This window comes from Acidimicrobiales bacterium, from assembly GCA_040219085.1.
GTDB lineage: Bacteria > Actinomycetota > Acidimicrobiia > Acidimicrobiales > JAVJTC01 > JAVJTC01.
This window is the reverse complement of the sequence record JAVJTC010000020.1, coordinates 230,687-286,750: the sequence shown is the minus strand read 5'-3', so window position 1 is coordinate 286,750 and position 56,064 is coordinate 230,687. Positions and strand designations below refer to the sequence as shown.

Sequence of the window (56,064 nt, the reverse complement as noted above, 5' to 3'; positions counted from 1 at the left end):
CTTGGGGGCGGGCGGGGTCCAGCGTGTGAGGTTCCGGGCGACGGTTCCGTAGAAGTCGGTGATGAGGTCGAGGACCGAGTCGATGAACCCGGCGGTCTTCTTTCCGGTCTTGCGGCCGACGCCCATCTCGCGGGTCATCACGAGGCGGAACCGGTGGGGTTCCTTCTTGTCGTCGCCGATCAACAGGTCCTTGTCGTCACGGGCGTCGCCAGCACCGCGGTCCACGACAGGTGATGCACCGACACCTCCGAATCGGAACGGACCTTCAACCCGGAGGTGGGGTGCACGCCGGGGACGGGGTCGATCTCGTTGGAGATCGTCACCACGACGTCGTAGCCGTGCTCACGGGTGATGTCCCAGTAGGTGTTGATCTGGTCGGCGATGAAGGTCTCCACCGTCCCACTGCCTCGTCGCCGTCATCGCCTTCGCCTTCGCCTTCCCCTCGCCGGTCAGCCGACAGCAGTAGGACGACTCCGGTACGCCACCGGAGGAGGCTTCTGGGGCGATGGGAGGCGACGGACGTGGTGGCGATCTGGCATCAAGGGCACACCCCCGACGGAGCGGCGGATAGGTTGTTTCCGCGATGCCGTCAACGTCTAACCCTAAGTCGAGAAACCACCGCGGTTCACACGCCGCCCGCCGCCTGAAGACGCTGCTCGTCCGATCGCGTCTTCTCGGACCCCGGGTCGCTGAGCGGCGGATCCTGTCAGGCCCGTTCCGGGGTCAGCGCCACGTGATCGACCTCAACCATCAGACGCAGCTGTGGGTCGGTCTGTGGGAACGCGAGACTTACCAATGGCTGCGGCGGTTCGTCGGGGAGGCCGTGTCGGCGGTCGACGCCGGTTCCGGCGAGGGCGAACTCGTCGTCCATCTCCTCCGTCAGTCGCATGTCCGACGGGTCGTCGCCGTTGACCCGGCTGCCACTGCTGCCGCGGCACTGTACGCAAACCTCCGGGCAAACGGATTGGCCGGCGACGCTCGTTTGACGATGCATCGCGCCTTGCTGGGATCGGAGTCGGGGCAACGCACGCTTACCCTCAACGAGGTCGCCGCCCACCTACCCCGACCTTGCTTCGTCAAGATCGACGTCGATGGCCCCGAAGTGGCGGTGCTGGAGGGTGCGGCGGAACTTCTCGCCGACCCGCAAGTGTCGTGGCTCATCGAGGTCCACGGACCCGACCTCGAGACGAGGTGCTGCGAGATCCTCACGGGTGCCGGCCTTGAGACCGAGACGATCGACAACGCCCGCTGGCGCTTGCTGATCCCAGAGGAGCGGCCCGTGGCGCACAACCGTTGGCTCGCCGCGTACTCGTCGACGGCACGGTGATGCTCCTCGGAATCAGTCCCCGTCTGGCCCGCCGGGCCGTCACGCGTCTGCGACGCTGAGCAGCCTGACGCCGGACATCGAGTTGGGCACAGGCGGACGAGACCAATCCGAAGAGCTAGTGCCGTGACCGAGAACGTTGGTGGGTTCGCGTCCACCACTTGAGTGTCGAGGTCGCGTTGGATGTGGGGATGGCTGAACGCGTCCGGGTTCGAGAGATCGACCTCACCGCCTATGACCTCACCGCCGACAAGGTCTACGGCCACGTCAAGAAGAAGAAGGGCCGGACTGAGTTCTTGGCGTTCTGCCGCTACCTACGCCAGCTCTACCCGCCCGAGGTGCGCGTCGCTGTGGGTGTTCGGGCGTTCGCCGGATAGGCCTCGGCGACCTGAGCGGCACCCTCCTAGGACGAGCGGCGCCGCAGCGGGGTGCGCTTCCGGCGCTCGATGTGGGGGCGACCGATCTGCACGAGCCGCAACACGGTCACGAGTCCCAGCCCGCCGACCATATTCCCCAGCGCCGACCACGACGACAGCCGCAACCAGTCCACGTACCCGTAGTCGGTCTCGCCGACCTGCAGAGCCGTGAACATCTTGATGGAGATGACCACGACGTGGTTCATCTTCGTCGCGCCCAGCAGGAATCCGAACGCGGCCACCGCGAGCAGCTCGCCGAACTCACTCTCGGCGTTGCGGACCATCCACGTCATCAGCGTGATCGCCGCACCAGCCAGAACGGCGAGCATGAACGACTCCGCCGTCACGCCCTGGGAGATGATGCTCTCGCCGAGGCCGACGGCCGTGTCCTCGAGACCGGGATAGGCCACGATGAGCATCGCCGCGACGAGCCACCCGCCCATCAGGTTGGTGATGTAGGTGCCGAACCACAGGCGGAAGAGCTGCAGCAGCGTCCCCTTGCCCGTGATGACCGTCGTGACCGGCAGGAAGAAGTTCTCGGTGAACAGCTCGGAGCGACCGAGATGGAGCGCGAAGAAGCCCACGGTGAACGCGAGCCCGGCTGCGGACTCCGAGCCGGTCTCGTTGAGCACGAAGATCAGTGCGAGCACCCCGAAACCGACATCGATACCGGCCATGAGGCCGGTCGCGACGAGGTTCGGAAACGGTCGGCTCAGACGGGTGGCCCCCTCTTCGACACTGCGGTCGAAACTCTCGGCCAGCTCGTCATCCTCGACCTCGAGCGCGTCCTCACGCCAACGGGGCTTACCGGCCGCGGACTCGTCTCCCGCGTCACCACCACGTCCAGATTTCACATCCCACCTCGCGAGGGTCGTCGGCCCCGGACGCTACAGGCTCCGACGAGGCGTTCGACGGCGCTCAGGCCATGCCGCCGCGTGTGATTCCGCTGGCCGTCCCCCTCAGCGGTGGGGGATGGAGTCGTTGTTCATCGCCGGCGCCAGATCCAGGCGTCGTCGACGATGTCCGTGCTGCCATCGCCGGCGCGGGTGCCGCTGTAGATGAAGGCCGCGGCTCCTACCGACGTGACGCGGCGACCGGTCCCGGGGCCGCTGTCAGCCATGGTGAACCACTGGTCGGTGACGGCGTCGAAGGCGGGTAGCCCGGTGCTGTGGATCTGGACGCTGAGGGGGCCGACAGCGCCTGAGGAGACAGCGTCCTTCTGCCCCTGTATGGGAGCGTTCGGCAGATCGCTCCAGGTGTCGGTGGCCGTGTCATAGACGCCGCCGTTGGGAACGCAGCGCCCGTAGTTGTTGACCTGGCCGCCGTCGGCGCACCCGAGGGTGGCGTTGATGAGCCGGGTGCCCTCGACGAGCCAGGGGCCGGTCGTCAACATGTCGGAGTCAGCGAGACGTTCCCACGTCCCCGAGGCGACGTCGAGTCGTGAAGAGCGCGTCAGCGACGGTCCATCGGCGCCGCCGGGTTGTTCGACGAGTGCCTTGTCGAACAGGTAGATCTGGGAGCCGTCCCAGACCATGTGGCGGTCGTAGGCGGGACCCATCGGATCGTCGGGAAGCTCCGCCCAGGTCTGCGTCGCGAGATCGAAGACGAAGTCGGCGACCGGGCCGACCTCGTCGGTCGTCGAGTAGGCCACGAGCATCGTGTCGGTCGCGACGAGCGCCCAGGCGACGTCGATACCCGACGGCGCATCGAGGGTCGTCCACGCGTCGGCGCCGAGCGAGTACCGCAACAGGACCGGCTCGTTGGTCCAGTCGGCGGTCGTCGAGAAATAGACGTCGTCGCCGAGAACCGCCGTCGCTGCCGATGTGAAACCGACGGGCGCCTCGGCGATGGAGCGCCACGTGCCGGTGTCGGGGTCATAGGCGGCGCCGTCGCGGAACTTCGGGTCCTCGGGGGTCACACAGCTCGCCGCGGCAGGACACACGAAATCGGTGCCGCCCACGACGAGCACCTCAGTGCCGGTCCACACGATCGTCGCCTCGTCGCGAGGGCTCAACGGACCATCAGGGACCCGTTCCCAGGCGATCTCCACAGGGTTCGTCAGCAAAGGATCGCCTGTGTCCGCGCCGCCCGATCCCGCGCCGTCGACCGGAGCTGACGGGCCGTCGCTCGGATCCGTCCCGTCGGCCGCGGCCGATGGGCCCTCGCCACCATCAGAAGCGACGGACACGACGTCGTCTCGATTCATCATCACGGCCGCCACCGACACCGACACGGCGATGAGCGCCACCGCCGCGGCCAGAGCCCAGGCCCACTGTCGCTGCACACCACGCACCGGATCACTGCCGGCGTCGAGAGCAGGCAGCATCAGGTCTTCGAACGCCGATGCCGGCGTAGCGGCATCCCCCAGCCGGCCCAGGGCGCGGCGAACCTCCACGCTCATCGCCACGTCGTCGCGGAAATCATCGTTCGACATCGAGCACCGTCCTCAGTTTCTGTCGTGCACGGGCGAGTTGACGCCGCACAGTTCCATCGGAGACCCCGAGACGCTGCGCCACCGCCGTCGGCGTCAGGTCCTCCCAGTACGTCAGGTGGACGACCGCCCTCTGTTGGACACTCAGGTCCGCCAGCGCCGCCAGAACGTCCAACTCGGTACCGGTTTCGGAGGAAGGCCCGAGCGCCTCGGGTAGAGCAAAGGCCTCCTCGCGACGGCGACGGCGGTCCGCTCCGCGCCAGTGCCGAGCGCTCGCGTTGGCAACGGCCCGGTAGAGATAGGCGCGCATGTCGTGTACTTCGCGGCCGCGGGCAGAGAGCACACCGACGACAGCCGTCGAGACGACATCGTCGGCATCGGCCCAACCCACCTGGGATGCGGCGAAACGGACGAGCGCGTCCGAATGCTTCTCGTAGCACTCAGCCGCGTCGCTCACCCTCATGTGCTCACGAATCGCACGGTCACACCCATACGATCCCGCAGACCGCTCCTACGGGTGACAAGGGGAGACGGCCCCGCCGGTGCTGTGCTGTCAGCCAGTCGACGATCGCATGGTTGCCACTGCGCCGCAGTCCGATCAGTCGGATCTCGACCTCGTTCGTGACCCGTGACGAAGCTCGCGTCATCGGCACCTCCCGAACTCTGCGGATCGAGGGCAGAGCGCCCTCAAGTTCGGGTCCGGAGCTGCCGACAAGAACCCGCAGGTAAGGCGTTTTCTCCCGAGAGGCAGCTAGAGGTGTCCGACGACCCGAGGGTGATCGAACCCGACGAGATCAGGGGGCGCAGCTTTCCCCTCTCGCTGCGCGGATTCGACCCCGAGGACATCCGCACGTTCCTGTTGAAGGTGGCCGACGCTCTCGAGGCGCTGGAGTCCGGCTCCGGCAAACTCGAGGACTTCCCGATGCCGTTCGACGAGATGCGCGATTTCGAGTTCGAGACCACGTGGAAGGGCGCCGACCGAGAAGAGGTCCACCAGTTCCTCGGCGAGATCGCGGACTACGCCGAATTCCGCAGCAAGCGCCAGACGCGCACGAGCCTGCTCAACGGCGGCAGGCCCCGGCTCACCGCCGTCTCCTCCGAGCCGCCGGCCACTCCATCGCAGCCAGCGGAGCACACCGAACCCGACCCGGCCCACGCGGCGCCGAGAGTCAGCCACGACGAAACCCCGCGGCACGACGACCGACCCGCGCAGCCAACCCGTCTCACCTCCGTGACCACACCCCCCACGGAGGAAGCGGTGCCGGCTCCAGCCCCGGTCGACGAGGTGCCCCAAGCTGCTCCGACCAGTCCCGAGCCCACCACCGCGCCGGTCGTCAGGGAACAGGTCGCAGACGCCCCCGCCCCAGAGCCACCCGCGCCGGCCCCCGTCACAGCGGCACCGGTCGCCGCGCACCGCGAACCTGATCCGCGTCTGGACATGTCATCGGTCTTCGACTCGGAGATCGGCGCGATCCTCGAACACGCCAGGGCTGCCGCGGCGAAGATCACCGAGGACGCCGAACGACGGGCGGAGGACTACTTCGAGGCCGCCAAGGCGGAAGCATCGAGCCGCATCGAAGAGGAGCTCGGTGAGGCCCGCTCCGACCTCGCACGGGTCCGGCGCGACGCGGAGGAGATCCGCTCGGATGCCGAGACCGCGCGCCACTCGAGCGACGAGTACTCACAGCGGGTGCGCAGCGAGGCCGACGACTACGCGGGAAGGCTCCACCTCGAGACCGACGAGTACGCGGAGCGCGTCCGCGCCGAAGCCCACACGGCAGCCGAAGGACTACGTGCCGAGTCGACCGCGTACGCCGAGGAGACCCGACGCGGGGCCGACCAGTACGCCGCCGAAACCACCGCTGAGGCGGACCGGCTGCGCTCCGAAGCCGAAGCCGAGGTCCGGCAACGGGTGGAGGCCGCCCTGTCCGACGCACGGGAGCGCCTCGAGACACTGACCCTTGCCGAGGCCGAGGTGAGGGCCCGGCTGGGAGCCGTGGCAGAGGCCGCTCACACGCTGCTCGCAGAGCCGCAGACGGACCTCGACGCGATCATGGCGGCCGCCTCCGAGGGCGACCGCGGGGAGCGTAGCGAGATGTCACTCGACGGCGACGTGTCAGTGGACGAGGAGACACACGCCGCCTGATTCCTCGGCTGTACGCGCCGCTCAAATGCCAGAGGCGTGGCGCTCGAGGAAGGCGTAGACCTCGCTCATCTCCACGCCGGGGAACGGCGAGAAGTCGCCGTCGGATGTGGCGGCGTCCAGCACGAACTCGCGATCCCGCGCCGACGGCCACGTCCGCCCCGCCCAGCGTGCCTCCAGTTGGCTCGACGAGAGGCCCCCCTCCCCGGTCGACTGGCCCGAGACCAGCCGGCGGGTCGTGTCACTGCCCCGGAAACAGCGCGCATGGGCGTCGTCGGTACCCATCGTCACCGCGTTGTGCGGGGAGCGGTCGGCCTCGACGTGGGTCACGCACCAGAAGGTGCCCGCCACCGTGTCGGTGTACTGGTAGTGCAGGGCGAAGGTGTCCTCGCTGCGAAAGACCTGACGCGGTCCCCATGTGGCGGGCACCTGCTGGCCGTCCGGTGAGCCCTCGACGTCGGTCGGGAAGGGCACGCCGTCGTTCTCGTAGGCCTTGGTGACCACGCCCGCCTCGTCGGTGCGCAGGAAGTGCACGGGGATGTCGAGGTGCCGGGTCAAGAGGTTGCACAGCCGGTGTGTCGCCATCTCGTAGGAGACGTAGAAGACCTCCTTGAGGTCCTCCGCGGACAGGTCGCCCGCCTCGGCGGCCTCGCGCAGGAACGGCACGGCGGCGGACTCGGGTGCGAGCACGGCGCCGGCGAAGTAGTTGGACTCGACCCGCTGACGCAGGTACTCGTCGACATCGCCCGGGTCGCGGTGCGAGAGGGCGAAGTGGCCGAGGGTCGACAACACGACGGACCGCGCTGCCCTTGTCGGCATCTCGTTGCGCTGGGGGATGTAGATCGCCCGGCTCGCCAGGTCGGTGACGGATCGTGCCGACTTGGGCATGTCCTGGACGCGGTTGATGGTGAAGCCGTAGTGCGCCGCCACGTCGAGCAGGGTCCGCTCGGAGATGGGCCCCACTCCCCCGTAGCCGCCCGCGGCCAGAGCCTCGGCTGCGGCCGCCTCGATCTCGGCGAAGTAGTTGCTGCGGTCCCTCATCTCCGCGCGCAGGCGTGCGTTGGCCTGTCGGACGGGGTCGACGGCCGCCCCGTCCGCTCCCCTGTCGGTGTTCCGCCAGGCGTCGTAGACGGTGACGAGGTGCTCGAGGACGTCGTCGGGGACGCGCGCACCGGGCTTCAGTTCCGGCAGCGACAGCGACACGTAGCTGGGATCGGCCTGCATGGCCTCCACGCGCATCTCGAGCTCGGCCCGGCGACTCGGCGGTGTCGGATCCAACAGGTCCGACGCAGTGACACCAAGGGCCGCCGCGATATCCGACACGAGAGCCAGACGCGGCTCGCTGTGTCCGTTCTCGACCTGGGACAGGTACGGCGCCGAGACACCCACCTGTTCGCCGACCTGACCGAGCGTGAGCCCGGCCCGCTTGCGGAAATGACGGGCGCGATGACCCAGGACGGTGAGATCGAGTCTTCCCGTGTCGGTCATGGTCATCTCTCCGGTGTCAGGTGCTCTTTGCCGAGTGTGTGCGCTGCCCGACGACCACCGACCCATCCAGGCGGAGTTAACTCTAATGATTCTTTTACCAATCTGAAAGTTACGTGGTCGTTATGTCGTGAAACATTTGCGTCTCTGTAGACGCGGCCCGATACTCGCTACGTCGCATCAGCCGGACCTCAACGGTGAGGTCCGGGAAGGAGAACCCCATGAGCACAGCAAGCTTCGAACACCAGGTCGAGGAACTCGAGCGTCAGTGGGCCACCGACCCCCGCTGGGCCGGTATCCAGCGTGACTACTCGGCCGCCGACGTCGTGGCGCTGCGGGGCTCCATCGTCGAGGAGTGCACCCTCGCCCGGGCCGGAGCCGAGCGACTCTGGGAACTCCTCGGCAGCCGTGACTACGTCCACGCGCTCGGCGCCCTGACCGGCGGCCAGGCCGTGCAGATGGTCAAGGGCGGCCTCGAGGCCATCTACCTGTCGGGCTGGCAGGTCGCCGGTGACGCCAACCTCGCCGGACACGTCTACCCCGACCAGAGCCTCTACCCCGTCAACTCGGTCCCGACGGTGGTGCGTCGCATCAACAACGCGCTGCGGCGCGCCGACCAGATCGAGTGGGCCGAATCGGGCGGAACTCCACCCCGCCACTGGATGGCTCCCATCGTGGCTGACGCCGAGGCCGGCTTCGGCGGCCCGCTCAACGCCTTCGAGTTGATGAAGTCGATGATCGAAGCGGGTGCGGCCGGAGTCCACTTCGAGGACCAGTTGAGCTCCGAGAAGAAGTGTGGGCACATGGGCGGCAAGGTCCTGGTGCCGACCCAGCAACACATCCGCACCCTGGTCTCGGCCCGCCTCGCCGCCGACGTCCTCGGCGTCCCGACGGTGCTCATCGCCCGCACCGACTCACTCGGCGCGAACCTGATCACCAGCGACGTCGACGAGCGTGACCGCCGCCACATCGAAGGCGAGCGCACCGCCGAAGGCTTCCACAACACCCGCCCCGGCATGGACGCCGCCGTCTCACGGGCCCTGGCCTACGCCCCCTACTGCGACCTGATCTGGTGCGAGACGTCGCTCCCGGACCTCGACGAGGCCCGGGAGTTCGCCGAGCGCGTCCACGAGCAGTACCCGTCGAAGATGCTCTCGTACAACTGCTCGCCGTCGTTCAACTGGAAGAAGCACCTCGACGACGCAACCATCGCCACCTTCCAGAAGGAACTCGGGGCGATGGGTTACCGCTTCCAGTTCATCACCCTCGCCGGGTGGCACGCGCTCAACGCCTCCGCGTTCGACCTCGCCCGCGGCTACACCGCCTCGGACATGTCGGCCTACGTCTCCCTCCAGGAGCGCGAGTTCCAGATGGAGGACGACGGCTACACGGCGACGCGCCACCAGCGTGAGGTCGGCGCCGGCTACTTCGACAGGATCTCGACGGTCGTGTCCGGTGGAGCTTCGTCGACGCTCGCGATGACCGGATCCACCGAAGAGGAGCAGTTCTGATCTCGACCTGAGATCGACAGCCCGCGGAGGGGCGGAACCGGCCCGGGATGACACGATGGTCACCATGACCACAGTGATCGTCCCGGGCCGCTTCTGTGGTCCGCCCGACAGCGCCAACGGCGGCATCACCGCCGGACTGCTCGCGACGCACCTGCCATTCGACGCGGTGGAGGTGACACTGCGTCAGCCTCCACCGCTGGACGCTCCCATGGATGTGCGTCTGACCTGCGAGGCGGCCGACCTCGTCAGCGACGGCGCCGTCATCGCATCCGCGCGTGCTGCGGTCCTTGCCGTGGAGGTCCCGGCTCCGGTGCCCTACGACGCCGCGGTCGACGCCGCCGCCGCCTCGCCGTGGCTCCACGACCATCCCTATCCGACCTGCTTCGTGTGCGGGCCTGCGCGTGAGCCCGGGGACGGCCTGAGGATCATGCCGGGCCCCGTCGGTGACACCGGACTGCACGCGGCCACCTGGACCCCCGACACCGACCACGGCGACGACGACGGACTCGTCCGGCCCGAACTGATCTGGGCCGCGCTCGACTGTCCCACCGGCTTCGCCGCGATGGCCGACGGCGCTATCAGCATCCTCGGCCGGATGACGGCCGGGATCACCCGTCGCCCGCCCGTCGGGGCACCCCTCGTCGTCGTCTCGTGGCTGATCGACATCGACGGCCGCAAGCAGCACGCCGCATCGGCGCTCTACGACCCCGATGGTGCTGTCGTGGGTAGCGCACGTGCGACGTGGATCGAACTGCGATGACCGCAACCGCCGCCGACCTCGGGGCGATCCTGTCGCCCATCACGATCCGTACGACGACGTTGCGCAACCGGATCGTGCGGACCGCCCACGGCACGAACATGGGCGACGGCGGGATCGACGACACGCTCATCGCGTACCACCGGGCCCGCGCCGACGGCGGGGTGGGCCTGTCCATCCTCGAGGCGGCGTCGATCCACCCGAGCTCGGGCGGCACGCTGCTGCTGCACGAGGAATCGATCGTCGACGGGTACCGCCGGATGATGGACGCCGTCGCCCCCGACGGGATGCGCGTCTTCCAACAACTCGGACATCTCGGGGCCGACGGCAGGCCCGAGGACGGCTCGCCGCCGTGGTCGGCTTCGGCCATCCCCAGCCCCTCCTGGAGGGGTGTGCAGGCAGAGGCGATGACGGCAGACCAGATCGCCGAGATCGTCGCGGCGTTCGCGCGGGCCGCCCGATGGTGCGCCGAGGGCGGCCTCCACGGCGTGGAGGTCCACTGCGCGCACAGCTACCTGCTCCAACAGTTCCTGTCGGCGAAGACCAATCTGCGCGACGACGACTGGGGTGGCGGACTCGAGGGCCGCGCACGGTTCGCCCGCGACGCCATCGACGCCGTCCGCGCCGCGGTTCCCGACGACTTCGTCGTGGGAATCCGGGTCGGAGCCGAGGGCGACGACGGCATGGACGCAGGCGACGCCGCCGCGGCGGCCGAGCACCTCGTGCAGCGCTGTGCCGTGGACTACGTGTCGGTCACCCTGGGCGGAGCGCGGGTGCCGCACCTGATCTTCGGCGGCATGCACGAGCCGTCCGGCTACGAGTTGGCCACCAGCTCACCGGTGACGGCCCGGCTCTCGGTGCCGACGCTCGTCACCGGACGGTTCCGGACGCTCGCCGAGGCAGCGGCCGTCGTGGAGTCCGGCATCGCCGACATGGTCGGCATGACCCGGGCCCACATCGCCGATCCGGACGTGATCGCCAAGACCCTCGCCGGCCATCCCGAGCGTGCCCGGCCGTGCATCGCCTGCAACCAGGGATGCGTCGGCGGCCTCGCCCGGGGCCGCATGGCCTGTGCGGTGAACCCGCTGGCCGGCTTCGAGTCTGCGCGTACACCGTCCCCCGCCGGTTCACGCAGACGGATCGTGGTCGTCGGCGCGGGCCCGGCCGGCCTGGAATCGGCCCGTGTGGCCGCAGAGCGGGGGCATACGGTGACCGTGGTCGAACGCTCGGGCGTCCTCGGCGGGGCGTTGCGCTCCGCCGCTCGACTGCCGACGCGCTCGCTCGTCGCCGACATCGCCGACTGGCAGGTGCGGGAACTGTCGCACCTCGGGGTGAGTGTCGAGACCGGCGTGAACTTCGACGCCTCGGTCGCCGCGGCGATGGGCCTCGACGAGATCGTGTGGGCCGTCGGCGCGACCCCGACCCTGGGAAGCCTCGCCGACATCGAGATCGGAGCCCCGGTGATGACGTCGGCCGAACTGCTCGCGGCGGTACCCACCGGCCCGGGTCGGATCGTCGTCGTCGACGAAGACGGGGGCTATGAGGCGCTCGGCGTGGCCGAGATGCTCCTCGACGCCGGGTTCGCCGTGACCGTCGTGTCCCCCGACCGGGTTCTCGCCCGCAGGATCCGCCTCGACGTGGTGTTCAAGCCGACGATGGACCGTCTGCGCGATCGCCGGTTCGAGGCGCTGGCGGGACGGTCGGTGATGGGCGGCGGTAACGCCGTGGTCGTCGTGGCCGATGCCGACGGGGAGGAGGCGTCGATCCCCACGGACCTCGTCGTGGTGGTGGCGAAGGAACCGACCGCCGCGCCCGATGGCTTGACTGTGCGGGTGGTCGGCGACGCCGCGGAACCCGACACGATCATGGGGGCGATCCACTCGGGCTTCGCCGTCGGAAGCGAGGTCTGAACCCCGCCCCGGGGGCTCAGGGACAGTAGAAGGCGAAGCTTCCCTGTGCCGTCTCGATGTCGCCGGAGTTGAATCTGCGGAAGAAGATCCCCTCACCCTCGGTGAAGGATCCGTCGTTGGTGAACGACGTGACCGAACTCTCCTCCGGGGTGAGATCCCGGTAGGCGGTCCCGACCTGCTCGTTCGCCCCCAGCTCGGCGATCCACTCCTGGTCGCCGATCTCGATGGAGACCTCAGGCGGATCGAACCGGTCATCGTCGAAGGTCTCCCAGTTCTCGGGCGGGATGAAGGCGTCGACACGCGACTCGGAGCCGTCCGCGGCGCCACCCGCAGCCTGCACGGCCCCGAATATCTGCTGACAGGCCGCGTCGAGGACGAAGTCGTAGCGGGTGCCGGCCAACTCGACGAACCCCTGCCCCGCGGGATTACCGATGATGTCGGTCGCCCCGTCAGGAACCAGGTCGAGCGACCTCACACCATCGCCGTCTCCACCCCCGTCATCAGAAGCCGCGGCATCGTCACCCGAAGGTGCCCCGTCATCGGACGCAGGGGCACCGTCATCGGAACCAGCTCCGTCGTCAGAGGCCGCGGATGTTTCGTCGTCGCCTCCACCGCAGGCAGCCGCGATCATCGCCACTACGACGAGGACGATGAACAACCGGCGCGCTGAGAAATCCTTCACGACGACACCCCCTGTGATCGACCTGTTCGTTGATAGCAGGTCCCGGGCGGCGTCGCGGCGCGACCTATTCGAAGTTGCCGCCTGCGAACCAGTTGGCGAACAGGGGCTTCATCGCTGTGTCGAGCAGCTCGACGCGGTCGCCCGCCGGACTCTGGACGAACACGAATCCGGCGATCTGCCCGTCCTCGCCGGCACCCCCGTGGAGGGTCTTCCACCCCGCGTCGGCGAGACGCTGGTGGTCACCGTGGAGATCGTCGCTCCAGCATCCGATGTGGTTGAGGCCCCCGTACATGGAGGCGTCCCACGGAGAGTCGTCGGGACCGTCGGCCACCTCGAACTGGACCGGGCCTTCGACGGTGTAGTTGAACCGCACGCTCGTCTGTACGACCTCGCCGTCGATGAGGATCGACAGGTCCAGGGCCTGCAGCGTGTGCCACGTCGCCCCGGTGGCCGCCGTGTAGTCGGCCATGGCCTTCTCGGCGTCGGGGACGATCACCCCGACATGGAACGGATTCGTCAACTCGAACATCTGCTACTCCCCCAGTATCCGGCGGGTCTCCGCCAGGACATCGACGTGTTCGGACCACTCCTCGCGGGTTGCTGCGATCGGGACGAGGGCGACGTGTTCGAGACCGTGCTCGACGTAGTCGCCGACCCGCGCGGCGATCTCGGCTGCGTCGCCGCTGATCATCGCCCGGTCGCCGTAGCCGTCGCCGACCTCGCTCCAGCGACTCCCCTCCCCGACCGGGTCTCCGATGCGGACCTCCATGTGGATCGAGATGGTGACATCGGCCGGATCACGTCCGGCCTCGTCCATGAATCCGCGCAGGCGCCCGAGGCGTTCGGCGAAGACGTCGGGCGGGGCCAGGGTGCCCATCCAGCCGTCGCCGATCGTGGCGGCACGGCGAAGGGCACCGTTGGAGGTACCGCCGATCCAGATGGGCGCAGGGCCCGCCGGGGCGGGCTTGATCTTGACGTCGTGGAACGAGAAATGCCCGGACTCGTATGTCGGCTGGCCGGACCACGCCGCGCGCCATCCGCCGATGTAGTCGTCGAGCCGGCCGGCCCGGTCCACCATCGGAATGCCACAGGCGGCGAATTCCTGTTCCAGCCAGCCCGCACCGACACCGAGGATGGTCCGACCGCCCGAGAGCCAGTCCAGGGTCGCCCACTGCTTCGCGAAGTGAGTCGGGTTGCGGTAGGCGGGAACCAGCACGCTCACGCCCAGTCCGACCCGATTCGTGTGCGCCGCCACTGCGCTGAGGACCGGGACCGGCTCGGGGAAGAAGCCGGGCATGCCCTCGAGCTCCAGCGGAACCGCGACGTGATCGGCGGTCCAGACGTCGTCGAAGCCCGCCTCTTCCGCACGGCGCCCCACGTCCACGATGTGGTCGAGGCTCGCGGAGCGACCCAGCTGAGGGAGGTGGATGCCGACCCGCACGGCTCAGTACCGGAAGCGTGGCGCGGGAGGATGGATCGAGTACTCGACGACCCCGTAGCCGCGTTCCCCCGTCTCGAGGACCTCGAAGTCATAGAAGGGCTCGTGGCAGTCCAGGCGGACCTCTGCGTCGTTCTCGTCACGCATCAGCCCGTTGCGGGTGTGGCCGTGCTTGCGGCCGGTGAGAACCGTCAACGTCTCGCCGGTGTCGAGTTCGAAGGTCATCGCGAACGACATGGCGGTGCGTTCGTCGTCCTCGAGATGGGGCCGACACGTCGCGTCGACGATCGCCCGCGTTCCGTTCTCGTCGCCGATCCAGCCGCCGGTGTGGGCCCGACCCTCGGGAATCGGCTGCGACGGTGACATCCAACCGAACGAGTTCAGGTGACGGTCCGGGAGCTGCACGGAAGGCCAGAAGTGCCCCCAGGACTGCTCCTCGGTCTTGCGGTAACGGGGCTCCCACGGGCTCGGGTGGGTGAAGCGGTGCGTCCAGGAGTGGTCACGGTGCGCCCAGCACGAGATGGACCGCTCCTCACCCTCGCGGGGGCCGCCGTGGGTCACGAAGGTCCCCGAGCAGTCGAGCGCCTGCTCGTAGTGCCCGCCGTAGGTCTCGTAGGTGGCCAGCGGGTTCCCGCCGTGACAGTCCTCGTAGTCGAAGGTGCCGAACCGCACCGAGTAGTCGAGGTCGAAGGAGAACTTCGGCCCGTCGAGCGTCCAGCGGTACCGCTCGAACGGTTCGACCACCGAGAACCCGAGGCGACCGTCGCCGAGGGTCTCGAACTGGCGGTCACCGGTGAGGGGCTGGCGGCTCGCCCACTGCTGGTGGACGCCGTCGATCACGTAGAAGGCGCTGGCCCGCAGGTAACCCTCGGAACGGCTCGCGTGGATGTGGTTGATACCGAAGACGCCGGCCTCACGATCGACCACCGAGAACCAGAAGTTGTCGGACCACAGTCCCTCCGCTCCGGCGGGCGGATCGTGCAGGAACTCGTCGTCGGTCGTCAGGCTCATCGCCACTCCATTTTCGGGAATCGGGTCGGGCGGGAGGCGAAACGGGCACCCAGCGCCCGCACTGGCCCGACCAGTTCGGGCCCGGCGGTGGCCGCCGCCCGACACAGGTCGGCGAACACCGTCCCCCACACGTTTTCAGGGTCCGACAGTACCGCTGACGAATCTATGTGTACGAATTCACCCAGTGCGTTCAGCGAGCGGCCGAGGTCGTCGTGATCGTGCCCGAACCAGTCAGCCAGGTGCGCTTTGAGACGCTCGTCGCTGACACGACCCGCGACGGCATCGTCCACGGGGTAGCCGCCGCGGGCCAGTGAACGTTCGACGATCGCCGGGTCCAGCGGCGGCAGGTCCGGGGCTTCCGGCCCGGTGGGGTCACCGGCGATCCACTCGACCAGGTCCCACATCCCCACCTCACCGGACTCACCCACTGCAACCAGGCGGTCGTCGTCGGCCCGGCCGTCCACGAACGCACGCAGACCCTGGGAACCCGACAGGTGCGACCGCACCCGTTCGAAGCGCAGTGCGTAGGCGAGTCGCTCCTCGTCGAGGTGCGTGCCCGACGCGGCCAGGTACCGGTCGAGAAGGTCGCCTTCGAGTGCCGCCCACCCCGCGAGGTGCCAGGTGAACGCGACGTCCGCCAACGGGTCACCGGCGCGGGCGCGTTCCCAGTCCAGGACGCCGCCGATCTCGCCGGGCGCGGTCCACAAGATGTTGGCCGGGCGGTAGTCCCCGTGGCAGACGACTCCGGGCTCCGCTGAATCCGGCAGTCGGGCCCACAGCCAGCGCAGGGCGATGATCCAGCCGGGGTGGGCCCACGTGTCGGCGAAGGCGTCGGTGACCCGGGCCAGCTCCCGCCGGTAGGTCTCCCCCACCGTCGGGACGACTCCGGCGGCGCCGGGCCGGGCAGTCAGGGCCGTAGGGTCGCCGTCACGGTGGATCGCCGCGAGCGCGTCCGCGAACGCGTGGCGGTAGCTCTCGGGGTTCTCGGGGCGCCGCACGACCGACCCCGGGCACAGCGAGTAGACCCCGAATGGTCGACCGATGGGGTTGTCCGCTGACCCCTCGACGGCGAGCACCGCCGGTGCCGGCACCACCCCTTCGACAGCGCGGAGGATGCGGGCCTCAGAGGCCGGGTCGTAAGGCTCGACGGTCCCACCCTCCGGGGCGACGCGCACGATCACGGACCGTTCGACCGTGTCGACGCGCAAGGTGACCCAGGAGTAGCCGCCGCTGAGGCGTTCGACCTCGACGGCTCCGGCCGACGCCACCCCTGCGCCATCCAGCGCCGCGGCGACAGCGGACGGCGAGATGTCGGGAGGCGTCCTCACGTTGCGGGACCGTAGTCCGTGGTTCCCCTACGCTCCTGCTCCATGACCGCCTACCCGCATCTGTTCACGCCGATCACGCTGGGATCCGTGGAACTGCGCAACCGCGTGACCCTGTCGGCGATGACCACCGGGTTCGGGTTCGTCGACGGTGCGCCCACCGACGACACGCTGGCCTACTACAACCGGCGGGCGACCGGTCTGGGGCTCGCCACCGTGGGCTTCTCGGCTGTGCGACCCGAGGGTCGGGTCGAGAACCAGATCGCCTGGATGTGGCCCGAAGACGCCGCGTCCTCGCTCGAACCGCTCGCGGACGCCATCCACCGGGCGGGAGCCGCCGCGGGGATCCAACTCGGCCACGGCGGCCGCCAGGTCTCACCGAAGGTCACCGGCACGGACCCGGTCGCGCCCTCGGCGGTCCTACCCGAGGTCCACGTGACGATCCGGCCCCACGAGTTGTCCACGACGGAGGTCGAGGACGTGATCGGGTCCTTCGCCACCGCCGCGCGGCGCGCCGTGGACGCCGGTTTCGACGTGATCGAGTTGCACGGCGCCCACGGGTACCTGGTCCAGCAGTTCCTGTCGGCGGACGCGAACCGCCGCGAGGACCGCTTCGGGGGCGAGACCACGATCGAACGGGCGACGTTCGCTGTCGAGGTGATCCGCGCCATTCGCGCGGCGGCCGGCGCCGCGGCCCTCGTGGTCCGCATGAACGGATCGGACATCGCACCGGGTGGGATGACCGTCGACGACGCGACGGCCATCGCTCCCGTCCTGGTGGATGCGGGCGCCGATGCGCTGCTGGTCTCGGCGGGTGTGTACGGATCCGTGCCGTGGACGATCCCCCTCCTCGACGACGCCGACGGTTGCTTTCTCGACCTGGCAGCGGCCGTGCGGTCCACCGTCGACGTACCCGTGATCGGCGTCGGCCGGATCGCCACCCCGGCCGAGGCGGAGGACGCGATCTCCTCCGGGCGCTGCGACGCTGTGGCGCTCGGACGCGCCCTCCTCGCCGACCCCGACTGGGCCCCCAAGGCACTCGCCGACCGGGCCGAGCGGATCCGGCCCTGTCTCGCCACGGTGCAGGGATGCGCAGGGCAACTCCAACACGGCGGGCAGATCTCGTGCTCGGTGAACCCCGACGTGGGTCGCGAGACGCTCGCGGCTGCGGCGCCGCCAGCCGGGGCCGGGGCCGACGCGTCGCCGGCGCGGATCCTGGTCATCGGCGGTGGTCCCGCCGGGATGGAAGCCGCGCGGCGGGCCGCTGAACACGGCCACACGGTGCGACTCCTCGAACGCGACAACACCATGGGCGGCGCGATGCGTCTCGCCGCCCGCACTCCGGCGCTCGCCCACTTCGCGCGACTCACAGCGTGGTTCACCGCCGAACTGGAGCGACTCGGGGTGGAGGTCATGACCGGCGTCGAGGCCCCCACCGGCGCCGGCACAGAAGGGAGCCCCGTGGCCGGAGCGTGGGACCTCGCGGTGGTGGCCACGGGCGCCGTGACGGTCCCACCCGTTCTCGACGGGTACGAGGAACTCCCCGCATGGACGGCGGAGGGCCTCCTCGCCGGGGAGAGATCGTCGCTCGACACGGAACTCCCGGACGGGCCCGTCGTCGTCCTCGGCACCGACCAGTACGGACTCGCGGTGGCCGAGATGTTGCACCGTCAGGGGCGGGCGGTCACCGCGATCTCTTCGGTGAAGCCGGGCCGGGACCTGTCCGGGGTCGCCCGGCGCGCCTACCTGAGCCGACTCGCGGGAGCCGACGTTGCCGTGGGCGAACCCCTGGCGCTGTCGGCAGGCGGCGTCACGTGGCGCGACCACGAAGGCACCGAGAAGACCGCTCCCGCCGTCGCGGTCGTCGTGGCCGAGCCGCGCCGAGGGGTGTCCGTGGGCCTTCCCGGAATCGCCACCGTCGAGACGGTCGGCGACGCGAAGGATCCGCGCACGATCGGCGACGCGATCACCGAGGCACGCGACCTGGTGGACGCGTTCACACGGGCACGGGGGCAGCGCTGAATGGAACGGATCCATCCCGACTTCACCGGCGACGAACGGACGCTGCTCACCCAGTTCCTCGACTACCACCGTGCGACGCTGCTGATGAAGACCGACGGCCTCGACGAGAGCCAGGTCCGACGGACCGTGGCCGGTTCGGACATGTCGCTGCTCGGACTCGTCCGGCACATGGCCGAGGTCGAGCGGTTCTGGTTCCGGATCTGCTTCGTCGGCGAGGACATCGGCGCCCGGTGGGTGAACGACGCAGGCCGTGACGCGGCCTTCCACCCGAGCGGAACCGACACCCTCTCGGAGGCGACGGCGGCCTACCTCGAGGAGATCGAGCGGGCCGACGAGATCGTCGCGACCGCCTCGCTCGATGGCCGAGTCGTCCACCACCCCCGCGGCCACCAGATCGACATGCGCTGGATCCTGATCCACATGGTCACCGAGACGGCCCGTCACAACGGCCACGCCGACCTGATCCGCCAGTCGGTCGACGGCGTCACCGGCCGCTGAGGCGGCGCTGGCTCAGGCCCGGGAGACCTCTGCGAGGTAGAGGATCTCACCGGTGGGGCTGGGCGATCCGCCCGCAGGCTCGATCGTGATCCCCCACGCCTCGGAGTCGTCGAAGGCCACCTCCAGCAGGGCCGTGACCGAACCGCCCTCGTCCGGCACGAAGAGCCCGGCGGGACGGGCCTCGTCGCCGCGCAGCGACCACAGTTCGTAGGTCTCGCCGGACCCCGGAGCGGCGAGACCGGCGCCGACGACCACCGCTGCGTCACGCTCGGGCGACCAGACGACACGCACGGTGCCGTCGCCGACGGCACCGTCGAGAACCGTGGTGACCGCATCGGGCGCGGTCAGCACCGAGGCCAACTCGACGGCGTCGTCGCGCTCGCCCCCGGCGTCGAGGCCGAACAGGACGGCTCCGACGACCACGACGACCGCGATCACCGAGGCCGCGACGGCCAGCAGTGTGCGCCCGCGCCTGACCCGGGCGAGCGGCACGACCACGGGGGCGTCCTGGCGGGTCCGGGCGACCTCGGCCATGACCCGGGCCTTGAGGTCCGGCGGCGGGGCGTCGGCCACGGCGCCGGCGAGCGCCGCCGCGGTGGCACGGAACCCGGCCACCTCATCGACGCACAGCTCACAGTCGGTGTAGTGCGCCTCGTAACGGCGCCTCTCGTCGGGATCGAGGGCATCGAGCGCGTAGGCCCCGGCGAGGAGGTGGATGTCGTCGGTCATGATTCCACTCCCATGGTGTCGCGTAGACGTATCAGACCGTCGCGTATCCGTGTCTTCACGGTCCCCTCGGCGACGCCGAGAAGCACAGCCACCTCGCGGTAGGTGTGACCCCCGAAGTAGGCGAGTTCGACGGCCTCGCGTTGCAGGTCGGTCAGTTCGTCGAGACTGCGCCTGACCCGCTCTCGTTCGAAACGATCCTCGACGTCGGTGGCCACGGTGTCCTCGACAGTCGGTTCGAGGCGGCTCACGCGGTCGTTGCGGTCGCGGTGGGCCTGCTCGGAGCGGACCCTGTCGACCGCGCGGCGGTGCGCGAGCGTCGCCGTCCAGGCTCTCACCGAACCACGCCCGGCGTCGTAGCGCGCGGCGATGCGCCAGAGTTCGACGAAGACTTCCTGGGTGACCTCCTCGGCCCGGGAGGGGTCACGCAGAACCTTGAGGACGACGCCGTGGACGAGCGGAGCGAGTTCGTCGTACAGCAGGGCGAACGCGGCCTCATCGCCGCGCGCCGCCCTGACCATGAGTTCGTCCGCCGACGATGCCTCTTGCGCCGTGTCGGGCACGGCGCGCAGGCGACGGAAGGGGTTCACACCGTCCATGGTGGCCGCGGCGGTGGCAGGTCCCACCCCGTCGGGGGCCGATTCGGACGTCATGGGCGTTCCGTTGTCCATCACCGGAGGTTCGACACCGTCGCCGGGCCGGATTGGTCCGGCGCGCACCCGTGACCAGAATCCGTGAACCGACGGAGCCGCTCGGCCCGATAGGTCAGGTGAAGGAGGCAACCATGACCCTCGCCTGGCCGACCTCGCCGCCGCCCCGACCACCGCCGCCCGGACCTGCAGCGCAGCCCCCGCCGCCCGCTGCGCCGGCGGAACGGTCCCGCTCACTGTCGAGGCGCATCCTCGGCTGGATCCACGTGGCTGCGCTCATCGCCGCCATCGCGACCGGGGTCGCTCTCGGCTACGAGGGGGCCGGGATCATCGCGGCTCTCTTCGTCCTCGTCGTGCCCTTCGAAAAGCTCTTCCGACGGCACCGTCAGCGCATCCGCCGGCCCGGGCTGCGCACGGATCTCACCTATGCCCTCGTGTCGCCGCTCAACAACCTCATCGGTCTCGTCGCCGGTGTCGTCATCGCGGTGCTGTGCTTCCCGCTCTGGCTGCCTGCGTTCACCCTGCGACCACTCGTCATGGCCCAACCCGGCTGGTTGATCGCGATCGAAGGCGTTCTGCTCCTCGACGTCCTGATCTACTGGACCCACCGCCTGTCCCACGAGGTCCCTCTGTTCTGGCGCTTCCACTCGATCCACCATTCGAGCGCCCGGATGGACTGGATCTCGGGTATCCGGGTCCACCCCTTCGACGGTGTGCTCATCGCCGTACCCGTCGTCTTCGCTCTCGTGGCGGGGTTCCAACTCGAGGTCGTCGGCGGATTCGCGGTGGTGCAGTTCCTGATCGGCCTGTTCGCCCATGCGAACGTGCGGTGGCGCCTTCGGCCGCTCCACAGAATCGTCATGACGCCGGAGTTCCACCACTGGCACCACGGCAACCACCCGGAGTCGATCCACACCAACTACTCGGTCTTCCTGCCCGTGTGGGACATCATCTTCGGCACCTACTTCATGCCGGCGGACCGCCGCCCGCAGCGCTACGGGGTGGACGAGGCGGTGCCGGCGGGCGTCGTGAGCCAGATGCTGTACCCGTTGCGCCGACGGTCCACCGGGACGGCGCGGCCCTCGACTCCCGCACCCGATCCGGGCGCATCACCGTGTGCGGTCCGGGCCGATTCCTAGCATGGCGGTGGTGACCGACGCCGGGGAGCACGCGGACACCTCGGACCGTGCGCTGATCGCGCGCATCGGTGACGGGGACCGGGCGGCCCTCGCAGCGCTCTACGAGCGCCACGCGGGTTGGCTCATGGCCCGGCTCGCGCGCCGCTGCGGAGATGCGGACTACATCGACAGCGCGATCCAGGACGCCTTCCTCGCGGTGTGGCGCCAGGCCGGCGATTACGAACCGACCGGCGATGTCGCCGCCTGGATCTGGACGATCGCGCTGCGCCGTCTCATCGACCAGATGCGTCGACTCCGCCCACCTGAACCGGTGGAGGAGATCTCACGACTCGCACGGGTGGTGACCGAGGAGGTGCCCATCGCCCTCGCCGACACCGACCTGGGTCAGGCCTTCGCCCGGCTCGAACCGGACCTGCAGGCCGTGCTGGCCGCAACCGCACTGGACGGGCTGACGAACCGCGAGGCGGCCGTACTGCTCGACATCCCCACCGGCACGGTCAAGTCCCGCCTGGCGCGTGCCCGTCGCATCCTCGAGGAGGAACTCCGATGAGTCCCACATCCCGATCGACCGCGCTCGAGACAGCGCTGCAGGCGGCGGCGACAGACCCGGTGCGGCTCGCGGGCCCCCGGGACCAGGCTGCCCCCGACCCGGCCCGGCTCGCTGCGAACCTCGCCGCCGTGCAGGCCGAGGTTGCTGCTTCGAAGCCCCGCTTGGTCGCCCGGATCATGACGCGCCTCGGCGTCGACGACGTGACGGTTTCGCTGGTGACCGCGACCCCGGGTCTGCGCCGATCATGGTTGGTCGCAGTCACGATCGCGCTGGTCTTCGCTCTGCAGGCGGCGTCCGGAAGCGGCGGCGAGGGGGTCGATCGTCTCGTCGTGTTCCTCACGATGGCACCGCTCGTGCCGCTGCTCGGTGTCGCTCTGGCGTTCGGGCGGGGCGTCGATCCGACCCATGACATCGTCGTGGCCGCACCGATGGAGGGCCACCGGGTCTTCCTCGTGCGGACCCTGACGGTGCTGACGTCGAGCACCGCGCTTCTCCTCGTGGCGGCGGTGCTGACCCCCGAACGAGGACCGGCGCGCATCGCCTGGCTTCTCCCGGCTCTCGCGGTGACGGCCGCCACGATGGCGCTGGCCACCCGGATCACGGTCCGGCGGGCGGCTCTCACGGTCGGCGGTCTGTGGTTGGCGGTCATCGTCACCGTGGACCGGACCGCCGACGCGTCGACCGCGTTCGGCCCGGCCACACAGGTCGCCTCGGGCCTCGTCGCCATCGCCGCGACGGTCCTGTTCTTCGCCGGCCGCGGCCGCCTCGGCGACATCGAGCGGGCGCAGTGAGCGCGCCCGTGATCACCGTCGACGGCGTGTCGCACCGCTACGGCACGACCACCGCACTCGACATCGGGCACCTGGTGATCGGGCCGGGCGCGACCGCGATCCTCGGCCCGAACGGCTCGGGGAAGAGCCCGCTGCTGCGCCTCGTCGCCACCGTGGCGACACGCCAGTCCGGCTCGGTGCGCGTCGACGGCCTCGACCCCGACGACCCGGCCACGCGCGTGGCGCTGCGGCGCCGACTCGGCTACCTCGGCCAGGACGACGGCCTTCCGCCCCGGATGCGGGTCGGGGAGTTCTGCGAGTACGTCGGGGCGCTCAAGGAGATCCGGCCTCAGCGCCTCCGCCGGCGCTGGTGTCACTGGGCGCTCACGACGGTCGGACTCGACGATGTGGCCGGCGACCGGATCTCGACCCTGAGCGGCGGAATGCGCCGCCGACTCGCCCTGGCACAGGCCCTCCTCGGCGATCCCGACCTGCTCGTCCTCGACGAGCCCCTGAGCTCGCTCGACGCACACCGCCGCGGTGACGTGGTGACGCTGGTCGCCGACAGGGCCGGCGCCGCAACGCTTCTGATAGCGACCCACGAAGCCGACGAACTCGCCACCGTCTGCGGCAACGTGGTCGTGATGGACCGGGGCCGGGCCATCTTCACGGGCACGCCGCAACGACTCGCCTCGACCGCCGCCGGGCTCGTCTGGGAGACGGACCGGCCACCGCCGGGCATCCCGACGCGCGCCGTCGCCCCGGGGCGGTTCCGCTGCATCGGCGAGCCACCTCGCGGTGCGCCAGCGGTGACACCGAGCGTGGCCGACGGCTACGTCGCGACGCTCGGCCGAGCCGGCTGACCACTTGCCGTGGGCACTCCGGGCGGTCGCGGGACCTCCGCCCCTACAGGGGCGCACTGTGGGTGGTGGACCATCGCGGAGATGGACACCAACCGCCGTGACGAACCTGTCCGACTAGCCACCGACTCCCAGGGCCTCGTCGAGTGTCCCCGCCGCGGAGAGGTCAGCGCCGAGTGGTGTGAGGGATGCCCCCGACGCGTCCACATCGAGGGACCCGCGGCGGCCCCCGACGCGGTCGTCTGTGTCCCGGGCGCCGACGTCGCACCGACGACGTGGGAGCCGATGAGGTTCCCCCCCGACCTCGGCCAGGTCCGCTGACCGCTGCCCGCGCGGCCCGTGACCTACCTACTGTTGGGTCATGAGCCATCACTACGACGCGGCGACGGCACTCGTGGTCGTCGACGTCCAGAACGACTTCGCGGACCCCGGTGGGTCCCTGTATGTGCATGACGGCGAAGCCGTCGTCGCCCCCCTGAACGACGAGATCGACGCCGCCCGCAGCGCCGGCGCCACGGTGGTGCTGACCCAGGACTGGCACCCGATGGAGTCGCCACACTTCACCGACGGGGGCGGAACGTGGCCCCGCCACTGCGTGCGTGGGACCTGGGGTGCAGAACTTCACCACGACCTGAACGCCGATGCGGACCTCCTCCTGCGCAAAGGCACCGGCGGCGAAGACGGCTACTCCGCTTTCACGGTGATCGATCCCCGCACAGCGGCCCGTTCGGCCACCGGCCTCGCTGCGTATCTCGACGCGCGCGGGGTCACATCCGTCGTGATCGGCGGTCTCGCTGCGGACGTGTGCGTGAAGGCCACCGCCACCGACGCCCACGATGCCGGCTTCGTCACCACGGTCCTGTGGTCCATGACCCGGGCGGTGGAGATCGAACCGGGCGACGGCGATCGGGCACGGATGGGACTCGTGGAGGCGGGGGTGACCGTCGCCGGCTGACGCTACACCAGCGCCTTATTCAGATACCGGAATAGTTCCAGGGTCCCGACCACGACGACGAGGGCCCGTCAAGCCGGTACTGTCGAAACAGCGACGGCGAAGGGAACCTCGGTGGACGAGGCCCCACAAGGCGAGCGGACCGGGGACACGAGCCCCTCCGGCCCCGGCGGCACCCGCCAGGGCGGCGGGATCGCGCCTCACCGGGGACTGCCGACCAGCGGCGCGTTCTACGCGAAAGTCCTCCATCACCTGCCGACACCGGTGCTCGTCTTGGACGACACCGGTCACGTGATCTACGGCAACGTCGCAGCGGCGAGGCTCGGCGGTTGGACGATCGCCGAGGGCATCGGCATGCAGACCCTCGACCGCGTGCACCCCGGCGACCAGGCAAGGATCCTCGAGGTCTTCACCAACGTCGCGACCACCGACCGGGGCACCGACTTCGACAGCGAATGGGCCGAGATCGAGTTCCGGATGGTCGGCGCCTCTGGGCGTGTCGTCTCCGTGGAGGTGATCGGCACAGGGGGTCTCGCCGACCCGGACGTCGCGGGGATCGTCTACACCCTGCGTCCCACCAGGGGCGACGAACTCCTCAGGCGCATCCTCGCGTCACTCGCAGGCGGAGCGGGCAGGAGCGGTGTCCTCGCGATGATCATCGAGATGGTCGCGCTGCCACCCCTCGATGTCGGGGCGGTCCTCCTCGAGACCACGCCCAACTCACATCACGTCATGGCGGCCAGCGACGACGCCCTGTTCCGTGTCTTCGCCGCCGACGCAGGCCCCCTGCGGTGGGCGACCGTCGGAACGCGGCCACGAGCCGTGTCGGTCTCCAACATCGGCGACACCATCGGCCGGCGCCTCCTCGAAGCGGACTACTCGGTGTGTTGGGGCGTCGACGTCGAGACGGACGAAAGGGGAGAGTCGCATCATCTGCTCGCGTTCGCCCGGGTACGCCACGCTCCCTCGAACGCACTCGCTCAACGCCTCGAGCGCGCCCGTGAACTGGTCCGGATCACCCTCGACCGTGACCGTCACGATCAGCGCCGGGAGTACGAGGCCACCCACGACAGCCTCACGGACCTGCCGAACAGGCGAGGATTCGAGCGCCGCTACACGACCACGGTCGGCGTCGGCGAGTGGGTCGGGCTGTTGTATCTCGACCTGGACGACTTCAAGCCCGTGAACGATACGCACGGCCACGAGGCGGGTGACACCGTGCTCCGGGTTGTCGCGACGCGCCTGCGCGCCATCCTCCGTCCCGGTGACACCGTCGCCCGTCTCGGCGGCGACGAGTTCGCTCTCGTCCTTCCCGGAGCCACCGACCGCGCATGGCTCGAGACCATCGCCGAGCGCGTGCGTGAAGTCGTGGCCGGGCCCATCGAGGTGGGCACCGGGGCCGTCACGGTGACGGCCAGTGTCGGCGTGGCACTCGCGCCGAGCAGCATCGCACCCGAGGAGTTGTTGTCGCTGGCGGATCGGGCCATGTACGAGGCCAAGCGCAGCAAACCTGGCGGGGAGAAGACCCAGGAGTCCTGAGGCTCAGCCCTGAGATACCACGGGGACCCGCTCTTGCGACGGCTCGACCTCGGGAACTCCCTGCGACGACGGCTCCACCGGAGGCGTTCTCTTCGCCGACGGTCGGGCCGGGATGACCCGGGCCGGTCGTTTCTCGACGACGATGCGAACGATGGTCAGGAAGGCCACGACGTTCACGGAGATGATCGCGCCCCACCGCAACCAGCCGTGGCCGGCGTCGGTGCCGGCGGTGAAGGTGTGCGCGGTCGCCATGGCGAACAGCGGCAACGAGGACACGTGCACCCACCGCCACAGCCTCTTCGGGATCCGGCGGCGGAGCAGAGACGTGATCTCCACGGCGAGCAGGAGCCACATGGCCACCACCCCCCATGCGACCGCCCCGGGCTGCCACTCCGACGAGTAGGGCACCAGGAGGTCGATGACGTCGAAGTGCACATAGCTGTCGGCTACCAGGCCGGCGAGGTGGAACCCGGTCATGACGATGGCGACGAGCCCCAGATACCGATGCATCGACAGGAGCCAGGGCTTTGGGACTCTCCGGCCGGCGATCACCGTGGACAGCGACAGTCCGAGCACCACCGAGACCGTGAGCAGAGCCCACGCGACGATGCCACCGGATCGGGCCACGTACCACCACAGCTGCTCGTTCACGATCCGCCGACCTCCTCGAGATCGCCGACGACTGTTCTCTTTCCGTTCTTCGCGACCAGAATCGCCGTCACGCCACCTTCATGCAGGAGCGACTCTGCGTCGTCTGCGCCCGCGACGAGCGCCGACTTGGCCATGACTTCCGCCCACCATGTGGCCCCGGCGATCACGGTCACCGACGCCAGAGCGGTGTCGGCGGGCTCACCGGTGCGGGGATCGATCAGGTGGTGCCGGTCCGCACCGTCGTGGTGCCAGCGTCGGGTGAGAACACCCGACGTGGCGACGCCTCCACCACCCGGGGGCAGCCCGAGGGTGCACACGGGAGCGACACCCAGGGGATCGTCGACGTGCACGCGCCAACGCTCACCGTCGATCGGTTCGCCGGCGAAGCGGATGTCGCCGCCGAGGTCGAGGTAGCAACCGGCGGCACCGACCTCGAGAAGTTCTTCCGCGACCAGATCGGCGGCCAGTCCCTTGCCGAGACCGCCGGGATCGAACCGGCCGCCTTCGACGGTGACGGTGTCGCCGTCCACCCGGAACGTACCCACCGGACGGGCGGCGCCGGTCCGGGGCTGCGCTGTCCCTTGGGCGGGCACGAGCTCGCGATGGTCGCGGTCATAGCCCGCCGCGATGAGATGGTCGAGCACCATCGGGTCGAAGAGCCCGCCGGTGGAGACACGGGCGAACTCGGCCCGCCGGAAGAGGTCGATCGTGGCGGAACCCACCGTCACCGGCCGACCGGGCCGCTCGTTGATCCGGGAGATCTCGCTGTCAGCGACGAACCGGGACCAGGTCTCCTCGAGCGCCCGGACCCGCGCCTCGGCGCGATCGGTCAGCCCGAGAGGTCCGTCCACCACCACCTGACACCGCGAGCCCATCGCCCGGAACTCGTGCACCCGCACGGTTGTGGCGCTCATCCGCTCGGCTGGGTGGTCGGAGTCGGCACGGGGGTCGGCGGAGGCGTCGGTGCCGGCGTCGGCGCGGCCGTTGGAGCCGGCGTCGGCGCCGGGGTGGGCGGAGGCGTAGGGGCCGCGGTGGGAGCCGGGGTGGGCGCCGCCGTCGGACGCGGCGTGGGCGCCGCCGTCGGGGCCGGCGTCGGCGCGGTGGTCGGCTGTGATGCCGGAGGCTGCGTGGGAGCGGGAGTCGCCGCAGGCTGCGGAGCCGCCGTGGGGGCCGGCGTCGCCGCAGGCTGGGCTGCGCTCGACGGAGCCGGTGCCGGGGCAGCCGGCTGTGCGGGCGCAGTCGGTGCCGGGGCGCCGGGAGTGGCGGCGGCGTTCGGCTGGACCGACACGGCCCCACCGGCCGGGCTCGCCGGACCCTGCTCACCCGCGGGGGTCGCTTCCTCGACGGGGGTCTCCGCGTCGAGGGGCCCGTTCGCGGCGTCAGCCCCAGGGGTGGGTTCGACGACCGTCGACGGCGTCTCCGGAACGGTCACCTCGGTCTCGGCGCCGACCGTGCCCGGCGGCGAACCGGCCGCGTCGAACGCGGGATCAGGAGCGGGATCCCCGACGGCGGCAGCCAGGGTGGTGACGCGACGGCTCTCGACGAAGCCGCCCATGGCGAGCACGATCCCGATGAACAGACACACCGTTGCGCTCGTGGCGATGATGCGGGCCGCCAGAGCCGGCGGTTGACGACGGCGCGAGGGCGCCGGGGCGTCGGCCGCCATCAGTGACCGTCCTCGTACTCGTACTCGTGGTCGTCCTCTTCCTCGTACTCGTCTTCGTGCTCTTCGTACTCGTCCTCTTCCTCGTACTCGTGCTCGTACTCGTGCTCGTCTTCGTGCTCGTCGTACTCGTCGTCGTCTTCCCACGCCGGAGCGGTGGGAGAGGGCGTGGCAGCCGGCGCGGAAGTCGGCGTCGGTGTGGTCGCCACCGGCGAGATCGGCCGACTGACGGGGCCGGACGGCGCCGGCGTCGCAGCAGCCGACGGGGTGGCCGCCGGTGTGGGCACGACCAGGTCATCGACCTCGAAGGAGGAAGGTGCCGTCTGCTGGGTCGCATCGCCGGCGGGGGCCACAGGGGGAGCGGTCGGAGTGCCGGTAGGCGTCGGAGCGAAGTTCGCAGGGGCCGGAGCGGTCCAGGCCGGCGACGAACCGGTAGCCGCCGGAACCGACGTCGGCGTCTCGCCGGATTCGGGCTCGGTGGTGGGGTCTTCGGATGGCACCGCCTCGGCGGTGGGGTCGACGACATCGGCGACCGGTTCCACGACCGGCTCGCCAGGCGCCTCCTCTATCGGACTGACCGCTGCGGCGAACTGGGCCTCGGTGGTCTGGCCGGCGTCGAGGGCCGACAGTGACAGGGCGACGGCCGTGGTGGCCGTCACGATGACGGCGATGACCGAGGCGGCGATCGTGAGTGCGGTGCGGCGAGGCATGGTGGCTCCTGGTCCGGGGGACTCGTCACATGGGACACGCCGGTCACCACGCTGGGGGTTTAGCCGACCACGAATCTTTTTTCGGTTTGCGATGCGACTAAACCTGCGGGGCCCTCAGGTGCGTGTGAGAGGTGTGACCTTTCCTGCCACACTGGGCGAAGAGTGGCTTCGGCTGATCTCGCTGAGCGATGCGAGGCCGGCCGCACGCGTCATTACCGCCACCCAGACAGCGACGAGGCGGATCGTCTTCGAGATGACCGACAGGCACGATTTCGACGCGTTCTTCACCGACACGTACGGACCGGTCGTCGCATCGCTGACTGTGGCGTTCGGCGACGCTGAGGCGGCCGCCGAGGCCGTCCAGGACGCCTTCGTCAAGGCCTATTCGCGCTGGAACCGGATCCGTCGCTACGACATCCCCCAGGCGTGGGTCCGCCGTGTGGCGATCAACCGGCTCCGGGACCTCGCCCGCAAGCGCGAGCGCCAGAGGAAAGCGGAGGCACGGGCGGGCGCCGAGCCCCGCAGCCACGTGTCCCTCGGCGCCGAAGACGGCGGTTTCGCCGAACTCGTCGGCCGACTCCCGGAACGTCAGCGCACCGCGATCGTGTTGCACTACCTGGAGGACCTTCCCGTCCGCGAGATCGCGGACTCGATGGGAATCTCCGAGGGCGCCGTCAAGGCACACCTTTCGCAGGCCAGGGCGAACCTGCGTGAACACCTGAGCGAAGGCGACGACCGGGAGGAGAGCTGGCGATGAACGACATGTTCGACGACGAGATTCGCCGGGGTCTGCTCGAAGCGGCCCCGAGCCGGATCGACCATCCCGAGGCCGTGCTCGAGGGACTGCGCCCCCGCATGCGGCGCGCCCGCAACCGGCGCGTGGCCGTCACCGGACTCGGCGTCTCGCTACTCCTCGTGATCGCCGTGGCGGCTGCTGCGTTCGCCCTGTCGGGAAGCGGCAGCGACGACGGCGGCAACGAGATCACCGTCGCCGGCGACCCTGACGGCGGCGGATCCACGACGGACGGCGGCGACGGCGTTTCCGGCGACGGAACCTCCATCGACGGGGCGATCGTGCTCGAAGCCGGACCCTCGGCCACCCCGGGAAGCGACGGCATCGCCCGCTTCGACATCGACGTGGCCCTGGTCACAGTGCGTATCGAAGCCGACGCCCTCACCCTCATGTCCGTCGACACCGATCCGGGCTGGTCCCACGTCGTGGTCACCGAAGATGGAAGCGTCATCGAGCTCCTGTTGACCGACGGCACCGAGAACGTCCGCTGGCGCGCCCAACTGCGCAACGGCACCGTCACGACCTCTTCTGGAGCGGCACCGGTCACTTCGAGCAGCGATGCCGGAGGTGTCCCGGGCGGGACCACCGACGGTGGCTCCGCCGGGCCGACGGATTCCGGCGGGAATGGCGATGACGGCGGAACCGGTGGCGACACGGACGGCACCGGCGACGAGGGCTCGACCGACGGCGGCGTGACCACCACGCCGACAGCGACCCCCGGCGGATCGACGCCCACGCCCGGTCCCGGCCCGAGCGCCACGCCGACGCCGACACGCACGCCGACGGCCACACCGACGCCGACGGGTACCCCCGACGATGGAGACGATCACGGGGGCGAGGACCCCGAAGACCCCGAAGATCCCGAGGAGCCCGAGGAAGAGGACGAGCCGGAGGAAGAGGACGAGCCGGAGGAGATCGAGACTCCGGAGACGCCCGAGCCTCCTGAGATCGAGTCGTAGTGCCGTGACCGGGGATCCGGCGGTGCCCACCAGCCCACATCCCGGTCATCCGCTGGCGACAGTGTCATAGCGATTATCCCGGTCATCCGCTGGCGACAGCGTCATAGCGAATTCCAGCCTCACACTGCTCCCGAAGGCGACCAATTCGCTATGACACCGCTCCGGAGCGTTACCGCCACGAGACCGTCCGCACCATCACCCCCGGCGCCACCTGCGGCATCACATCGGCGCCCCCGGCAGGATTCGAACCTGCGACCTGAGGATTAGAAGTCCACTGCTCTATCCATCTGAGCTACGGAGGCGGAGTCCTCAGGCTACGACCGTCGCGGGTAGCGTCGTCGCATGGCCGAACCACTGCCCGCCGGGCTGCTCGACCCCGACATGTTGTGGAGCGAGGTCACGACCCTCGGGGACCTGCTGCTACGGATCGCCGCACGGGCGCCCGACGACATCGCGGTCGTCCTGCCCCACGAGCGACTCACCTACGGCGAACTCGCAGCCGAGTCGTTCCGGCGCGCCGCGTCGCTTCGGGCGCTCGGCGTCGAACGCGGCGACCACGTCGGAATCCTCATACCGAACTCGGTCGACTTCATCGCCACCCAGTTCGCCGCGTCGTTCCTCGGTGCCGTGGTCGTGCCGATCAACACCCGTTTCCGCCGGCGCGAACTGTCCCACACCGTCACCGACGGCGGCCTCGTCACCATCGTCACGAGCGACATCATCGACGACCACGTCGACTTCGCGGAACGGCTCACCGAGGCCGTCCCCGGGCTGACCGACGCCGACGACCTCCTCCACCTGGACCTCCCCGGAGCACCACAGCTACGCAACGTCGTCCTGCTCGGCGAGCGGACCGCGCCCGGAATGATCGACGAGGCGACCTTCGACTCCCTCGGTGCCGACATCGACCCGGCCGAGATCCTGCGGGAGAGTCGCCTGGTCCGGGTCCGGGACGTGTCGATGATCCACTACACGTCGGGAACCACCTCGCTGCCGAAGGGGTGCGTGCTCACCCACGAGGCCGTGGTCCGCGACTGGATCGCCACCGGCCACCGGATGGGTGTGCGACCGGGCGACAAGTTCTGGACCGGCTGCCCGATGTTCCACATGGCCGGCACGGGCCCGATGATCTCGGTGATGTGGCAGGGCGGGACCTTCGTGACCCAGACCCACTTCGACCCCGGCGTCGCGATCGACCTGATCGAGGCCGAGGAGGTCACCCACATCTACACGGCGTTCCCGACGATCGCGATGGCCATCCTGCGCCACCCCGACTACTCGGTCGAGCGCACCGCGTCGGTGCGGATGATGATGAACGTCGCGCCGCCCGACACGCTGCGCCTCATGCAGTCGCTGGCGCCCCACATGACCCAGATCAGCGCCTTCGGGCAGACCGAGAACTGCGGCACGGCCTGCCTGGGCGAACTCGACGACAGCCTCGAGGACCGCACCGAGACCTCCGGTCGACCCCTTGACGGGATCGAGGCACGCATCGTCGATCCCGAGACCGGTGAGGAGACACCCACCGGCACGGTCGGTGAGATCCACCTGCGGGGCTACTCGACCCTCGAGTGCTACTTGAATGATCCCGAGAAGACCGCGGCGACGATTCTCCCCGGGGGTTGGATCCGCACCGGCGACATGGGATGCATGGACGACAACGGCCGTGTCTCGTACCGCAGCCGCCTCAAAGACATGTTGAAGGTCGGCGGCGAGAACGTGGCGCCCACCGAGATCGAGGCGCAGCTCTCCACCCACCCGGCGGTGCAGATCGCCCAGGTCGTCGGCGTACCCGACGAGACCTACGGCGAGGTTCCCGTCGCGTTCGTCGAGCTCGTCTCGGGGGCGACGGTCACCGCCGAGGAACTGATCGCGCACTGCGAAGGCGAGATCGCCTCGTTCAAGATCCCCCGCGAGGTCCGCTTCGTGGACGAGTGGCCCATGTCCGCCACCAAGATCCAGAAGTTCAAGCTCCGCGAGATGCTCGACGTCTGACGGGGCTGACCCGCCCTCCCCCGCCCACGACGAAGGAACCCCACGTGCGCGTCCTGGTGACCAACGACGACGGCATCGACTCCGAAGGCGTCCACGCCCTCGCACGGGCGCTGACGCCCCACGGCGACGTGACGGTGTTCGTGCCCTCACGGGACTACTCCGGCGCCGGGGCCTCGATCGGACACCTCGGCCACGGCATCCCCGACGTTCACGTGGTGGACCGCCCCGGGCTCGAGGGCGTGGCGGCCGCCTACCACTTCGACGGGCCGCCGGCGCTCGCGGCGCTCCTCGCCTGCCAGGGGATCTTCGGGGACCCGCCCGACGTCGTGTTCTCCGGGATCAACCTCGGCTGGAACGTCGGGCACTCCGTCCACTTCTCCGGGACCGTCGGCGCGTGCATCACGGCACGGGTGTTCGCGATCCCCGCTCTGGCCGTCAGCCAGCCCGCAGCGGGCGCGGGTGACGCTCAGCACTGGGAGACAGCGGCCGAGGTCGCCGCCGGATTCCTCGCGGACCTCGTGGCCGAACCGCGGCTGTTGAACGTCAACGTGCCGAACCTGCCGCCCGGCGAACTGCGCGGCACCCGCCGGGCGACCCTCGCCGATCGCATCCCCTTCGCGCTTCACTCCCCCACGCTCTCGGAGGCCGAACCGGGCCGGTTCCGGGCCGAGTTCCAGTCCGGAGGACACTTCGACAGCGCCGAGGACTCCGACACGGCCCTGGTCGACGCCGGCTACGTCGCCGTCACCGAACTGGCGGAGACGACGGTGGCGACGAGCTCGACGGAGCGGTCCGGACCTTCGCAGTGAATCCCGTGTCGCCGTGACGTGACGCCGCCCTATCATGAGTCGTCCTCCACCGCGGTGGAGACATGGTGGCCGTAGCTCAGTTGGTTAGAGCGCCGGGTTGTGGTCCCGGAGGTCGGGGGTTCGAAACCCCTCGGTCACCCAAGGTCCGGACTTCCGCGATCGCACGGGCACCGTCCCGTCGCCGGTAGCATCGGCACCCCACATGCGCCTCTAGCTCAATTGGTAGAGCATCGGACTCTTAATCCGCAGGTTCTGGGTTCGAGTCCCAGGGGGCGTACTCGGCAAAACCCCAGGTCAGCCGCTGTTTCGGCGGCACCTGGGGTTTCGTCGTTCCGGGCCGTGCCTCGCAGCTACGGGCGGTCGCCCGGGTTGTCGACGATGGCCGAACCGACGTAGACGACGAAGTTCGTCAGCGCGGGCTGGGCACCGTCGACGGGGCTCGACGGGCCGATGTAGATGCTCTCGCCCCCCAGAATCTCGCCGGTGGCTGGATCGATCAGGACGATGTTCTCGCTCGCCAGCCCGCCGAGGTAGGAGGGACGGGCGATGCCGAACGCCTGCCGACCATGTCGATCCGTGGTGATGCCCAGAAGTTCGACCCGGCTCAACTCGCCGAGGCTCGACCACAGGACCCCCCTCTGAACCGGCGAGAGAGGAGCGGCCGCGAGCAGCGTCGTTATCCGCTCGAACGCCGCAGCATCCCGATCGGCGGCGAAGGCGCTGATCCCCAGGTCGTCCGCGCCCACCCGGGCGGCGGGATCGTCCGGCACCAGTTCGAACGCCATGTCCACCAGCGGGACATCGTCGTAGACCGCATAGGGCTCGGCGTCGAAGTCGGGCGCGTCGTCGTGGACGATCTGACCCGCCTCGATGTCGTGGCCGACCCGCTCTTCGCGTCGACCGAAACCATCTGCTCCGATCCAGTTCTCCATGACGGCGGACACGACCTGACGCGTGCCCGAGGGGTCCTCCTCGACGTACCAGGCCTCCCCGACCGAGTAGCGGTACGCGCCGTCGGGCGGACGCTGATCAGGGGCCGCGGACGCAGCCGAAGCGGCACGGTCCAGGACCTCGGTCAGCGACAGGTCGACCGGGTCGAACTCGAGCGGCGGGGGTGTATCGGCAGAGGCCTGTCCCCCACCACCCAGGCTCATCGACAGGGCCACGATTCCCGCCACGAGCACGACCGCCGCAGCAACGGCTGCAAGCACCCGGCCACGCGGTCGCCGACGAGAGGGGATCACGAACGGTCGGTCGTAGTGGAGGTGGCCGACGCTGCGACGCACGGCGCGCCCGATCCGCTCCTCATCCACTCGAGTCACCCCCTCCGTTCATCGAGTAACGGGCCCACGACACTGCGGCCCCACACGGGTTTAGCCCCGGGGCACGTCCCATCACTTACCCGCCACCGAGATCATCGCCGAGGTCGGCGCCATCGTCGCTCCAGAGATTCCGTAGTCCTTCGTCTGAGTTCAACGTCCTGAGCGCCCGGTGAAGATGCACCGTGACGGTCTTCGGGGAGATCCCGAGAGCCTCGGCGGTCTGGTTCGTCGACGATTCGAGGACCAGGCGGTGCGCGACGACCTCTCGTTGACGGTCGGGCAGTGCGAGGACGGCATCGAGAAGCACGGCGTCCATCGGTTCGTCCGGCGCCGGAACATCGTGGGCGGGCGGAGTCAACTCGACCTCCCTCTGGCCACGACGCCAGCGGCGACGGCTCAGGTTCACCGCCGTGGTCACCACCCACGCAGACGGGTTCGGATGCGTGTGCAGTCGGTCCCAGCGCTCGTAGGCACGCACGAAGGCCTCCTCGAGCAGATCCTCACCGAGGTGGCGGTCCCGAACGGTCAGGACGACCGCTCGCAGACACCGTGAGCGGGCGGACTCGAAGAACTCGGCGAAGGCCTCGTCAGGTTCGGAGGGGAAAGCCATCTTCCGCCAGTACCGGGTCGGCTGTGACACTGCGATACCCGTCGGTCGCCGGTGTCGCCGGACCGGGATCACAGCGAACGGTACAGGCCCAGCCCCCGACGACCGCGAGGTACGCTCCCCGGCGATGACACAGCTACGCCACGACTGGACGACCGACGACGTGCTCGAGGTGCTCGAGTCGCCGTTCCACGACCTCCTCCACCGGGCGCACGGGGCCCACCGGGAGAACTTCGACCCGGCGGTGGTCGAGGGTGCCCGCCTCCTGTCGATCAAGACGGGCGGTTGCCCCGAAGACTGCGCGTACTGCCCCCAGTCGGCGCACCACGAGGCGTCGGTCCAACTGGAGGCACTGCTGTCCACCGACGACATCGTCACCGCCGCACGCGAGGCGCGGGCGGAGGGAGCCACACGGTTCTGCATGGGCGCCGCGTGGCGGTCCCCGACGGATCGTCAGGTCGACCGGGTCGCCGGCGCCATCAGCGCCGTCGCCGAACTGGGTATGGAGACCTGCGTCACGCTCGGGATGCTCACCGACCCGCAGGCGACGGCCCTCGCCGAGGCGGGACTCGACTACTACAACCACAACCTCGACACGTCGCCGGATTTCTACGGACAGATCATCACGACCCGCACCTACGAGGACCGCCTCGAGACCCTCGAGAGCTGCCGACGGGCCGGGCTGGCGCTGTGCACCGGCGGCATCGTCGGGATGGGAGAGACCCGCCGGGACCGCGCCGGGCTGCTGGCGCAGCTGGCCTCGCTGAACCCCCACCCCGAGAGCGTCCCCGTCAACCTCCTCGTCAGGGCACCGGGCACGCCGCTCGCCGATGTCGAGCCTCTCGACAGCCTCGAAGTGGTCCGCACGATCGCCGCGGCACGCCTCACGATGCCGCACTCGGTGGTGCGCCTGTCCGCCGGACGCAGCGAGATGTCGGCGGAGATGCAGGCCCTCTGTCTCCACGCAGGCGCCAACAGCATCTTCGTCGGTGACCGCCTGCTCACCACCCCGAACCCCGGCGACGGCGACGCCGACCTCCTCGCCCGGCTCGACTCGTCACTCGCGACCGCGCCGGTCCTCGACCGCTGAGCGACGCGGCAGCGCCGCAACCGCCCGGATCAACCCCGTAGCGACGAGACCACCTCGGCCCAGGCCGCCAGGTGTGTGTCCGTGAGAAAGAGTTCACCGGCCCGCACACGCGCACCCTCACCGAGGCGCTGACCGAGGTCCCGGTCATCGAGGATCGACCGGACGGCCGCGCCGAACGACGCCAGGTCGGTCGGGTCCCGCACCAGCAGCCCGGACTCGCCGTCCACGATCTGGTCGACGATCCCGCCGACCGCGGACGCGACGACGGGCCGACCCTTGAACATCGCCTCTGTGACCGTGAGACCGAACCCTTCCGCGAGGCTCTTCTGGACCACCACCGCCGCATGACGCTGGAGCGCGTTGACGAGCCATGCGTTCTCGACGCCGTCGCCCATCGGGAGGCACACGAGCTGGATCCTCGCCCGGGCCGCGTGAGGCAGACCGCGCCAGTGGTTCCAGCACTCCTGGAGCACCTCGGCACCCTCGGGATCATCGGCCACCGCCGTGACCACCGGTCCGACGAGGGCGAGATGTGCACCGTGGCCGTCGAAGACGTGATCGGCGAACCCCTGCATCACGCCCACCATGTCCTTGAGGTGGTCCCAGCGCGACACCTGCACCACCAACGGTGACTGCGGTGGCGTGGCCGGCCCCGTCCTGACCACGTCCGCATAGTGGCGGACCCTCATCGGGGACCCGTCGGGGCGCGTGAGCGCCACGTCGCCCTGTGGGTCGCCGTCGAGGACCCCGATCTTCTGCAGGATCCTGCATGCGTCAGATGAGGAGAGCTCGGCGTTCTTCGGCGACAAGGGGTCGATGGACGGCGGGATGACGAACAGCCGGTCGGCAGGCACCCAGTCCGGGGCGTACTCGCGGCGGGTGAAGACGTAGGCGTCCACGTTGCCCTCGAGGTAGCGACGCAGGAAGGCCCAGGCCGCCTCGGTCCGCTCGTTCGCAGCGTCCGCGCCGATGTGGCACCGCCAGACCACCGGGTGGCCGCGCCGCCGGCATCCCTCGGCGAGGCCGGCCGTCTGCGGGTCATGGAGGATGATCGGGTCCCCCGGCTTCACGAACCCCTTCAGCTCGGCGTCGTTGGAATGCGTCACCGCGACATACGCCTCATGGGCGGCCTCGTCGAGAACGCCACCGTCACCTGCCGCCCCGTGTATGAAGTTGTGGAGCCGCTTCGTCACGGCGAAGAACACCGGCTCGCCCTCGATGGCCAACCAGCGGGCGTCGATCCCGAGCCCGCGGGTCACCGGCAGCAGGACGTGCAACATCTCGGCCACCCCACCCCCGGCGGGGGTGGAATTCACGTTGACGATCGCGACACCGTCGAACGCCTCGGCCATCCGCGGAGCGAGCTCGTGAGCGAAGCTCTCGAAGCGCTCGATCCCGATGACGGGCTCGAGTCGCTGTGGATCCATGGGGGCGAGGTGAACTTCCTGCATGCCGACCGAACCTAGAACAGGATTCGACCCGTGCGAAGGACCTTAGGGCCCGGATACGGCAGGGACCCTCCAGCGACACCACACCGCTCAGTCGAGAGCGGAGAGCCACTCGACGCGGCACCACGCCCGGGAACCGCACGCCCGGCAGCGCAACCATCGCGAGTGACGCTTCACGGGCACCCACCACGAGAACGGCCGAACCGCCTCACCCACGACCTCCACGAGTCGGGGTCTCGTCACCGCACCACACACCGAACACTCGACCCTGACGCGGCGCCCGGTGCCGTCGTCGTCGTGCACGTCAGCGGCGCTGTCACGCACAGGGCGGTCACCCATGGGCGGCGAAGAAGCCGGTCGCGGCTCAGCCGTGTGCCCGCCGGGCGGGGTGTCCGCGTCCCGTGGACCGGGTCCCGCGACGGCCTCGTCCAGTTCCGAAGGGTCCGTGAACAGGGCCCGACGGCCTCGTCTGACAGACTCCGGACCGGATCCCGCCTCCGCACTCATGCGTCGCCCCTAGCCAACAGCGCCGCCGCGACCTCACGGTAGGCCGCCGCCGGCTTGGACGACGAGGCGTGGCCCAGGACCGACCGCCCCACTCCGGGCGCCTCTGCGGCGCGCACCGACTTCGGCACGGGGGGCCCGATGACACTCAACCCGTGGTCCTCGCGCACCCGTGCCAACACCTCGTGAGCCAGATTCGTACGGGCGTCGAACATCGTCGCCACCACGCCGGTGACCGCCAGGTCCGCGTTGGTGAACTCGCGCACGTCGGCGATCGTCTCCAACAACAGGCCGACGCCGCGCAGGCCGAGCGTCTCGCACTGCAGGGGGATGATCACCTCGTCCACCGCGGTCAGCGCGTTGATCGTCAGGATCCCCAGGCTGGGGGGGCAGTCCACAAGGACGAAGTCGTAATTGTCCACGACCGGCCGTAACGCCCGTCGCAGCCCGTACTCACGGCCGGGCCGGGTGAGGAGCTGCGCCTCGGCGCCTGCGAGGTCGATGTTGGCGGGAACGAGATCCACGCCGTGGTCGGCCTCCGCGACGATCACATCGTCCACGGGCCGGCCGTCGACGAGAACGTCGTGGACCGTCGCCGCCAACTCGTCGCCGTCCACGCCGAGCGAGTACGTGAGCGACGCCTGGGGGTCCAGGTCCACGACGAGCACGGATGACCCCTGCTCCGCGAATGCCGCCGCGAGCGCGGCGACCGACGTCGTCTTCGCGACGCCGCCCTTCTGGTTCGCGAAGGCGATCGATCTCGTCACGACAACGACACTACGGCAGTACCGTCCCGCGCGGACATGCACGCGACGCCGACGGCTGCAACGCTCGGGGGCGTGAACATCGGCACCCCCACCACCGCAGAGGAACCGACCGACGTCCTCGCGGGGCGTCTCGCCCTCTCCCTGTTCGAAGGCTTCGCCCGGTATCACGACCGGTTCTTCGAGGTGACAGATCGGGCGCAGCGGCGGTTTCTGGGCTGCGACTGGCGCGGCCACCAGCACGACGCGGACGAGCGGCTGGTCCTGCACGAGGAGATGGTGAGCGATCTCGTCGGATCGGCCGGCCGGTCGCTCGCCACGCTCGACGACTCGACCGCCCGGTCGATCTGGATCGAGGTGCGCCGGCGCTACATCCGCATGGTCGCGACCCGAGCCGACTTCGAACTGGCGGAGACCACCTACAACTCGGTGACCAGGCGGATCTTCGACATCGTCGGCATCGACCCCGATCTCGAGTTCCTGTGGCTCGGCGCGACCGAGCTGCCTCCGGTGGATTCGCTGGGCTCGGAACTCCGCCGCTATCCGCTCGGCTCATCTCTCGAGAGCTGCGTACGGGCGACTCTCGCCGAATCGACCATCGCCGACCACTTCACCGACATCGACCGTGACGCCCGTCTCGTCGCCGAACGGCTCCACGACCGCTTCGCGGGGCAGTGGGACGCCATCGACGCGATCGACATGCTCCGCCCGGTCTTCTACCGCAACAAGGGGGCGTACCTGGTCGGCAGGGTGCGGTGGCTCAACCGGCTCTCCCCGTTCATCCTGCCGCTGCTGTCGTCGTCGGAGGGGGTGCGCGTCGACGCGGCGCTGCTCGACGAGGCGACCGCCAGCCGACTGTTCGGGTACACCCGCTCCTACTTCCACGTCCGGTGCCGCCGCCCGGCGGGTGTCGTCGCCTTCGTGAAGTCGATGTTGCCGGCCAAGCCGGTGGCGGAGCTCTACTCGGCCCTCGGTTTCCCCCAGCACGGCAAGACGAACCTGTTCCGTGCGCTGGCCCGCCACCTCGAACACTCGAACACACGGTTCGAACCCGCACGCGGGACCAAGGGGATGGTGATGACGGTCTTCACGCTCCCCTCCTTCGACGTCGTGTTCAAGATCATCAAGGACGAGTTCTCACCCACGAAGACCACCACCCGCGACGAGGTCAAGCGGCGCTACAGGCTGGTGTTCACCCACGACCGGGTCGGGCGTCTCGTCGACGCCCAGGAGTTCGAGAACATCACGCTGCCCCGTGAACGCTTCACGCCGGAGTTACTCGAGGAGCTCCGCGCCGAGTGTGGCCGCACCGTCGAGATCACCGAACACGACGTCGCCCTGTCTCACGTGTACACGGAGCGCCGCGTGTACCCGTTGGATCTGTACCTGTCGGAGATGGACGACGAGGCGACCTGGGCGGCCGCCGTCGACTTCGGTCGGGCCGTGCGCGAGCTCGCGTCGGCCAACATCTTCCCCGGTGACCTGCTGCCGAAGAACTTCGGCGTGACGCGCCACGACAAGGTCGTCTTCTACGACTACGACGAACTGTCCTTGCTCGAGGACATCCGCTTCCGCGACATCCCTCCCGCGCCGGACTACGCCGACGAGATGTCCAGCCAGCCGTGGTTCGCCGTCGACCCGCTCGACGTCTTCCCCGAGGAGCTCGCCACCTACCTGCGGTACCCGCCGGTGGTGGCGAAGGCCTTCGCGGCGGAGCACGAGGAACTGTTCACCACGACGTTCTGGCGCTCGATGCAACAGCGCCACGCCGAGGGGCTCGTGCCGACGTTCTACCCCTACCCCGAGTCACTGCGTTTCGACCCGAAGGCTTCTCCCGACGTCTGAAGACCCCGGGGCACGGCCGCTGCGCCCGTCAGGCCGTGCGCAGCTCGCGGTACCAGTCCCACGCAGTGGAGACCACCGTCTCGAGATCCGACATGGTGGGCTCCCACCCGAACTCCGCACTGAACCTCGTCGGGTCCGCCCTGAGCTCGGCTGGGTCACCCGCACGGCGCTCGGCGTCCTCGACGGGGACCTGGCGACCCGCCACCTCGGCCACGGCGTCGAGGACCTCCCTGTTCGTGGTGCCGACGCCGGTCCCGCAGTTGTAGGCACCTCCACCGTGTCCCTGCATCAGTGCCTCGACCGCGACCACGTGCGCGCTCGCCAGATCGACGACGTGGATGTAATCCCGAACACACGTGCCGTCACGCGTCGGATAGTCCGTACCGAACAGCTTCAGGGCCGGGCGGTCCCCGGCGACGGCCGCCAGAGCCAGCGGGATGAGATGGGTCTCCGGGTCGTGCGCCTCGCCGATCCCGCCGTCGGGATGCGCTCCGCAGGCGTTGAAGTACCTCAGTGCGATGGATCGCAACAGCCCGGCCGAGCGGGCCTCGGCGAGGAACCGTTCGACGGCCGCCTTGGTCGACCCGTAGGGGTTGATGGGGCGAACGGGCGCGTCCTCTGCGATGGGCTGCACGTCGGGGTGGCCGTAGACCGCCGCGGTGGACGAGAAGACGAAGGCGTCGACCCCGGCGGCGATGGTCTCCTCCACCAGGGTCAGGCAGTCCGCGACGTTGTTGCGCCAGTAGGCGAGCGGACTCGTGACCGAGTCACCGACGCTGATGCTCGCAGCGAAGTGCAGTACCCCGTCGAAGGGGCCCCGGCCCCCGAGCACCGCCTTGACCGCCGCCCGGTCACCGGTTGCCGCCTCGACCAGGTCGACGTCGTCGGGGACGAACTCGGCCCGTCCGTCGCGCAGGTCGTCCAGTACCACCACGTCGTGGTCGGCGGCACGCAGCGCACGCACGGTGTGGCTGCCGATGTAGCCGGCGCCACCGGTCACGAGGAGTCGGGCCATCAGCTGAACGCTAGTCGCCACCGGGGTCGAGGCGATCGAACACCGTCACGACCTCGACGTTGGATGTGAAGCCGAACATTCCCACGAGCTCGACCGAGACCAGTCGGTAACCGCCGTCGACCAACAGGCGGGCGTCGCGGCCCAGTGCACCGGCATCGCAGGACACGAGGACGATGCGACCGGCCGCGGCTGCGAGCACCGCCCGCGCCCCCGCCTTCCCCAGACCCTCGCGGGCCGGGTCGGCCACGACGACACCTGCGGGCGACGCGGTCCAGTCCTCGACCGGAACCCGCACGATCGTCGGCGCCGGGGACCGTCCGGCGAGATTGACCCGGAGGTCGGCGACCGAGGACGCACTCCGCTCGACTGCGACGACCTCACGACCGTCGCCCACGGTTCCGGCGAACAGTCCGACACCCGCGTAGAGATCCACCAGCGCCCCCGGACCGGCCCCGGCGACGGCAGCGGCCACGATCTCCACGAGATGGTCGGCGGCCGCCGGGTTGGACTGGAAGAACGAGCGGCCCGAGATCCGCCACCTCCGACCGGCGACCTCCTCATGGATCCAGACACGCCGACCGGCACGCAGTTCGTCGTCGCCGACCACAACGACGTCAGAGGGCACCGACACCTCCTCGGCCCGCGGTGAGACGATCACCATGCGTTCGCCGGTGCGCGCACCCGCCCGGATGACCACACCGGACGCGTCACCGAAGCGCCCGTCGACGAGCACCTCCTCGACGAGAGGGTGGGCGACCAGGCACGAGTCGTGCCGGACGGGTTCGTGGCTCCCCCGGTGCCGGATACCCGCACGGCCGCCGGCGACCGCCGCGCGGACGGTTGTCCGGTGGCCACCTCCCGGAGCGGAATCCTCCCCCACGCGGATCTCGGGGACCTCGAGGCGCCCGATCCGCTCGAGCGCGTCGCGTACGATCGCAGCGCGGAGGCCCTCCTGGCCCGACGGTGCCACGTGGAGCCAGTCGCAGCCGCCGCATCCCCGGTCCCCGTGGAGGCACGGTGACGGCACACGCAACGGCGAAGCGTCGAGCACCTCCAGCACATGTCCGCGACCGTGGCGGCGCCTGCGCTCGTCGATGTGGACCCTGACCCGCTCGCCGGGGAGCGCACCGTCGACGAACACGACCATTCCGTCGACCAATCGGGCGACACCTGCACCACCGGCTGCGATGCCCGATGTCTCGACGTCGATCTCATCGGCATGCTCCACCCGGCGCAGGGTACGGCGGGTAGTGTCATCGCCGTCATGGACACAGCCACCAGCCGCCCCATCGAGATCGTCCCGTCGGTACTGCCCGCGGACTTCGCCCGCCTCGGCGAGGAGTGCGCGGCGCTCGAGAAGGCCGGCGTCGACCGCATCCAGTGGGACGTCATGGACGGCGTGTTCGTTCCGAACCTGACCTTCGGCCCCGATGTCATCGCAGCCACCCGTGACCACGTCTCGGTGCGCTTCGAGGCCCACCTGATGGTAGTGGACCCCGAGAACCTCGCCCACCGCTACATCGAGGCGGGTTGCGATCTGCTGTTGATCCACGCAGAGTCCACCCGGCACCTGCACAGGACCCTCGGGCTGATCCGCGAAGCGGGAGCGGGGGCCGGGGTCGCGCTCAACCCGTCCACGCCCATCAGCGATGTCGCCCACGTCCTGGACCTGGTGGAGATGGTCCTGGTGATGACCGTCAATCCCGGCTTCGGGGGGCAGGCCTACATCGAGACGATGGAACCCAAGATCGCCGAACTGCGCGCCATGATCGTCGACCGTGGTCTCGACGTCGACATCGAGGTCGACGGCGGGATCGGTCCCGCCACCATCGGCGGCGCGGTCTCGGCTGGAGCGAACGTCCTCGTGGCGGGCAGCGCCCTGTTCACCGACGGCTCTTCGCCCGACGCGCTGACGGCGAAGGTGGACGACCTGCGGACGCGCGCCGAGGCCGCGGCGCGAGCCTGACCGTCAGCGTGCGCAGAACTGCACGATGGGTCGGCCCCCTCGTCGCGATCACCCTGATCGGCGGAGCCTGCAGCGGGGGCGACGGCGGCGACCCGAGCGCCTTCTGTGACGAGGTCAACCGGCGGGCCGACGTCATCGACACGAGCGGCGACATCTCGGGAGCGGTGGAGGACCTCAAGGCGCTGGGACGCCTCGCCCCCGACGAGATCGACGAGGTCATCGACAGGACGCGCCTGCTGTTCGAGGAGGTCCGCGATGCGCCGGACGACGCGACGGCGCGCGAGATCCTCTCGACGCGCGCTCAGGAGGTGACTGACCTGGCGGCCGAATTGACCGAGTACACGGCCAGGACGTGCGGGCTCGACCTGCGGCGTCCGCAGGTGGCCACGCCGACGCCCACGCCTGACGAGGCCGGGCCGCTCGAGCCGGCCTGACCGCCCCGGGGTCTGCTCAGAGCATCTCGCCGCGGCGCACGATCACGTGGTCCACGATGCCGTACTCCATCGCCTGTTCGGCCGTGAACCAGCGGTCCCGGTCGGAGTCCGCCTCGATCTGTTCGATGTCCTGACCGGTGTGGAACGCGATGCGCTCGGCGAGGAGCTTCTTGACGTAGGCCATCTGCTCGGCCTGGATGGCGATATCGGAGGCCTGGCCCTGGATGCCGCCCAACGGCTGGTGCATGAGGATCCGGGCGTGGGGAAGCGCGTAGCGCTTGCCGGGGGCGCCGGCCGACAAGAGGAACTGGCCCATCGATGCGCCCAGCCCCATGCAGATGGTGCCGACGTCGGGCTTGACGAACTGCATCGTGTCGTAGATGGCCATGCCGGCGGTCACCGAGCCGCCCGGCGAGTTGATGTAGAGCCAGATGTCCTTGTCGGGATCCTGACCCTCGAGGTGCAGGAGCTGGGCGGTGATGAGGTTCGCGACCTCGTCGTTCACGTCCGTCCCGAGGAAGACGATCCGGACGCCGAGGAGCTCGCGGTAGATGTCGAAGCCGGGGCTCTGGAGGTTGCCGCCCTGGGCGACGAGGGGTGGGGTCACAGGTGGTGTGGTCATCGCCTTCGATGCTAACGGCGCGAGTACCATCGCCCGACCGGCGCCAGTGGCGGAATCAGGCAGACGCGCAGGGTTTAGGACCCTGTGGGCTAACGCCCGTGTGGGTTCGATTCCCACCTGGCGCACCGGAATGGCAGGGCCCGAGGCATGCGTGTCGTCAGTTCCCGCCACCGTCGAGGAACGCACCGAGTTGTCCGGCGAGGGCCCGCACCGCTCTCCCCCGGTGTCCGATCCGGTCCTTTTCGGCCGCCGGTAGCTCTGCGTAGGTGGCTCCGCCGCCACCGGCCGGCACGAAGACGGGGTCGTACCCGAACCCGTTGGTCCCGCGGGCGGTGTGCGCGATGGTGCCCTCGGTCACACCTTCGACGACCAGTTCGCGGCCATCGGCGGTCGCGACGACCAGGACGGTGCGGAACCGCGCCGCTCGGTTCGGACGCCCGGCACGATCCATCTCCGCGAGGAGGAGGGCGACGTTGTCCGCATCGGTCGCGTCCGGCCCTGCGAAGCGCGCGGAGTGCACGCCCGGGCGACCACCGAGGACGTCGACGAACAGTCCGGTGTCGTCGGCCATGGCAGTCTCCCCGGTGTGGGCGCGCACTGCCTCGGCCTTCAGCCGGGCGTTGCCGGCGAGGCTGTCCGCGTCCTCCACGACGTCACCGAGGTCCGCAGGGCGGGCGGTCAGCGTCAACTCCAGGCCGGTACGGGCGAGCGCGAGTCGCAGTTCCTCGAGCTTGGCCGGATTCGCCGTCGCTGCGACGATCGCCGGCTGGCCGGTGCCGGTCACGGCCCGATCAGGTGACGCGCGGCGGTGGCGCGACGTCGACGACCGCGGACTGCATCTCGACGATCCGCGCGATGCCGGTACCGGCGAGGTCCAGCATCTGATCGAGCTTCGCCCGGTCGAAGGGGTCGGCCTCGGCGGTGCCCTGGACCTCGATGAACGAACCCGACCCGGTCATGACGACGTTCATGTCCACGTCGGCCCCGGCGTCCTCGACGTAGGGCAGGTCCAGCATCGGCTGGCCCCCCACGATGCCCACCGAGACGGCCGCGCAGTGGTCGGTGAGCGGGTGACGTGGGATACGACCGTCCTGGACGAGACGGGTCAGGGCGTCGTGCAGCGCGACCCATGCACCCGTGATGGACGCCGTGCGGGTGCCGCCGTCGGCCTGGAGCACGTCGCAGTCCAACACGACCTGACGCTCCCCCAGCTTCTCCATGTCACACACCGCGCGCAGCGAGCGGCCGATGAGTCGCTGGATCTCCTGGGTCCGTCCCGACGGACGACCCGAGCGGACCTCCCGGTTCGTGCGGTCGGGTGTGGCGCCGGGCAACATCGAGTACTCCGCGGTCACCCAGCCCTTCTGGGTCCCCCGCATCCAGCGCGGCACGTCCTCTTCCACCGAGGCGGTACACAGCACCCGGGTCCGTCCGAACTCGACGAGCACCGAGCCCATCGCCATCTCGGTGTAGTCGCGCACGAACCTGATCGGTCGCAGTTCGTCAGGGTTCCTGCCGTCTGATCTCACGTGGTTCCTTCCCTCTGTCCGGGCGCAGACGGTACCCGTGCGCGCCGGCAACCGCGGAACCCTCGCCCCGACGCCGAAGATGTATTAGGTTTCGCAAACATGACCCAGACATTCCCAGACCTATGGAAGCGCGCGCTCGCCGCTGTCACGGCCGCCGCGTTGATCGCAGCCGTGTTCGCGATCGCCAACACCCAGTCGGCTGACGCCGCGGACGGCGACTTCTCGGTGACCGTCCTGCATCACAACGACGGCGAGTCAAAGCTCGTCAAGGACGTCGAGGGCGGATTCCCCGGCGTGGCGTCGTTCATCGCCTACCTCAACTACCTGCAGTCGAGCGCGACGACCGACGGCCTGGTGACGGTCACGTCCGGTGACAACCTCCTCGCGTCGCCGTCGCTGTCGGTGAGCCAGCAGGCCGGCCCGCCGTACTTCGACTCGATCGCACTTTCCTACGGCAACTACGACGCGATGGCCATCGGCAACCACGAGTTCGACTTCGGACCCGACGACCTCGCAGCGTTCATCGGCGGGTTCTCGGACACCTCCTTCCCGTTCCTGTCGGCCAACCTCGACGTGTCGGGTGAGCCGTCTCTGGCCGCTCTCGCCGCATCCGGGCGCATCGCCAAGTCCACGATGGTGATGACCGGCGGCGAGTACGTCGGGATCATCGGTGCGACCACACCGGAGCTGCCGAACATCTCGAGCCCCCGCAACGTCATGGTCGACGCCGTGGTCCCCGCCATCCAGGCCGAGGTCGCCAAGCTCGAAGCAGCCGGCGTCAACAAGATCATCCTCATCGCCCACCTCCAGTCGGTCGCCGAGGACATCGCGCTCGTGCCGATGCTCGAGGGGATCGACGTCGCCATCGCCGGCGGCGGCGATGACAACCTCCGCAACGAGGGCGACACCTGTGTCATCGATGAGGAGCCGGCCGGGCCCTACCCGCTGCTCGCCTCCGACTCCACCGGCGCGACGGTTCCGATCGTCACCGGCCCCGGTGGATACCGCTGCATCGGCGAGCTCGAGCTCCACTTCGACGGCGACGGCGTGCTGACCGGCTGGTCGGGCGAGTCGATTCTCGTTCCCGTGGACTTCCCGGGTAACGCGGCCATCGTCAACGACGTGATCCTTCCGCTGACCGACGCACTGGCCGATCTCAGCGCCAACACTCTCGCCGTCAGCCAGGTGGACCTCGACGGGCGCCGCTCCAGCGTGCGGGGCATGCAGGCCAACGAGGGCAGCCTCCTCGCCGACGCCCTGCTGTGGCAGGCCACCCAGGTCGCAGCCGACTTCGGCGTGCCTGTCCCCGATCTCGCCGTCCAGAACGGTGGCGGTATCCGCAACGACTCGATCCTCCCCGCCGGCCCGTTCAGCGAGTTGGACTCGTTCAGCGTGGCTCCGTTCGCCAACTTCGTGACAGTCGTGACGGTCCCCCGCGAGGTCGTGAAGCTCGCGTTCGAGCAGGCCTACGACAACCTGCCGGAGATCGACGGCCAGTTCGCCCAGGTCTCCGACACGGTGTCGCTGTTCGTCGACCCGAACCAGCCGGCCCGTGAGATCAACCGTGACGGCGCCTGCGAACTCGTCGGCAACGAGGGCTCGCGTGTGCGGGATCTCGTCATCGGCGGCGAGGCCATCGTCACCGACGGCCAGGTCGTGCCCGGTCCCGACGTGACCATCGCGACCATCGACTTCCTCGCCCGCGGCGGCGACTGCTACCCCTTCGGCGACTACGAGTCGACTGCGCTGGGTGTCAGCTACCAGGCCGCGCTGGCCAACTACGTCTCCGAGGGTCTCGGTGGCGTCATCTCGGCCGCCGACTACCCGCTCGGCGCCACCGATCGCATCAACACCGAGGAGTTCACCGGTGTGATCGACGACGGAGGCGACGACGGCGACAGTGGTGGCGACAATGGCGGCGGTGGTGGCGGCCCGGCCTTCGCCGGCTGATCGGCCTCGTGGCGGCTCCGGCCGCTGGCATCAGAATTGAGCGGTGGCCGTCTTCCTGCGGGGAGGCGGCCACCGCCGCGTCCGGGGAACGATGGCTCGCAGTGGGACGCCGCGCTCGAAGAGGGAGCCGTGGGCGGAGCTAGAAGTAAATTATCTTCTCGGCACGCGACACGACCTCGTCGAGAGGGTCGGTCCAGGCGCCGGTGGAGAGGTATTTCCATCCGCCGTCGCAGGCGATGAACACCACGACGCCCGCGTCGATCCGCTCGGCAACCCTCGCGGCCCCGGCCATGCCGGCGCCGCTGGAGATCCCGACGAACAGGCCGCACTCGTCCGCGAGGCGCCGCGTCCACTCGAGGGACTCACGGGGACGCACGATCCGTTTGCCGTCGAGCAGTTCGTAGCCGCCCCACTTCTCGAAGACCGGGGGGATGTAGCCGTCGTCGAGGCTCCGCAGACCTTCGACCTGCTCCCCTGCCGGCGGTTCCACGGCGAGGATCTGGACGTCGGGGCGACGCTCCTTGAGGAACGACCCGACGCCCATGAGCGTGCCCGACGTACCGAGGCCGGCGACGAAGTGCGTGATGTCGGGGACGTCCCGCAGGATCTCGGGGCCAGTCGTCTCGTAGTGCGCCCGGGGGTTGGCCTCGTTGCCGTACTGGTAGAGGAACGCCCACTCGGGATGCTCCTCCGCGAGGGCCTGCGCCCGACGGACGGCGCCGTTGGAGCCCTCCGAGCCCGGCGACAGGATGATCTCGGCGCCGTAGACCTCGAGAAGCTGACGCCGTTCGATCGAGACGTTCTCGGGCAGGACGATCTTGATGGGATAGCCACGGATCTTCGCGATGAGTGCGAGAGCGATCCCCGTGTTCCCCGAGGACGGCTCGATGATCGTGCGGCCCGGGGTGAGGGTGCCGTCGGCCTCGGCCTCGCGGATCATGGCGTAGGCGATGCGGTCCTTCACCGACCCGGCGGGGTTCTGCCCCTCCAGCTTGGCGATGATGCGGACCTTGGGGTTCGGGCTCAACTCGGAAACGTCGACCATCGGCGTCTCGCCGATGAGATCGAGCACTGAGTCGTATACGGCCATCAGAAACCCATTCGAATAGTCGACCGGATCGGTAGGAATTCTAACCGTGCCCGGCAGGGCTGCGGCAGATCGGTGCTGGACCTCAGGACAACTCGACCGGTTCCTCGGTAATCTCGCCGTCCACTATCCGATACGACCGCAGAACCGGTTCCGGATGCCGCAACGACACGATCACGTAGTGGAATCCGCCGAACGGGTCGAAACGCCCGGCATCGGCAACATCGGTCGGCGAAGGGTAGGCACTCGTATGGGTGTGGGAGTGCATGACGCCGAGGATCTGCAGCCCGGCGTCGTCGGCCGCCCGCTCGACGGCCATCATCTCGGCCCCGTCCAGCCGGTAGATCTGGCTCGACGCAGCCGTGTTGGTCATCGGGTGGAACTCGCTGACGAGGTCTGCGCCCGGGGGTCCGCAGAACAGGCCGCACGCCTCGTTGGGCAGGCCGGAGATCGCATGGGCGACCATGGCCGTGTGGACGTCGGGGGCGAGGCGCAGCACGGCCCGAAGGCTACCGTGACCCGATGGCCCGATCGGCGAAGAAGGGCTCCTCCAGGGACCCGAACCAGAAGATCATCGCGACCAACCGCCGGGCGCGCCACGACTTCGAGATCCTCGACACGTGGGAATGCGGACTGGTCCTGCGCGGCTCGGAGGTCAAGGCGCTGCGGGAATCCACGGTGCAGATCGCCGAGGCCTACGCCCGGGTGCAGAACCACGAGGCGTGGCTGCACTCGCTGTACATCACGCCGTACTCGCACGCGTCGGACGCTTTCGCCCACGATCCCGACCGCCCCCGCAAGCTGTTGTTGCACCGCCGCGAGATCGACGAGATCGCGGATCGTCTCGACCGTGAACCACTCACTCTCGTTCCCCTGGCGCTGTACTTCGTCAACGGACGGGCGAAGATCGAGATGGGACTGGCCCGGCGCAAGCACAAGGCCGACAAGCGCGCCGACATCGCCAAGCGTGACGCGGACCGTGAGGCCCGCCGCGCCCTCTCCGATTCGCTGAAGGGTCGCTAGAGTCAGATCCGTTCGATGATCGTCGCGTTCGCCAGCCCGCCGCCTTCACACATGACCTGCAGGCCGAGGGTGGCGTCCGTGCGCTCGAGTTCGTTGAGCAGCGTCGTGGCCAGGCGGGCACCGGAGGCGCCCAGCGGGTGACCCAGCGCGATGGCCCCGCCATTGACGTTGACCTTGTCCATGTCGGCGCCGGTCTCGGCGTGCCATGCGAGCACGACCGAGGCGAACGCCTCGTTCACCTCGAACAGATCGATGTCGTCGATGGTCATCCCGGCACGCTCGAGAACCTTGGCGGTGGCGGGGATGGGGCCGGTGAGCATGGTGACCGGATCCGCGCCGACGACGGCGAACGAGTGGAAACGGGCACGGGGCTTCAGGCCCAGCGCCGCGGCCTTGGCCTCGGACATGATCAGGACCGCTGCCGCGCCATCGGTGATCTGCGACGAGTTGCCCGCCGTCATCACGCCATCCTCCTTGAACGCGGGCTTGAGGTTGGCGAGCGTCTCGACGGTGGTGCCCGGCCGGATGCCCTCGTCGCGCGTGAGCATCGACTTCTCACCGTCGAGCTCCACCGGCACCGCGATGATCTCGTTCTCGAACCGCCCCTCTTCGGTGGCCTGGAGGGCGAGGCGCTGGGAGCGCGCGGCGAACTCGTCGAGATCGGTCCGTGAGAATCCCCACTTCTCGGCGATCATCTCCGCCCCGATGCCCTGGGGCGGCAGTCCGGACTCTGCGTAGCGGTCCTCGAGCATCGACGGCGGGAACGGGAACCCCATCCCCGACACGATCGACGATCCCATCGGCACGCGGGTCATGGACTCGACACCTGCGGCGACGACGATGTCGTAGGCACCCGCCATCACACCCTGGGCGCCGAAGTGCATCGACTGCTGGGAGCTACCGCACTGGCGGTCCACGGTGGTCGCCGGGACCGACTCGGGCCAGCCGGCCGCGAGAACGGCGTTGCGGCCGATGTTGAGGGAGTGCTCGGCCACCTGCATGACACAGCCCGTGATCACGTCGTCCACGGTGACGGGGTCGAGGTCGCTGCGCTCGGCGAGGGCCTTGAGGACGTGGGCGGCGAGGTCGACGGGGTGCCAGTCCCTGAGGGAGCCGTTGCGCTTGCCCCCCGGCGTCCGCACGGCGTCGATGATGACTGCTGTCTGCATCTCCATCCGGTCAGTCTACGGAGCCGCCCGCCGTGACGCCCCTGATCGACGGGTCGGCCGGACATGTCACGCCGGGGCCGTACAGTGGGAACAGAAGCGGCCTCCGATCCGTTCGGTAAGCCACGAACATTGACAAGCGCATCACGCGCACAACACGGGGCTGATCGGTTTCGACGTCGGGACCGGATCCTCACTGTGCGACCGGAGTTGCTCAGACTCCTTAAACGGGGCACACGAAGACACGGCAGCGATGATCGTGTCGCTCTCGCAGCTTGATCGACTGATCAGGTAAGAGAGCACATCGCGACCCCCTAGGGGGCACGCGGGGCCATTCCACCGCAGCCTGGCAACAGAAGCGGAGGAGGACGGCAGGGAAAGACCGCTGACGGCGAGAAAGACCGCTGACGACCGGAGAAAGAGCCGGCGGACCCCTTCGGGGGAATCGACCCGGCGACACGGCAGCCGAAACGCCGTAGTCCGGGAATGGTCGTATCGCAGGTGGTGAACGCACGACGGACGGGGGTTCGATTCCCCCCAGCTCCACTTTCTGACCTGGGCGCGTCTGCCCAGGTCAGACTGCGTTTTCGATGAGGTCACCCGCTCGACATCAGGCCCTACATCGCCCGGAGATCGCGTCGTTCGCTTGGGCCGGTCCCGGGCGGGTCACAACGAGCGGTGTAGTAGCGAATCGGACGCCCATCGCGCGCAGCGTGGCGCCGCAATTCGCTATGACATTGTCGCGATCCGACTTGGCCGCAACCCACGCCGCGCACACAGACGACCGCGCACACAGACGACGTCGACAGGCGCATGCCCGCCAGGCGCGTCAGGCCCGGTCAGCTGTCGGCAGCGGGCAGGTTGAAGTTCGCGTGCGAGAGCAGCCGCCAGCGTCCGTCCACGTAGACGAAGGTCGAGAGGCGGGGGGCCTCATTCCCCGAGAAGTCGGTTCCGTCGATCGCCTCGGACACCTCGAGCGTCCACCGCACCGTGAGGACGTCGCCCTGTTGCACTGCCGTGACCGAGTCACCGAGCGTGAAGTCGCCCACCTCGGCCGGATTCTCGAGGTACTCCGCCTTCGTCGCCCCCGAACCGTCGGCCCGTTGGATCTGGAACCCGTCGGCGAGGAAGTCGCCGAGGACGTCGGTGTCGCCACCCTGCAGGATCGTCAGGAATTCCGTAGCGAGCTCCCGCCCCGTCGCATCGACATCCGCCAGGACCGGCGCAGCAGCCGTGTCGTCAGACGTGTCGTCGTCGGAACAGCCGGTCGCGATCAGCGTGACTGCAAGAACTGCGAGAACCCAGACCGGGATGCGACGGGAAAGAGACGACATGTGCGCTGACCTCCGTTGACGAGGCGGATCAGTTGAGACTGGAAGCCGCCGATTCGGGAACCCATCGGCCGAACGCTTCACGAGTGAAGTCGCCCGGGAGCGTCGGACGACCGAACAGGAAACCCTGACCGACGTCGCATCCCTCTTTTCGCAACCGCTGGACAACGACTGGATCCTCGATTCCCTCGGCGACGATCGACAACCCCAGACGATGACCCAGGCCGATCAGTGCCGAGACGATCGCCTGATCCACCTCGTTCTTGGTGACCGCGGCGACGAACGATCGGTCGATCTTCATCTCGTCGACGGGCAGCATCCGCAGGTGGGCGATCGACGAATACCCCGTCCCGAAGTCGTCGATGCTGAGATGCAGACCGGCATCCCGCAACCGCCTCATGGCGCCCAGCGAGACATCGGGCTCGGCCAGAAGCGTGTGCTCGGTGAGCTCGAGGCCGAACAGTTCCGCAGAGGCGCCGTGGCGCTCCAGCGCGGCGAGGACCTCGTCGACGATCGAATCTCGGCGGAAGTCCGACAGCGACAGGTTCACCGACACCTTCATCGGGTGGCCGTCCCCGTTCCATTCGACGCATCGGCGCGCCGCGTCGTCGAGGCACACTCGGGTGATTGCGCCCTGAAGGCCGTGCGCCTCGGCGAAGGGCAGGAACGCTCCCGGCGTGAGCATCCCCCGCGTGGGGTGGGGCCACCGCACCAGTGCCTCCGCACCCACGACTGCGCCCGAGTCCAACGCGCACTGGGGCTGGTAGTGGACCTCGAGTTCTCCACGCTCGATGGCGTCCCGGAGCTCCGAGACGATGGTCGACGCCCTGGCCTTACCAACGCGGTGCTTTCCCTCAGCTGCCACTGCGATGCGCTCGGGGTGGGTCCGGGCCGAATGCAAGCTCGCCTCTGCCGCAGCGAGAGCGGCGTCCGGGTCGCCGTGAGCGCCGATCAGCGCGACGCCGATCGACGTTGAGAGTCGGAGACGGACGCCGCCGATCTCGAGTGGCTCGGCGATCGCCTCGGCCACCCGGGATGCGCACCGCATGGCCTCGGCTCGGAGATCGCCACCAGCGGAGGCGTCGAGCGGGACGGCCAACCCGAACTCGTCGCCGCCGATTCGTCCGAGTGCCACGGGGTCAGTCGCCTCACCCAGACGTCGGCCGACCTCCATGAGCACCGCGTCACCGTTGGTGCGCCCCACCTCCTCGTTGATCTCGACGAAACGATCGAGGTCTACGACGAGGAGCGCGAGGGAATCGCTTTCCCGGACCACCCGGGACGCTCCGTGGAGTTCCTCCAGGAAACGGCCCCGGTTCGCCAGCCCGGTCACGAAGTCGTAGTGGAGGGCGTCTTCGAGACGCTGCTCGGCCTCGACCCGGGGCGAGACGTCCCGGGCATTGAGGACGATGCCACCCACCGACGCCTCGGCGCGCATGTCGGCCGCCGCCATTTCCATGTGGCGGAAGCGACCCGTCGAGGTGCAGAAGCGGGAGCGGAAGCGGTCCGACGAGGCGCTCCCGGACCTGACCGACTCCCAGAACCCGAACGCGGAGTGCACGTCGTCAGGATGGAGGAGTTCCGCTATCGGCTGGCCGACTATCTCATCGCTCGCCCATCCGAGGACCGAGGTGACGGCAGGACTGGCGTAGCTGATCACACCGTCGTCGGCGAGGACCAGCACCACGTCGCTCGAACCGCTCACGAGCGCACGGAACCGCCGACGCTCACCCAGGGCGGCATCCCATGCCTCCGAGACCCTGTGGGACCAGCCACGCAGGACCAGGAGCAGGACAGCCGCTGTGAAGAAGACGAAGCCGAGCCCCTTGAGGGAGTTGACGACGAAGTCGCCGCGGTCGGCGTCCGTCGTCAGGAGGACGAACAGATCCGATCCGAGGATCCAGGCGCAGCCGACTACCAGATAGATCGCCGCCGTACGTCCTGCGAGTCGTCTGATCCCCGTCCGGACCCGGCGCACGTCATCATCGTCGCGCCTCTCGATGGTGACAATGGTAGTTCATTGCTCCGCATAGCCTGCCGGTACAGGCCGGATCCGGGCTGTCGGGGGCCGCCCGGTACCATGCCCGACGTCATGTCGCAGAACGTCTCTCCCGCACCCACGATGGCCACAGAACGGCGTCGACGAGCCGCCGAGGCCCTGTCGGCGCTCGTTCCGGGCATCCGCCGTGACGCCATGACCACGATGGAGAGCGACGAGATCGACGCTCTCATCGCCAGATTCGAGACCCACTGGCCTGACCTCTTCGAGCCTCTCGAACGTCTCTTCGCGACGCGTGCCGACCTCACCGAGGTGGTTACGAGCATCGCCGGGGTGATCGTCGAGGCAGCGTCGGAACGTCCGGTCGCTCTGCGACGACTGGACCGGCGCCGCGAAATCGCTCCCGGGTGGTTCGCCGACAACACGATGGTCGGTTACGCCGCGTACGCCGACCGCTTCGCTGGAACCCTCGAGGAGGTCGCGGGCCAACTCGACCACCTGGAGTCACTCGGCGTCACCTACCTGCACCTGCTCCCCGTGCTCGAACCCAGGCCCGGCGACGACGACGGCGGATACGCGGTTGCGGACTACGAGCGGATCGACCCGAGGCTCGGAACGATGGAGGACCTCGAGAAGCTCGCCG

60 protein-coding genes, 4 tRNA genes and 1 other RNA gene (2 of these 65 only partly in view) are annotated in these 56,064 nt (G+C 69.4%); 31 read left to right on the top strand and 34 right to left on the bottom strand.

What is annotated here, in order from left to right; all coding sequences use genetic code 11:
• The 3 genes from RIE08_08805 to RIE08_08795 form a co-directional block, all read right to left on the bottom strand.
• Window positions 1–225, bottom strand: partial view of a hypothetical protein gene (locus RIE08_08805; protein ID MEQ8717697.1) — the 5' end (the start) only. The gene continues 438 nt to the left of window position 1, outside the view; the window shows 225 of its 663 coding nt (coding positions 1–225); it begins with the start codon at window positions 223–225; its stop codon lies off the left edge, out of view.
• Window positions 180–395: a hypothetical protein gene (locus RIE08_08800; protein MEQ8717696.1), complete on the bottom strand. Its 216-nt coding sequence runs from the start codon at window positions 393–395 to the stop codon at window positions 180–182. Before RIE08_08800 ends, RIE08_08805 begins: the two co-directional genes overlap by 46 nt.
• 311 nt (window positions 396–706) lie before the next feature.
• Entirely contained in the window at window positions 707–871 is a 165-nt protein-coding gene (locus RIE08_08795; protein MEQ8717695.1) for a hypothetical protein, read from the bottom strand.
• Window positions 872–988: 117 nt separating this feature from the next.
• Here RIE08_08795 and RIE08_08790 point away from each other — a divergent pair, with 117 nt between their 5' ends.
• Both RIE08_08790 and RIE08_08785 read left to right on the top strand, forming a co-directional pair.
• Window positions 989–1,327, top strand: a complete 339-nt coding sequence (locus tag RIE08_08790; protein MEQ8717694.1) for an FkbM family methyltransferase — start codon at window positions 989–991, stop codon at window positions 1,325–1,327.
• Between the two features lie 188 nt (window positions 1,328–1,515).
• Entirely contained in the window at window positions 1,516–1,701 is a 186-nt protein-coding gene (locus tag RIE08_08785; GenBank protein ID MEQ8717693.1) for a hypothetical protein, read from the top strand.
• A gap of 26 nt (window positions 1,702–1,727) precedes the next feature.
• On the opposite strand, the gene RIE08_08780 is transcribed toward RIE08_08785, so the two are convergent.
• From RIE08_08780 to RIE08_08765, 4 genes are all read right to left on the bottom strand, one after another.
• Window positions 1,728–2,594: a formate/nitrite transporter family protein gene (locus RIE08_08780; protein MEQ8717692.1), complete on the bottom strand. Its 867-nt coding sequence runs from the start codon at window positions 2,592–2,594 to the stop codon at window positions 1,728–1,730.
• 131 nt (window positions 2,595–2,725) lie between these two features.
• Complete coding sequence (locus tag RIE08_08775; protein ID MEQ8717691.1) at window positions 2,726–4,174, bottom strand: hypothetical protein; 1,449 nt, start codon at window positions 4,172–4,174, stop codon at window positions 2,726–2,728.
• Complete coding sequence (locus tag RIE08_08770) at window positions 4,161–4,628, bottom strand: sigma-70 family RNA polymerase sigma factor (protein MEQ8717690.1); 468 nt, start codon at window positions 4,626–4,628, stop codon at window positions 4,161–4,163. The genes RIE08_08775 and RIE08_08770 overlap by 14 nt, the downstream gene beginning before the upstream one ends.
• 25 nt (window positions 4,629–4,653) lie before the next feature.
• Window positions 4,654–4,818 (bottom strand): hypothetical protein, encoded by a 165-nt coding sequence (locus RIE08_08765; protein MEQ8717689.1) that lies wholly within the window; start codon window positions 4,816–4,818, stop codon window positions 4,654–4,656.
• Window positions 4,819–4,928: 110 nt separating this feature from the next.
• On the opposite strand from RIE08_08765, the gene RIE08_08760 reads away from it, so the two are divergent.
• Window positions 4,929–6,317: a hypothetical protein gene (locus tag RIE08_08760; protein MEQ8717688.1), complete on the top strand. Its 1,389-nt coding sequence runs from the start codon at window positions 4,929–4,931 to the stop codon at window positions 6,315–6,317.
• Window positions 6,318–6,338: 21 nt separating this feature from the next.
• On the opposite strand, the gene RIE08_08755 is transcribed toward RIE08_08760, so the two are convergent.
• Window positions 6,339–7,802 carry a helix-turn-helix domain-containing protein gene (locus tag RIE08_08755; GenBank protein MEQ8717687.1) on the bottom strand — a complete coding sequence of 488 codons (1,464 nt, stop codon included), beginning with the start codon at window positions 7,800–7,802 and terminating at the stop codon, window positions 6,339–6,341.
• A gap of 218 nt (window positions 7,803–8,020) precedes the next feature.
• Between RIE08_08755 and aceA the strand changes: the two genes are divergently transcribed.
• The 3 genes from aceA to RIE08_08740 all read left to right on the top strand — a co-directional run bounded on the left by aceA (window position 8,021) and on the right by RIE08_08740 (window position 11,977).
• Window positions 8,021–9,310: an isocitrate lyase gene (gene aceA, locus RIE08_08750; GenBank protein MEQ8717686.1), complete on the top strand. Its 1,290-nt coding sequence runs from the start codon at window positions 8,021–8,023 to the stop codon at window positions 9,308–9,310.
• 64 nt (window positions 9,311–9,374) lie between these two features.
• Window positions 9,375–10,070, top strand: coding sequence for a hypothetical protein (locus tag RIE08_08745; protein MEQ8717685.1), 696 nt, complete (start codon window positions 9,375–9,377; stop codon window positions 10,068–10,070).
• Window positions 10,067–11,977 carry an NAD-binding protein gene (locus RIE08_08740; GenBank protein ID MEQ8717684.1) on the top strand — a complete coding sequence of 637 codons (1,911 nt, stop codon included), beginning with the start codon at window positions 10,067–10,069 and terminating at the stop codon, window positions 11,975–11,977. The genes RIE08_08745 and RIE08_08740 overlap by 4 nt, the downstream gene beginning before the upstream one ends.
• Before the next feature lie 16 nt (window positions 11,978–11,993).
• Here the strand turns inward: RIE08_08740 and RIE08_08735 are convergent, their stop codons facing one another.
• The 5 genes from RIE08_08735 to RIE08_08715 all read right to left on the bottom strand — a co-directional run bounded on the left by RIE08_08735 (window position 11,994) and on the right by RIE08_08715 (window position 16,436).
• Window positions 11,994–12,659 (bottom strand): hypothetical protein, encoded by a 666-nt coding sequence (locus RIE08_08735; protein ID MEQ8717683.1) that lies wholly within the window; start codon window positions 12,657–12,659, stop codon window positions 11,994–11,996.
• Between the two features lie 64 nt (window positions 12,660–12,723).
• Window positions 12,724–13,188 (bottom strand): VOC family protein, encoded by a 465-nt coding sequence (locus RIE08_08730; protein MEQ8717682.1) that lies wholly within the window; start codon window positions 13,186–13,188, stop codon window positions 12,724–12,726.
• 3 nt (window positions 13,189–13,191) lie between these two features.
• Window positions 13,192–14,100, bottom strand: a complete 909-nt coding sequence (locus RIE08_08725) for a TIGR03619 family F420-dependent LLM class oxidoreductase (GenBank protein MEQ8717681.1) — start codon at window positions 14,098–14,100, stop codon at window positions 13,192–13,194.
• 3 nt (window positions 14,101–14,103) lie between these two features.
• Complete coding sequence (locus tag RIE08_08720) at window positions 14,104–15,108, bottom strand: hypothetical protein (protein MEQ8717680.1); 1,005 nt, start codon at window positions 15,106–15,108, stop codon at window positions 14,104–14,106.
• Window positions 15,105–16,436, bottom strand: a complete 1,332-nt coding sequence (locus tag RIE08_08715) for a phosphotransferase family protein (protein ID MEQ8717679.1) — start codon at window positions 16,434–16,436, stop codon at window positions 15,105–15,107. Before RIE08_08715 ends, RIE08_08720 begins: the two co-directional genes overlap by 4 nt.
• A 42-nt stretch (window positions 16,437–16,478) precedes the next feature.
• On the opposite strand from RIE08_08715, the gene RIE08_08710 reads away from it, so the two are divergent.
• The gene (locus tag RIE08_08710; protein ID MEQ8717678.1) at window positions 16,479–18,455 is read left to right on the top strand and encodes an FAD-dependent oxidoreductase; all 1,977 of its coding nucleotides are present in this window, start codon (window positions 16,479–16,481) and stop codon (window positions 18,453–18,455) included.
• Window positions 18,456–18,953, top strand: a complete 498-nt coding sequence (locus RIE08_08705; protein ID MEQ8717677.1) for a DinB family protein — start codon at window positions 18,456–18,458, stop codon at window positions 18,951–18,953.
• A gap of 12 nt (window positions 18,954–18,965) precedes the next feature.
• On the opposite strand, the gene RIE08_08700 is transcribed toward RIE08_08705, so the two are convergent.
• Both RIE08_08700 and sigK read right to left on the bottom strand, forming a co-directional pair.
• Complete coding sequence (locus RIE08_08700; protein ID MEQ8717676.1) at window positions 18,966–19,682, bottom strand: anti-sigma factor; 717 nt, start codon at window positions 19,680–19,682, stop codon at window positions 18,966–18,968.
• The gene (gene sigK, locus RIE08_08695; GenBank protein ID MEQ8717675.1) at window positions 19,679–20,332 is read right to left on the bottom strand and encodes an ECF RNA polymerase sigma factor SigK; all 654 of its coding nucleotides are present in this window, start codon (window positions 20,330–20,332) and stop codon (window positions 19,679–19,681) included. Before sigK ends, RIE08_08700 begins: the two co-directional genes overlap by 4 nt.
• 131 nt (window positions 20,333–20,463) lie before the next feature.
• Here sigK and RIE08_08690 point away from each other — a divergent pair, with 131 nt between their 5' ends.
• The 7 genes from RIE08_08690 to RIE08_08660 all read left to right on the top strand — a co-directional run bounded on the left by RIE08_08690 (window position 20,464) and on the right by RIE08_08660 (window position 26,139).
• Window positions 20,464–21,468 (top strand): sterol desaturase family protein, encoded by a 1,005-nt coding sequence (locus tag RIE08_08690; protein ID MEQ8717674.1) that lies wholly within the window; start codon window positions 20,464–20,466, stop codon window positions 21,466–21,468.
• Window positions 21,469–21,478: 10 nt separating this feature from the next.
• Window positions 21,479–22,018 carry an RNA polymerase sigma factor gene (locus tag RIE08_08685; protein ID MEQ8717673.1) on the top strand — a complete coding sequence of 180 codons (540 nt, stop codon included), beginning with the start codon at window positions 21,479–21,481 and terminating at the stop codon, window positions 22,016–22,018.
• Window positions 22,015–22,809, top strand: coding sequence for a hypothetical protein (locus RIE08_08680; protein ID MEQ8717672.1), 795 nt, complete (start codon window positions 22,015–22,017; stop codon window positions 22,807–22,809). The genes RIE08_08685 and RIE08_08680 overlap by 4 nt, the downstream gene beginning before the upstream one ends.
• A complete protein-coding gene (locus tag RIE08_08675) occupies window positions 22,806–23,651 on the top strand; it encodes an ABC transporter ATP-binding protein (protein MEQ8717671.1) in 846 nt (281 codons plus the stop codon). The genes RIE08_08680 and RIE08_08675 overlap by 4 nt, the downstream gene beginning before the upstream one ends.
• 81 nt (window positions 23,652–23,732) lie before the next feature.
• On the top strand, window positions 23,733–23,969 hold the full coding sequence (locus RIE08_08670; protein ID MEQ8717670.1) for a hypothetical protein: 237 nt from the start codon (window positions 23,733–23,735) through the stop codon (window positions 23,967–23,969).
• A gap of 40 nt (window positions 23,970–24,009) precedes the next feature.
• Complete coding sequence (locus RIE08_08665; GenBank protein ID MEQ8717669.1) at window positions 24,010–24,603, top strand: isochorismatase family protein; 594 nt, start codon at window positions 24,010–24,012, stop codon at window positions 24,601–24,603.
• A 111-nt stretch (window positions 24,604–24,714) separates the two neighbouring features.
• A complete protein-coding gene (locus RIE08_08660) occupies window positions 24,715–26,139 on the top strand; it encodes a diguanylate cyclase (protein MEQ8717668.1) in 1,425 nt (474 codons plus the stop codon).
• 3 nt (window positions 26,140–26,142) lie between these two features.
• Here the strand turns inward: RIE08_08660 and RIE08_08655 are convergent, their stop codons facing one another.
• On the bottom strand, window positions 26,143–26,790 hold the full coding sequence (locus RIE08_08655) for a ferric reductase-like transmembrane domain-containing protein (protein ID MEQ8717667.1): 648 nt from the start codon (window positions 26,788–26,790) through the stop codon (window positions 26,143–26,145).
• Window positions 26,787–27,704: an FAD:protein FMN transferase gene (locus RIE08_08650; protein MEQ8717666.1), complete on the bottom strand. Its 918-nt coding sequence runs from the start codon at window positions 27,702–27,704 to the stop codon at window positions 26,787–26,789. Before RIE08_08650 ends, RIE08_08655 begins: the two co-directional genes overlap by 4 nt.
• 12 nt (window positions 27,705–27,716) lie before the next feature.
• Here RIE08_08650 and RIE08_08645 point away from each other — a divergent pair, with 12 nt between their 5' ends.
• Window positions 27,717–28,421: a hypothetical protein gene (locus tag RIE08_08645; protein ID MEQ8717665.1), complete on the top strand. Its 705-nt coding sequence runs from the start codon at window positions 27,717–27,719 to the stop codon at window positions 28,419–28,421.
• A gap of 34 nt (window positions 28,422–28,455) precedes the next feature.
• Here the strand turns inward: RIE08_08645 and RIE08_08640 are convergent, their stop codons facing one another.
• Window positions 28,456–29,163, bottom strand: coding sequence for a hypothetical protein (locus RIE08_08640; protein MEQ8717664.1), 708 nt, complete (start codon window positions 29,161–29,163; stop codon window positions 28,456–28,458).
• 253 nt (window positions 29,164–29,416) lie between these two features.
• Between RIE08_08640 and RIE08_08635 the strand changes: the two genes are divergently transcribed.
• On the top strand, window positions 29,417–29,920 hold the full coding sequence (locus RIE08_08635) for a sigma-70 family RNA polymerase sigma factor (protein MEQ8717663.1): 504 nt from the start codon (window positions 29,417–29,419) through the stop codon (window positions 29,918–29,920).
• Window positions 29,917–30,915, top strand: a complete 999-nt coding sequence (locus RIE08_08630; GenBank protein ID MEQ8717662.1) for a hypothetical protein — start codon at window positions 29,917–29,919, stop codon at window positions 30,913–30,915. Before RIE08_08635 ends, RIE08_08630 begins: the two co-directional genes overlap by 4 nt.
• Window positions 30,916–31,143: 228 nt before the next feature.
• On the opposite strand, the gene RIE08_08625 is transcribed toward RIE08_08630, so the two are convergent.
• Window positions 31,144–31,217, bottom strand: a tRNA-Arg gene (locus RIE08_08625).
• 40 nt (window positions 31,218–31,257) lie between these two features.
• Here RIE08_08625 and RIE08_08620 point away from each other — a divergent pair.
• From RIE08_08620 to RIE08_08605, 4 genes are all read left to right on the top strand, one after another.
• A complete protein-coding gene (locus RIE08_08620; GenBank protein MEQ8717661.1) occupies window positions 31,258–32,910 on the top strand; it encodes an AMP-binding protein in 1,653 nt (550 codons plus the stop codon).
• Window positions 32,911–32,954: 44 nt separating this feature from the next.
• Entirely contained in the window at window positions 32,955–33,719 is a 765-nt protein-coding gene (locus RIE08_08615) for a 5'/3'-nucleotidase SurE (GenBank protein ID MEQ8717660.1), read from the top strand.
• A gap of 65 nt (window positions 33,720–33,784) precedes the next feature.
• Window positions 33,785–33,858, top strand: a tRNA-His gene (locus RIE08_08610).
• 65 nt (window positions 33,859–33,923) lie between these two features.
• Window positions 33,924–33,996, top strand: a tRNA-Lys gene (locus RIE08_08605).
• 73 nt (window positions 33,997–34,069) lie between these two features.
• Here RIE08_08605 and RIE08_08600 read toward each other — a convergent pair.
• Complete coding sequence (locus tag RIE08_08600) at window positions 34,070–35,041, bottom strand: hypothetical protein (protein MEQ8717659.1); 972 nt, start codon at window positions 35,039–35,041, stop codon at window positions 34,070–34,072.
• 76 nt (window positions 35,042–35,117) lie between these two features.
• Window positions 35,118–35,651 carry a sigma-70 family RNA polymerase sigma factor gene (locus tag RIE08_08595; GenBank protein ID MEQ8717658.1) on the bottom strand — a complete coding sequence of 178 codons (534 nt, stop codon included), beginning with the start codon at window positions 35,649–35,651 and terminating at the stop codon, window positions 35,118–35,120.
• 124 nt (window positions 35,652–35,775) lie between these two features.
• Here RIE08_08595 and bioB point away from each other — a divergent pair, with 124 nt between their 5' ends.
• Window positions 35,776–36,738, top strand: a complete 963-nt coding sequence (gene bioB / locus RIE08_08590) for a biotin synthase BioB (GenBank protein ID MEQ8717657.1) — start codon at window positions 35,776–35,778, stop codon at window positions 36,736–36,738.
• Window positions 36,739–36,767: 29 nt separating this feature from the next.
• Here the strand turns inward: bioB and RIE08_08585 are convergent, their stop codons facing one another.
• The 3 genes from RIE08_08585 to RIE08_08575 all read right to left on the bottom strand — a co-directional run bounded on the left by RIE08_08585 (window position 36,768) and on the right by RIE08_08575 (window position 39,457).
• Window positions 36,768–38,189, bottom strand: a complete 1,422-nt coding sequence (locus RIE08_08585) for a glycosyltransferase (protein ID MEQ8717656.1) — start codon at window positions 38,187–38,189, stop codon at window positions 36,768–36,770.
• 87 nt (window positions 38,190–38,276) lie between these two features.
• Complete coding sequence (locus RIE08_08580; GenBank protein ID MEQ8717655.1) at window positions 38,277–38,525, bottom strand: hypothetical protein; 249 nt, start codon at window positions 38,523–38,525, stop codon at window positions 38,277–38,279.
• Between the two features lie 164 nt (window positions 38,526–38,689).
• On the bottom strand, window positions 38,690–39,457 hold the full coding sequence (locus RIE08_08575; GenBank protein MEQ8717654.1) for an AAA family ATPase: 768 nt from the start codon (window positions 39,455–39,457) through the stop codon (window positions 38,690–38,692).
• Window positions 39,458–39,529: 72 nt separating this feature from the next.
• Here RIE08_08575 and aceK point away from each other — a divergent pair, with 72 nt between their 5' ends.
• Window positions 39,530–41,299 carry a bifunctional isocitrate dehydrogenase kinase/phosphatase gene (gene aceK, locus RIE08_08570; protein ID MEQ8717653.1) on the top strand — a complete coding sequence of 590 codons (1,770 nt, stop codon included), beginning with the start codon at window positions 39,530–39,532 and terminating at the stop codon, window positions 41,297–41,299.
• A gap of 28 nt (window positions 41,300–41,327) precedes the next feature.
• Here aceK and galE read toward each other — a convergent pair whose 3' ends face one another.
• A complete protein-coding gene (gene galE / locus RIE08_08565; GenBank protein ID MEQ8717652.1) occupies window positions 41,328–42,314 on the bottom strand; it encodes a UDP-glucose 4-epimerase GalE in 987 nt (328 codons plus the stop codon).
• Window positions 42,315–42,324: 10 nt separating this feature from the next.
• Complete coding sequence (locus RIE08_08560) at window positions 42,325–43,542, bottom strand: TRAM domain-containing protein (GenBank protein ID MEQ8717651.1); 1,218 nt, start codon at window positions 43,540–43,542, stop codon at window positions 42,325–42,327.
• A 36-nt stretch (window positions 43,543–43,578) separates the two neighbouring features.
• On the opposite strand from RIE08_08560, the gene rpe reads away from it, so the two are divergent.
• Window positions 43,579–44,280 carry a ribulose-phosphate 3-epimerase gene (gene rpe / locus RIE08_08555; GenBank protein ID MEQ8717650.1) on the top strand — a complete coding sequence of 234 codons (702 nt, stop codon included), beginning with the start codon at window positions 43,579–43,581 and terminating at the stop codon, window positions 44,278–44,280.
• Window positions 44,281–44,288: 8 nt separating this feature from the next.
• Window positions 44,289–44,714, top strand: coding sequence for a hypothetical protein (locus RIE08_08550; protein MEQ8717649.1), 426 nt, complete (start codon window positions 44,289–44,291; stop codon window positions 44,712–44,714).
• Between the two features lie 16 nt (window positions 44,715–44,730).
• Here RIE08_08550 and RIE08_08545 read toward each other — a convergent pair whose 3' ends face one another.
• Window positions 44,731–45,336, bottom strand: coding sequence for an ATP-dependent Clp protease proteolytic subunit (locus tag RIE08_08545; protein ID MEQ8717648.1), 606 nt, complete (start codon window positions 45,334–45,336; stop codon window positions 44,731–44,733).
• A 40-nt stretch (window positions 45,337–45,376) separates the two neighbouring features.
• Here RIE08_08545 and RIE08_08540 point away from each other — a divergent pair.
• Window positions 45,377–45,461, top strand: a tRNA-Leu gene (locus tag RIE08_08540).
• A 32-nt stretch (window positions 45,462–45,493) separates the two neighbouring features.
• Here RIE08_08540 and rdgB read toward each other — a convergent pair.
• Window positions 45,494–46,120, bottom strand: coding sequence for an RdgB/HAM1 family non-canonical purine NTP pyrophosphatase (rdgB, locus tag RIE08_08535; GenBank protein ID MEQ8717647.1), 627 nt, complete (start codon window positions 46,118–46,120; stop codon window positions 45,494–45,496).
• Window positions 46,121–46,127: 7 nt separating this feature from the next.
• Window positions 46,128–46,865, bottom strand: a complete 738-nt coding sequence (gene rph / locus RIE08_08530; GenBank protein MEQ8717646.1) for a ribonuclease PH — start codon at window positions 46,863–46,865, stop codon at window positions 46,128–46,130.
• Window positions 46,866–46,964: 99 nt separating this feature from the next.
• Here rph and RIE08_08525 point away from each other — a divergent pair, with 99 nt between their 5' ends.
• Entirely contained in the window at window positions 46,965–48,815 is a 1,851-nt protein-coding gene (locus RIE08_08525) for a 5'-nucleotidase C-terminal domain-containing protein (protein MEQ8717645.1), read from the top strand.
• A gap of 139 nt (window positions 48,816–48,954) precedes the next feature.
• Here RIE08_08525 and RIE08_08520 read toward each other — a convergent pair whose 3' ends face one another.
• Window positions 48,955–49,905 carry a PLP-dependent cysteine synthase family protein gene (locus RIE08_08520; protein MEQ8717644.1) on the bottom strand — a complete coding sequence of 317 codons (951 nt, stop codon included), beginning with the start codon at window positions 49,903–49,905 and terminating at the stop codon, window positions 48,955–48,957.
• A gap of 82 nt (window positions 49,906–49,987) precedes the next feature.
• The gene (locus RIE08_08515; GenBank protein MEQ8717643.1) at window positions 49,988–50,401 is read right to left on the bottom strand and encodes a M67 family metallopeptidase; all 414 of its coding nucleotides are present in this window, start codon (window positions 50,399–50,401) and stop codon (window positions 49,988–49,990) included.
• 23 nt (window positions 50,402–50,424) lie between these two features.
• On the opposite strand from RIE08_08515, the gene smpB reads away from it, so the two are divergent.
• A complete protein-coding gene (smpB, locus tag RIE08_08510; protein MEQ8717642.1) occupies window positions 50,425–50,925 on the top strand; it encodes an SsrA-binding protein SmpB in 501 nt (166 codons plus the stop codon).
• A 2-nt stretch (window positions 50,926–50,927) separates the two neighbouring features.
• Here the strand turns inward: smpB and RIE08_08505 are convergent, their stop codons facing one another.
• Window positions 50,928–52,100, bottom strand: a complete 1,173-nt coding sequence (locus tag RIE08_08505) for a thiolase family protein (protein MEQ8717641.1) — start codon at window positions 52,098–52,100, stop codon at window positions 50,928–50,930.
• Window positions 52,101–52,250: 150 nt separating this feature from the next.
• On the opposite strand from RIE08_08505, the gene ssrA reads away from it, so the two are divergent.
• Window positions 52,251–52,640: a transfer-messenger RNA gene (ssrA, locus tag RIE08_08500) on the top strand.
• A gap of 290 nt (window positions 52,641–52,930) precedes the next feature.
• On the opposite strand, the gene RIE08_08495 is transcribed toward ssrA, so the two are convergent.
• Window positions 52,931–53,425, bottom strand: a complete 495-nt coding sequence (locus RIE08_08495; protein MEQ8717640.1) for a nuclear transport factor 2 family protein — start codon at window positions 53,423–53,425, stop codon at window positions 52,931–52,933.
• Window positions 53,426–53,453: 28 nt separating this feature from the next.
• Window positions 53,454–55,400: an EAL domain-containing protein gene (locus RIE08_08490; GenBank protein MEQ8717639.1), complete on the bottom strand. Its 1,947-nt coding sequence runs from the start codon at window positions 55,398–55,400 to the stop codon at window positions 53,454–53,456.
• Window positions 55,401–55,514: 114 nt separating this feature from the next.
• On the opposite strand from RIE08_08490, the gene RIE08_08485 reads away from it, so the two are divergent.
• On the top strand, window positions 55,515–56,064 hold the 5' end (the start) of the coding sequence (locus tag RIE08_08485; GenBank protein MEQ8717638.1) for an alpha-amylase family protein. Its footprint extends 1,526 nt past the window's final position; only the first 550 of its 2,076 coding nucleotides appear in the window; the start codon lies at window positions 55,515–55,517; its stop codon lies beyond the right edge, outside the window.

Bases quoted from the DNA above. Each gene is read 5' to 3' on its own strand.
- RIE08_08795 (MEQ8717695.1), bottom strand. From the start codon at position 871: ATGGACGACGAGTTCGCCCTCGCCGGAACCGGCGTCGACCGCCGACAC.
- RIE08_08790 (MEQ8717694.1), top strand. From the start codon at position 989: ATGCATCGCGCCTTGCTGGGATCGGAGTCGGGGCAACGCACGCTTACC.
- RIE08_08785 (MEQ8717693.1), top strand. From the start codon at position 1,516: ATGGCTGAACGCGTCCGGGTTCGAGAGATCGACCTCACCGCCTATGAC.
- RIE08_08775 (MEQ8717691.1), bottom strand. From the start codon at position 4,174: ATGTCGAACGATGATTTCCGCGACGACGTGGCGATGAGCGTGGAGGTT.
- RIE08_08765 (MEQ8717689.1), bottom strand. From the start codon at position 4,818: ATGACGCGAGCTTCGTCACGGGTCACGAACGAGGTCGAGATCCGACTG.
- RIE08_08755 (MEQ8717687.1), bottom strand. From the start codon at position 7,802: ATGACCGACACGGGAAGACTCGATCTCACCGTCCTGGGTCATCGCGCC.
- aceA (MEQ8717686.1), top strand. From the start codon at position 8,021: ATGAGCACAGCAAGCTTCGAACACCAGGTCGAGGAACTCGAGCGTCAG.
- RIE08_08745 (MEQ8717685.1), top strand. From the start codon at position 9,375: ATGACCACAGTGATCGTCCCGGGCCGCTTCTGTGGTCCGCCCGACAGC.
- RIE08_08740 (MEQ8717684.1), top strand. From the start codon at position 10,067: ATGACCGCAACCGCCGCCGACCTCGGGGCGATCCTGTCGCCCATCACG.
- RIE08_08730 (MEQ8717682.1), bottom strand. From the start codon at position 13,188: ATGTTCGAGTTGACGAATCCGTTCCATGTCGGGGTGATCGTCCCCGAC.
- RIE08_08720 (MEQ8717680.1), bottom strand. From the start codon at position 15,108: ATGAGCCTGACGACCGACGACGAGTTCCTGCACGATCCGCCCGCCGGA.
- RIE08_08710 (MEQ8717678.1), top strand. From the start codon at position 16,479: ATGACCGCCTACCCGCATCTGTTCACGCCGATCACGCTGGGATCCGTG.
- RIE08_08705 (MEQ8717677.1), top strand. From the start codon at position 18,456: ATGGAACGGATCCATCCCGACTTCACCGGCGACGAACGGACGCTGCTC.
- RIE08_08700 (MEQ8717676.1), bottom strand. From the start codon at position 19,682: ATGACCGACGACATCCACCTCCTCGCCGGGGCCTACGCGCTCGATGCC.
- sigK (MEQ8717675.1), bottom strand. From the start codon at position 20,332: ATGACGTCCGAATCGGCCCCCGACGGGGTGGGACCTGCCACCGCCGCG.
- RIE08_08690 (MEQ8717674.1), top strand. From the start codon at position 20,464: ATGACCCTCGCCTGGCCGACCTCGCCGCCGCCCCGACCACCGCCGCCC.
- RIE08_08680 (MEQ8717672.1), top strand. From the start codon at position 22,015: ATGAGTCCCACATCCCGATCGACCGCGCTCGAGACAGCGCTGCAGGCG.
- RIE08_08670 (MEQ8717670.1), top strand. From the start codon at position 23,733: ATGGACACCAACCGCCGTGACGAACCTGTCCGACTAGCCACCGACTCC.
- RIE08_08665 (MEQ8717669.1), top strand. From the start codon at position 24,010: ATGAGCCATCACTACGACGCGGCGACGGCACTCGTGGTCGTCGACGTC.
- RIE08_08650 (MEQ8717666.1), bottom strand. From the start codon at position 27,704: ATGAGCGCCACAACCGTGCGGGTGCACGAGTTCCGGGCGATGGGCTCG.
- RIE08_08640 (MEQ8717664.1), bottom strand. From the start codon at position 29,163: ATGCCTCGCCGCACCGCACTCACGATCGCCGCCTCGGTCATCGCCGTC.
- RIE08_08635 (MEQ8717663.1), top strand. From the start codon at position 29,417: ATGACCGACAGGCACGATTTCGACGCGTTCTTCACCGACACGTACGGA.
- RIE08_08630 (MEQ8717662.1), top strand. From the start codon at position 29,917: ATGAACGACATGTTCGACGACGAGATTCGCCGGGGTCTGCTCGAAGCG.
- RIE08_08620 (MEQ8717661.1), top strand. From the start codon at position 31,258: ATGGCCGAACCACTGCCCGCCGGGCTGCTCGACCCCGACATGTTGTGG.
- RIE08_08595 (MEQ8717658.1), bottom strand. From the start codon at position 35,651: ATGGCTTTCCCCTCCGAACCTGACGAGGCCTTCGCCGAGTTCTTCGAG.
- bioB (MEQ8717657.1), top strand. From the start codon at position 35,776: ATGACACAGCTACGCCACGACTGGACGACCGACGACGTGCTCGAGGTG.
- RIE08_08585 (MEQ8717656.1), bottom strand. From the start codon at position 38,189: ATGCAGGAAGTTCACCTCGCCCCCATGGATCCACAGCGACTCGAGCCC.
- RIE08_08580 (MEQ8717655.1), bottom strand. From the start codon at position 38,525: ATGGGTGACCGCCCTGTGCGTGACAGCGCCGCTGACGTGCACGACGAC.
- galE (MEQ8717652.1), bottom strand. From the start codon at position 42,314: ATGGCCCGACTCCTCGTGACCGGTGGCGCCGGCTACATCGGCAGCCAC.
- rpe (MEQ8717650.1), top strand. From the start codon at position 43,579: ATGGACACAGCCACCAGCCGCCCCATCGAGATCGTCCCGTCGGTACTG.
- RIE08_08545 (MEQ8717648.1), bottom strand. From the start codon at position 45,336: ATGACCACACCACCTGTGACCCCACCCCTCGTCGCCCAGGGCGGCAAC.
- RIE08_08525 (MEQ8717645.1), top strand. From the start codon at position 46,965: ATGACCCAGACATTCCCAGACCTATGGAAGCGCGCGCTCGCCGCTGTC.
- RIE08_08520 (MEQ8717644.1), bottom strand. From the start codon at position 49,905: ATGGCCGTATACGACTCAGTGCTCGATCTCATCGGCGAGACGCCGATG.
- smpB (MEQ8717642.1), top strand. From the start codon at position 50,425: ATGGCCCGATCGGCGAAGAAGGGCTCCTCCAGGGACCCGAACCAGAAG.
- RIE08_08505 (MEQ8717641.1), bottom strand. From the start codon at position 52,100: ATGGAGATGCAGACAGCAGTCATCATCGACGCCGTGCGGACGCCGGGG.
- RIE08_08495 (MEQ8717640.1), bottom strand. From the start codon at position 53,425: ATGTCGTCTCTTTCCCGTCGCATCCCGGTCTGGGTTCTCGCAGTTCTT.